The 57671-nt window shown below is 63.7% G+C and carries 48 protein-coding genes (1 of these 48 cut by a window edge); 26 read left to right on the forward strand and 22 right to left on the reverse strand.

Annotation, left to right across the window (positions count from 1 at the left end; genetic code table 11):
• The first annotated feature begins 200 nt into the window (after positions 1-200).
• Positions 201-1517 carry a bifunctional folylpolyglutamate synthase/dihydrofolate synthase gene (locus tag AC0CMF_RS15525; RefSeq protein WP_374629658.1) on the forward strand — a complete coding sequence of 439 codons (1317 nt, stop codon included), beginning with the start codon at positions 201-203 and terminating at the stop codon, positions 1515-1517.
• A gap of 283 nt (positions 1518-1800) precedes the next feature.
• Positions 1801-3678, forward strand: coding sequence for a hypothetical protein (locus AC0CMF_RS15530; protein ID WP_374629659.1), 1878 nt, complete (start codon positions 1801-1803; stop codon positions 3676-3678).
• Positions 3679-3754: 76 nt separating this feature from the next.
• On the opposite strand, the gene AC0CMF_RS15535 is transcribed toward AC0CMF_RS15530, so the two are convergent.
• The gene (locus AC0CMF_RS15535; RefSeq protein ID WP_058898400.1) at positions 3755-5281 is read right to left on the reverse strand and encodes a YifB family Mg chelatase-like AAA ATPase; all 1527 of its coding nucleotides are present in this window, start codon (positions 5279-5281) and stop codon (positions 3755-3757) included.
• 174 nt (positions 5282-5455) lie between these two features.
• Between AC0CMF_RS15535 and AC0CMF_RS15540 the strand changes: the two genes are divergently transcribed.
• Positions 5456-6277: a cyclase family protein gene (locus AC0CMF_RS15540; RefSeq protein ID WP_374629660.1), complete on the forward strand. Its 822-nt coding sequence runs from the start codon at positions 5456-5458 to the stop codon at positions 6275-6277.
• Between the two features lie 220 nt (positions 6278-6497).
• On the opposite strand, the gene gshB is transcribed toward AC0CMF_RS15540, so the two are convergent.
• The 8 genes from gshB to AC0CMF_RS15580 all read right to left on the reverse strand — a co-directional run bounded on the left by gshB (position 6498) and on the right by AC0CMF_RS15580 (position 13871).
• On the reverse strand, positions 6498-7442 hold the full coding sequence (gene gshB / locus AC0CMF_RS15545) for a glutathione synthase (RefSeq protein ID WP_374629661.1): 945 nt from the start codon (positions 7440-7442) through the stop codon (positions 6498-6500).
• A 204-nt stretch (positions 7443-7646) separates the two neighbouring features.
• A complete protein-coding gene (locus tag AC0CMF_RS15550) occupies positions 7647-8429 on the reverse strand; it encodes a succinate dehydrogenase iron-sulfur subunit (RefSeq protein ID WP_019964270.1) in 783 nt (260 codons plus the stop codon).
• 55 nt (positions 8430-8484) lie between these two features.
• Positions 8485-9327, reverse strand: coding sequence for an FkbM family methyltransferase (locus AC0CMF_RS15555; protein WP_186415193.1), 843 nt, complete (start codon positions 9325-9327; stop codon positions 8485-8487).
• Between the two features lie 12 nt (positions 9328-9339).
• On the reverse strand, positions 9340-11166 hold the full coding sequence (sdhA, locus tag AC0CMF_RS15560) for a succinate dehydrogenase flavoprotein subunit (protein WP_374629662.1): 1827 nt from the start codon (positions 11164-11166) through the stop codon (positions 9340-9342).
• Positions 11167-11171: 5 nt separating this feature from the next.
• Positions 11172-11555 (reverse strand): succinate dehydrogenase, hydrophobic membrane anchor protein, encoded by a 384-nt coding sequence (sdhD, locus tag AC0CMF_RS15565; RefSeq protein ID WP_026355658.1) that lies wholly within the window; start codon positions 11553-11555, stop codon positions 11172-11174.
• Positions 11556-11566: 11 nt separating this feature from the next.
• Positions 11567-11971: a succinate dehydrogenase, cytochrome b556 subunit gene (gene sdhC, locus AC0CMF_RS15570; RefSeq protein WP_371328544.1), complete on the reverse strand. Its 405-nt coding sequence runs from the start codon at positions 11969-11971 to the stop codon at positions 11567-11569.
• A 253-nt stretch (positions 11972-12224) separates the two neighbouring features.
• Positions 12225-13160, reverse strand: coding sequence for a glutaminase (locus AC0CMF_RS15575; protein ID WP_374629663.1), 936 nt, complete (start codon positions 13158-13160; stop codon positions 12225-12227).
• Between the two features lie 42 nt (positions 13161-13202).
• Positions 13203-13871, reverse strand: coding sequence for a sulfate transporter family protein (locus AC0CMF_RS15580; protein WP_374629690.1), 669 nt, complete (start codon positions 13869-13871; stop codon positions 13203-13205).
• A gap of 187 nt (positions 13872-14058) precedes the next feature.
• Between AC0CMF_RS15580 and AC0CMF_RS15585 the strand changes: the two genes are divergently transcribed.
• Positions 14059-14787, forward strand: a complete 729-nt coding sequence (locus AC0CMF_RS15585) for a methyltransferase domain-containing protein (protein ID WP_374629664.1) — start codon at positions 14059-14061, stop codon at positions 14785-14787.
• A gap of 12 nt (positions 14788-14799) precedes the next feature.
• On the opposite strand, the gene recR is transcribed toward AC0CMF_RS15585, so the two are convergent.
• The 9 genes from recR to AC0CMF_RS15630 all read right to left on the reverse strand — a co-directional run bounded on the left by recR (position 14800) and on the right by AC0CMF_RS15630 (position 24891).
• Complete coding sequence (gene recR, locus AC0CMF_RS15590; RefSeq protein ID WP_058898393.1) at positions 14800-15408, reverse strand: recombination mediator RecR; 609 nt, start codon at positions 15406-15408, stop codon at positions 14800-14802.
• Between the two features lie 399 nt (positions 15409-15807).
• Entirely contained in the window at positions 15808-16128 is a 321-nt protein-coding gene (locus AC0CMF_RS15595) for a YbaB/EbfC family nucleoid-associated protein (protein ID WP_050473639.1), read from the reverse strand.
• Positions 16129-16145: 17 nt separating this feature from the next.
• Positions 16146-17225, reverse strand: coding sequence for a tryptophan--tRNA ligase (trpS, locus tag AC0CMF_RS15600; protein WP_122522476.1), 1080 nt, complete (start codon positions 17223-17225; stop codon positions 16146-16148).
• Between the two features lie 111 nt (positions 17226-17336).
• Positions 17337-18947 (reverse strand): murein biosynthesis integral membrane protein MurJ, encoded by a 1611-nt coding sequence (gene murJ / locus AC0CMF_RS15605; protein WP_374629665.1) that lies wholly within the window; start codon positions 18945-18947, stop codon positions 17337-17339.
• A gap of 22 nt (positions 18948-18969) precedes the next feature.
• Entirely contained in the window at positions 18970-21789 is a 2820-nt protein-coding gene (locus AC0CMF_RS15610) for a [protein-PII] uridylyltransferase (RefSeq protein ID WP_374629666.1), read from the reverse strand.
• A gap of 127 nt (positions 21790-21916) precedes the next feature.
• Complete coding sequence (locus tag AC0CMF_RS15615) at positions 21917-22288, reverse strand: helix-turn-helix domain-containing protein (protein ID WP_050473635.1); 372 nt, start codon at positions 22286-22288, stop codon at positions 21917-21919.
• Positions 22289-22325: 37 nt separating this feature from the next.
• Positions 22326-22940 (reverse strand): Smr/MutS family protein, encoded by a 615-nt coding sequence (locus AC0CMF_RS15620; protein ID WP_374629667.1) that lies wholly within the window; start codon positions 22938-22940, stop codon positions 22326-22328.
• Positions 22937-24037, reverse strand: coding sequence for a murein transglycosylase A (mltA, locus tag AC0CMF_RS15625; protein ID WP_374629668.1), 1101 nt, complete (start codon positions 24035-24037; stop codon positions 22937-22939). The genes AC0CMF_RS15620 and mltA overlap by 4 nt, the downstream gene beginning before the upstream one ends.
• 128 nt (positions 24038-24165) lie before the next feature.
• Positions 24166-24891, reverse strand: coding sequence for a Tim44/TimA family putative adaptor protein (locus tag AC0CMF_RS15630; RefSeq protein WP_050473632.1), 726 nt, complete (start codon positions 24889-24891; stop codon positions 24166-24168).
• Positions 24892-25167: 276 nt separating this feature from the next.
• Here AC0CMF_RS15630 and AC0CMF_RS15635 point away from each other — a divergent pair, with 276 nt between their 5' ends.
• From AC0CMF_RS15635 to polA, 3 genes are all read left to right on the forward strand, one after another.
• Positions 25168-25653, forward strand: coding sequence for an FxsA family protein (locus AC0CMF_RS15635; RefSeq protein WP_374629669.1), 486 nt, complete (start codon positions 25168-25170; stop codon positions 25651-25653).
• A gap of 157 nt (positions 25654-25810) precedes the next feature.
• Positions 25811-26806, forward strand: a complete 996-nt coding sequence (locus tag AC0CMF_RS15640) for an acyltransferase family protein (protein WP_374629670.1) — start codon at positions 25811-25813, stop codon at positions 26804-26806.
• A gap of 75 nt (positions 26807-26881) precedes the next feature.
• Complete coding sequence (polA, locus tag AC0CMF_RS15645) at positions 26882-29890, forward strand: DNA polymerase I (RefSeq protein ID WP_374629671.1); 3009 nt, start codon at positions 26882-26884, stop codon at positions 29888-29890.
• Positions 29891-29915: 25 nt separating this feature from the next.
• On the opposite strand, the gene ubiB is transcribed toward polA, so the two are convergent.
• Both ubiB and ubiE read right to left on the reverse strand, forming a co-directional pair.
• Positions 29916-31499, reverse strand: coding sequence for a 2-polyprenylphenol 6-hydroxylase (gene ubiB / locus AC0CMF_RS15650; RefSeq protein WP_186391430.1), 1584 nt, complete (start codon positions 31497-31499; stop codon positions 29916-29918).
• Between the two features lie 3 nt (positions 31500-31502).
• A complete protein-coding gene (gene ubiE / locus AC0CMF_RS15655) occupies positions 31503-32252 on the reverse strand; it encodes a bifunctional demethylmenaquinone methyltransferase/2-methoxy-6-polyprenyl-1,4-benzoquinol methylase UbiE (protein ID WP_186391620.1) in 750 nt (249 codons plus the stop codon).
• 268 nt (positions 32253-32520) lie between these two features.
• On the opposite strand from ubiE, the gene mutM reads away from it, so the two are divergent.
• The 8 genes from mutM (at position 32521) to gyrB (ending at position 42999) form a co-directional block, all read left to right on the forward strand.
• Positions 32521-33426, forward strand: a complete 906-nt coding sequence (gene mutM, locus AC0CMF_RS15660; RefSeq protein WP_374629672.1) for a bifunctional DNA-formamidopyrimidine glycosylase/DNA-(apurinic or apyrimidinic site) lyase — start codon at positions 32521-32523, stop codon at positions 33424-33426.
• Between the two features lie 148 nt (positions 33427-33574).
• On the forward strand, positions 33575-34348 hold the full coding sequence (locus tag AC0CMF_RS15665) for an enoyl-CoA hydratase (protein ID WP_050473626.1): 774 nt from the start codon (positions 33575-33577) through the stop codon (positions 34346-34348).
• 177 nt (positions 34349-34525) lie between these two features.
• Positions 34526-34792, forward strand: a complete 267-nt coding sequence (gene rpsT, locus AC0CMF_RS15670; protein ID WP_019964246.1) for a 30S ribosomal protein S20 — start codon at positions 34526-34528, stop codon at positions 34790-34792.
• A 650-nt stretch (positions 34793-35442) separates the two neighbouring features.
• Positions 35443-35871, forward strand: coding sequence for a rhodanese-like domain-containing protein (locus AC0CMF_RS15675; protein ID WP_050473625.1), 429 nt, complete (start codon positions 35443-35445; stop codon positions 35869-35871).
• Positions 35872-36038: 167 nt separating this feature from the next.
• Positions 36039-37526, forward strand: a complete 1488-nt coding sequence (dnaA, locus tag AC0CMF_RS15680; RefSeq protein WP_050473624.1) for a chromosomal replication initiator protein DnaA — start codon at positions 36039-36041, stop codon at positions 37524-37526.
• Positions 37527-37737: 211 nt separating this feature from the next.
• Entirely contained in the window at positions 37738-38856 is a 1119-nt protein-coding gene (gene dnaN / locus AC0CMF_RS15685; protein ID WP_050473623.1) for a DNA polymerase III subunit beta, read from the forward strand.
• A 401-nt stretch (positions 38857-39257) separates the two neighbouring features.
• Complete coding sequence (recF, locus tag AC0CMF_RS15690; RefSeq protein ID WP_374629673.1) at positions 39258-40370, forward strand: DNA replication/repair protein RecF; 1113 nt, start codon at positions 39258-39260, stop codon at positions 40368-40370.
• 175 nt (positions 40371-40545) lie between these two features.
• The gene (gene gyrB / locus AC0CMF_RS15695) at positions 40546-42999 is read left to right on the forward strand and encodes a DNA topoisomerase (ATP-hydrolyzing) subunit B (protein ID WP_050473621.1); all 2454 of its coding nucleotides are present in this window, start codon (positions 40546-40548) and stop codon (positions 42997-42999) included.
• A gap of 81 nt (positions 43000-43080) precedes the next feature.
• Here the strand turns inward: gyrB and AC0CMF_RS15700 are convergent, their stop codons facing one another.
• On the reverse strand, positions 43081-44058 hold the full coding sequence (locus AC0CMF_RS15700) for a sugar-binding transcriptional regulator (RefSeq protein WP_123193200.1): 978 nt from the start codon (positions 44056-44058) through the stop codon (positions 43081-43083).
• Positions 44059-44355: 297 nt separating this feature from the next.
• Here AC0CMF_RS15700 and AC0CMF_RS15705 point away from each other — a divergent pair, with 297 nt between their 5' ends.
• The 4 genes from AC0CMF_RS15705 to ptsP are packed head-to-tail and all read left to right on the forward strand — an operon-like array spanning position 44356 to position 48544.
• Positions 44356-45765, forward strand: coding sequence for a PTS galactitol transporter subunit IIC (locus AC0CMF_RS15705; RefSeq protein ID WP_058898378.1), 1410 nt, complete (start codon positions 44356-44358; stop codon positions 45763-45765).
• Entirely contained in the window at positions 45762-46229 is a 468-nt protein-coding gene (locus AC0CMF_RS15710; RefSeq protein ID WP_058898377.1) for a PTS sugar transporter subunit IIA, read from the forward strand. The genes AC0CMF_RS15705 and AC0CMF_RS15710 overlap by 4 nt, the downstream gene beginning before the upstream one ends.
• Before the next feature lie 16 nt (positions 46230-46245).
• On the forward strand, positions 46246-46533 hold the full coding sequence (locus tag AC0CMF_RS15715; protein WP_050473617.1) for a PTS sugar transporter subunit IIB: 288 nt from the start codon (positions 46246-46248) through the stop codon (positions 46531-46533).
• 34 nt (positions 46534-46567) lie between these two features.
• Positions 46568-48544: a phosphoenolpyruvate--protein phosphotransferase gene (gene ptsP, locus AC0CMF_RS15720; protein ID WP_374629674.1), complete on the forward strand. Its 1977-nt coding sequence runs from the start codon at positions 46568-46570 to the stop codon at positions 48542-48544.
• Positions 48545-48667: 123 nt separating this feature from the next.
• Here ptsP and AC0CMF_RS15725 read toward each other — a convergent pair whose 3' ends face one another.
• A complete protein-coding gene (locus tag AC0CMF_RS15725; RefSeq protein ID WP_374629675.1) occupies positions 48668-50353 on the reverse strand; it encodes a tannase/feruloyl esterase family alpha/beta hydrolase in 1686 nt (561 codons plus the stop codon).
• 287 nt (positions 50354-50640) lie between these two features.
• Between AC0CMF_RS15725 and AC0CMF_RS15730 the strand changes: the two genes are divergently transcribed.
• From AC0CMF_RS15730 to AC0CMF_RS15760, 7 genes are all read left to right on the forward strand, one after another.
• The gene (locus AC0CMF_RS15730; RefSeq protein WP_019964234.1) at positions 50641-51114 is read left to right on the forward strand and encodes an arsenate-mycothiol transferase ArsC; all 474 of its coding nucleotides are present in this window, start codon (positions 50641-50643) and stop codon (positions 51112-51114) included.
• 145 nt (positions 51115-51259) lie between these two features.
• Positions 51260-53281: a bifunctional DedA family/phosphatase PAP2 family protein gene (locus AC0CMF_RS15735; protein WP_374629676.1), complete on the forward strand. Its 2022-nt coding sequence runs from the start codon at positions 51260-51262 to the stop codon at positions 53279-53281.
• Between the two features lie 105 nt (positions 53282-53386).
• Positions 53387-53818 carry a YeeE/YedE family protein gene (locus AC0CMF_RS15740; RefSeq protein ID WP_050473613.1) on the forward strand — a complete coding sequence of 144 codons (432 nt, stop codon included), beginning with the start codon at positions 53387-53389 and terminating at the stop codon, positions 53816-53818.
• A 5-nt stretch (positions 53819-53823) separates the two neighbouring features.
• A complete protein-coding gene (locus tag AC0CMF_RS15745; RefSeq protein WP_122522442.1) occupies positions 53824-54282 on the forward strand; it encodes a YeeE/YedE family protein in 459 nt (152 codons plus the stop codon).
• Between the two features lie 23 nt (positions 54283-54305).
• Positions 54306-55199, forward strand: coding sequence for an MBL fold metallo-hydrolase (locus AC0CMF_RS15750; protein ID WP_374629677.1), 894 nt, complete (start codon positions 54306-54308; stop codon positions 55197-55199).
• Between the two features lie 326 nt (positions 55200-55525).
• The gene (locus AC0CMF_RS15755) at positions 55526-57310 is read left to right on the forward strand and encodes a SulP family inorganic anion transporter (RefSeq protein ID WP_374629678.1); all 1785 of its coding nucleotides are present in this window, start codon (positions 55526-55528) and stop codon (positions 57308-57310) included.
• A gap of 316 nt (positions 57311-57626) precedes the next feature.
• Positions 57627-57671, forward strand: the beginning of a protein-coding gene (locus AC0CMF_RS15760; RefSeq protein ID WP_374629679.1) for a hypothetical protein. 1083 nt of this gene lie beyond the right edge of the window; only the first 45 of its 1128 coding nucleotides appear in the window; its start codon is at positions 57627-57629; the stop codon falls past the right edge of the window.

Below are 57671 nucleotides of genomic sequence, written 5' to 3' on the forward strand. Positions count from 1 at the left end.
AATAGCCCGCACGGCGGCCTGCCGATGCTTCATGTCTGTTTGACACAAGCATGAGAGGCTCGCCTTGCGGGATCATCCCTTCCCGCAAGCCAGAGCAGGGCCGTTCAAGCGGCCTGCCTGAAAGCAAAGAGACGGGGCTTGCCCGGCAGACCAGTGCCGCCGGGCGGTTCCAGAATGTTTGTGCCATCCGCAGGGAAATCATGGACCAGATCACTGCCATTCTTGACCGGCTTCTCGCCTTGCACCCGCGCCAGATCGACCTGTCGCTGGACCGCATGCACCGCCTGCTGGCCGCGCTGGGCAACCCGGAGCGGCGCCTGCCACCCGTGATCCATGTGGCGGGCACCAATGGCAAGGGCTCCGTCACGGCCACCATGCGCGCCATTCTGGAGGCCTCCGGCAAGCGGTGCCATGTCTACACCTCACCGCATCTGGTTGCCTTCAACGAGCGCATCCGCCTCGGTGAGCATGGCAAGCTGGTCGATGACCCGCGTCTGATGGCCGCGCTCGACCGCTGCGAGGAGGCGAACGGCGGGAACGAGATTACCTTCTTCGAAATCACCACGGCCGCCGCGCTGCTGCTGTTCTCGGAAGAGCCGGCCGATGTGCTGCTGCTGGAGGTGGGCCTTGGCGGGCGGCTCGACGCCACGAATGTGATTGCGCAGCCGCTGGTATCGGTCATCACCTCCATCTCGCATGATCACGAGAAATTCCTCGGCAACACCTTGAGCGAGATTGCAGGCGAAAAGGCAGGCATCATCAAGCCCGGCTGCCCGGTGGTCTCAGCCCCCCAGGAAGACGAGGTGCAGGCGGTGCTGGACCGGGTTGCCGCCCGCAACCGTGCGCCCATCGCCCGCTTTGGTCAGGAATATACCGCCAGCGAGGATCAGGGGCGGCTCTGCTATCAGGATGACGACGGGCTCTACGACCTGCCGCTGTCGAGCCTGACCGGCGGCCACCAGATCATCAACGCTGGCCTTGCCATTGCCGCGCTGAAGACCGCAGGCCTTCTGCCCGATGAGGCCACCATCGCAAAGGGCCTCAAACATGTGGTCTGGCCGGGGCGTCTGCAGGTGCTGACCCACGGACCCTTTGTCGATCAATGCCCGGAGGGGGCGGAAATCTGGGTTGATGGCGGCCACAATCCGGGCGCTGCCCTGCGCGTTGCCGCCTTCATGGGCGAACAGGAGGAGCGCCACCCGCGCCCGCTCTACATGATCTCGGCCATGCTGACGACCAAGGACCCGATCGGCTTCTACCGCGCCTTCCACGGCCTCGTGCGCCATGTGGCCACCGTGCCGGTGAAATCCACCAATGCGGCGCATGACCCGTTCGAACTGGCCGATTTCGCCCGCACCGCCGGTCTGGAAGCCACGCCATTCGACAGCCTGCAGGCCGCCGTTGCCGACATCCGCCGCTGCGCCGCCCGCGACGGCGAGCCCCCCCGCATCCTCGTCTGCGGCTCGCTCTACCTCGCCGGCGATGTTCTGGCCGCCAACGGGATGGCGCCGAAGTAAGGGTGGCTGGTTGGCGGCAAGCTGATTGCCGGGCAGATGCGCCGCAGCTCACCCGTCCCGGATCTCCGCTTCGCTTCGTCCGGGAAGACGATGCCGGGGGCAGGCACCTCCTCCACGGTTGTCATCCCGGTTTGCCGCAAAGCGGCAAGACCGGGATCAAGAACTGGTCATGGCTTTGTTTCTAAACTTCAACGACGGCAGTTGCCATGACATGCTAAGCGATTAGATTATCGCATTTAATTGGCGCCTTGATTAGGGGCGCATTGATTGGGCGGGGGATACAATGTTTGAATTTTTTAGAAGAAAGGGGAAGTCTCTTCAAAGCACATTGGCATGCGATGTTGAATCTCATCTCGAGATTTACCTTGATTATTATATTAAGCGCAAAGAGCCTGGGTATGCAGTTCTTGTCACCGGCGAATGGGGCGCAGGCAAGACGTATCAAGTTCGACGAGCGTTACCTGATGATCGTGCCCACTACGTTAGTCTATTTGGATTAACCAAAATCGAGGACATCGAGGCGGAGATATTCGCCAAAATGTTCCCGTCCAAAGCATCGCTTAAAAAGTTTGCTAAGCGCGTCGACTCGGTGAACATCGAGATTCCTGTGCTTGGATCACTAGGATCTGGTGGGCTGGCGTCGATCTTGGCAACTTCATTTATCAAGAACCAAATCGATAACACACGGCCTTTGATATTTGATGACCTCGAGCGCTGTTCAGTTGAACATCGCGCTGTCCTCGGGCTAATTAACCGGTATGTCGAGCATTATAAATGTCGAGTTATCGTCATCGCCCACGACGATAAGATCGTTCAAGAAATTAAAGAATCTAAGGAAAAGGTATTTGGCCAATCAATATTAGTAGAGCCAAGTATCGATTCTGCGTTTAAAGAATTTGTGTCGTATTTTTCGGATAATGAAAATAAGAGAAAGATTTCGGAATTTACGAAAGAAATCCTCTCGACTTTCAGGGAGTCAAAAGCAGCTTCCTTGCGTGTGTTGCGCCATGTCGTCGAAGACGTCATGCGTCTAGCGGACGCACTTGAAGATCGGCACCTTGAAGATCGTGCGGCGATGGTGGAATTGGTAAGACTGTTTTCCGCACTCGCAATTGAAACTCGCTGCAATCACCTAAATCGCGACGATTTAAAAGATCGGGAAGGAGCCACTTTCAGATATGAATTAAATACGGCGGGAAAGAATGAGAAGCTTGAAGAACCTCGGTTCGTGGCTGCCGCATATCGATACAAGTTAGTAGATCTCGCGAGTACACTGTTGAACGACACTGTACTGACAGAAATGTTGATTGAAGGACATTTCAACCCCAGCCGCATTAGGGAATCTCTAAATTCAAGTCACTATTTCATCGACAAAGAAGAGGCATCTCCTTGGAGAATAGTTATCAATTTTGACAAGCTGGACGATGCCGAGATCGATGCTGCACTCAAAAAAATGGATAAACAATTTGAAGAAAGGGAAGTCACGGACTCTGGTGAGTTTCTTCATATGGTAGCTCTAAAGATGTTGATGGCGTCAGAATGTCTGATAGAGATGAGCGTGCGAGAAGTAGTCGATGCTGCGAAAATTTACCTAGACGAATTGCTCGAAGACGATCGCTTACCACCAAGGACAGTCGGCTGGAACTGGTCTGATTCATTCAAGGGGGCATATGCCGGCGTTGGATACTGGGTCGCCGAAGATTACAGAAAAGACTTCGAGGAAGTATTCAATTATCTTACTAAATTACGAAGCTCTGCTCTGAATAATAAAATTCCCGAGCTCATACCAACTCTCCTTGAGGTAATCAGGGGTGATGGAAAGAAATTTTATGAAAAATTGTGCGGCACTCGGGATGGTCGAAGCGAGTATGAAGATGTTCCAATCCTCGCGCAAATTCCAACATTTGACTTTGTAGAGGCTTGGCTCAGTTCCCCTAAGGCTGGCTGGTATTGGATTAGCAGTGCTCTTAAGGAGCGAAACAAGGCTACTTCTCTATATGAAAATCTTGCAGTTGAGGCAGATTGGTTTCCGAAACTCGCGGAAGAGATGCTAAAACGGTCAGAAAAAAAGTCCGGACTTGCCCGAATTCGCATTATTCGAGCTGTCGAATTTATGGGATATAACGTAGATAAAATGAATAATAGAATTATTCAGAAATAGACATATATTTGTAATGCGGGATTTATATTTAGAATCAGGATAGTTACTGGATCAGTGATTATCGAGCATTTCTCCCTCACGCCGCCTGCTTGAGAACATCCTGCCCCCTGTAACTGAGGGCCTCGGCGAGGTGAATGCGGGTGACGGTGGGGTCGCCGTCGAGGTCGGCGAGGGTGCGGGCAAGTTTCAGCACGCGGTGATAGCCACGGGCGCTGAGGGAAAGGCTGTTGGCGGCATCGGTGAGGAACTGGCGGCCTGACGGGTCCAGTGCCACCACCTCTTCCACCACGGCAGCGGGCATCTGCGCATTGGTGCGGGCCGAAAGGCCCAGCGCCCGGTAGCGCGCCGCCTGCTGATCGCGTGCCATGGCCACCCTTTCGGCCACCGCGGCAGAGCTTTCCGCACGGCCGGGGGTGAGCAGATCGCTGGCGGTGACGGCGGGTACCTCGATCCTGAGGTCCAACCGGTCGAGGAAAGGGCCGGAAACGCGGGACTGATATTCGCTGGCGCAGCGCGGGCCCCGGCGGCACTGGTGGCCCGGCTCGCCCGCATGGCCGCAGCGGCACGGGTTCATCGCCGCAATCAGCTGGATGCGCGAGGGATAGGTGACCCGGTGATTGGCCCGGGCGATGATGGTTTCGCCTGCCTCCAGCGGCTGACGCAGACTGTCGAGCACCTGTGGCTGGAACTCCGGCAGCTCATCCAGAAAGAGCACGCCATTGTGGGCGAGCGACACTTCCCCCGGCCGCGCCCGCAAACCGCCGCCGACGAGCGCGGCCATCGACGCCGAATGATGCGGTGCGCGGAAGGGGCGCCGGTCGGTCAGCTTGCCATCGGCCAGCTCTCCGGCGAGGGAGGCAATCATGGAAACTTCCAGCAGTTCCCTCGGCGACAGCGGCGGCAGGATGGAGGCAAGACGGCTGGCCAGCATCGACTTGCCCGCGCCCGGCGGGCCGACCATCAGCATGTTGTGGCCACCGGCTGCGGCAATCTCCAGCGCGCGCTTGGCCGTCTCCTGCCCCTTCACATCGGCAAGGTCCGGCAGGTTGGCGGGCAGGCCCCGCAGGCGCGGGGAAGGCCGGGAGAGCACCTGCGTGCCCTTGAAATGGTTCGCCAGCTGGATCAGCGAGCGCGGCGCAAGAATGGACATCTCTCCGTCTGCCCAAGCCGCTTCCGGCCCGCATTCCTCCGGGCAGATCAGCCCCTTGCCGAGCCCGTTGGCGCCCATGGCCGCAGGCAGCACCCCGGCCACCGGCGCCAGCGTGCCATCCAGCCCCAGTTCCCCCAGCACCACGTAGTCGGCCAGCATGTCCGGCGGAATGGCGCCGATGGCGGACATGATGCCCAGCGCAATCGGCAGATCGTAGTGGGAACCTTCCTTCGGCAGGTCGGCAGGGGCGAGATTGACGATCACCCGCTTGGCCGGCAGCGCCAGACCCGAGGCATGCAGGGCGGCACGCACCCGCTCCCGGCTTTCGGCCACCGCCTTGTCCGGCAGACCCACCACGGTGAAGGCCACCATGCCGGGCCCCACCTGCACCTGCACATCAACGGGCACTGCCTCGATGCCCTGAAATGCGACCGTCGTCACCCGGCTTACCATACGCGCCTCCCCTATGGGTCGTATTCGAGATTACGGCAACTTTTCAGGGAGTCAAGAACGTAAACAGAACATTAACGCTGCTTCTTTGGCCTTGCGCTTTTCCGGGACAGATTGCAGCATCTTTTCATCAGCCCATGAAAAGGCGCGAGGCCGGACAGGCAAAGGGGAACAGCCATGTGTGATGTGTGTGTGATGAATGCCGTGAAGGACCGCATGCTGTCGCGGCGCGATCTTTTCCGGGCCGCAGCCGTTGGCGGGGCGGTGGCGGCCGCTGCGGCGGTGAGCGCGCCCTTTTCTGCCATGGCGGCGGTGCCCAGCAAGGTCAGCGACCTGACCCATGAGCTGCACGAGGCCTTCCCGACCTTCTTCGGCCAGCAGCAGTTCTTTGCCGAAAAGCTGTTCGACTACGCCAAGGACAAGTTCAACCTGTTCGAGCTGCGGGTGAACGAGCACACCGGCACCCATGTGGATGCGCCGCTGCATTTTTCGGCTGACGGGCTGTCGGTGGCGGAAATTCCGGTCGCCAATCTCGTCGTGCCGCTCTGCATCATCGATATCCGCGCAAGGGCTGCGGAAAACGCCGATGCGCAGCTGACCCCCGATGACATCAAGGCCTGGACGGCGGCAAACGGTGATCTGCCGGAAGGCGCCTGCGTTGCCATGCTGTCCGGCTGGGACAAGCATGTGAACACGGAGAAATTCCGCAGTGCCGATGCGGATGGCAAGATGCATTTCCCCGGCTTCCATGTGGAAGCGGTTCAGATGCTGATGGAAACGGGCAGTATCTCGGGCATCGCCTCGGACACGCTGTCGCTGGACTACGGCATGTCGCCGGATTTTGCGGTTCACTACGCCTGGCTGCCGTCAAACCGCTGGGGCATCGAGTGCATCGCCAATCTGGACCAGCTGCCGGTCAAGGGTGCAACGCTGGTCGTTGGCGCGCCCAAGCACCGGGGCGGCACCGGCGGCCCGGCCCGTATCTTCGCGCTGGCGTGAAGCCGAAGCAGGAGAGAGTGCCGGGCTTCAGGCCGGGCGGGGCAGTTACCTTTCCGCGTCATTCCGGCCAAGCGCAGCGCGAGCCGGGACCGGTGAGCCGGGGTGCGGGTTGCCTGCGCTCAAGGGCGGTACCGATGGGCCTTGGCTCACCGGTACCGGATCTTCGCTTCGCTCTCGTCCGGTATGACGATCGAGAATTTTGCAGTGTGTATGCCGGGCTTTACGCCCGGCGCTTGGCCTCGATCACGTCCCAGACGCGCACGGCAATATCCGGGCCGCCGAGGCGCTTGACGGCGCGGATGCCGGTGGGGGCGGTGACGTTGATCTCCGTCAGGTTGCCGTCGATCACGTCGATGCCGACGAGGATCAGCCCCTTGGCCCGGAGAGCCGGCCCGAGGCGGGCGCAGATCTCGCGCTCGCGCTCGCTCAGTTCGGATTCCTTCGGCGAGCCGCCGCGCACCATGTTGGAGCGCAGATCGCCCGGCGCGGGCACCCGGTTGACGGCGCCGGCATATTCGCCGTCCACCAGCAGGATGCGCTTGTCGCCATGCTTCACATTCGGCAGGAAGCGCTGGATCACCCAGGGCTCGCGGAAGGTGGCGGCGAAGAAGTCGTAGAGCGAGCCGTAGTTGAGGTCATCATTGGTGATGCGGAACACCGCCGCCCCGCCATGGCCGAACAGCGGCTTCATGACGATATCGCCATGCTCCTCGCGGAAGGCGTCGATCTCTGCCCGGTCGCGGGTGATCAGCGTCGGCGGCATCAGATCGGCAAATTCGGTGACGAACAGCTTTTCGGGCGCGTTGCGCACCTCGGCCGGATTGTTGACCACCAGCACCTGCGGATGGATCTTCTCCAGAAGATGGGTGGCGGCCACATAGGCCATGTCGAAAGGCGGGTCCTGACGCATCAGGATGACGTCGATCTGCGACAGATCCGTGCGCTGCTTTTCGCCCAGCGTGAAGTGGTTGCCCTTCTCGTCGCGCACCGTTACCGGCTCCAGCGCGGCGAAGACCTTGCCGTCCTTCAGCGCCAGCCGGTCCGGCGTGTAGTGGTAAAGCTCGTGCCCGCGCGCCTGCGCCTCCAGCATCAGCGCAAAGGCGCTGTCACCGGCAATGTTGATGGACGAAATATGGTCCATCTGGACCGCGACCTTCAGGGCCATGCCTGTTCTCCGGAAAGCTTCATGTCAGGGGCCGCTTTGCGGCGGGGCACATACATATGTGATTTCTGGACCGGTTTGTCCAGAATAGGCAGCCGGGTCAGAAACCGGCGGCCTGTAACAAAGAAGGCCCGCCCTGCCCCGGTTCCTTGCGGAAGGGGCAGAGCGGGCCCGGATCAGCTGTCAGCTGTGTGGCCTTGAGCCGGGTCAGACGCGGCGGTCCACCAGCATCTTCTTGATCTCCGCGATGGCCTTGGCCGGGTTCAGGCCCTTCGGGCAGGCCTGCGCGCAGTTCATGATGGTGTGGCAGCGGTAGAGGCGGAACGGGTCTTCGAGGTTGTCGAGACGCTCGCCCTTGGCTTCGTCGCGGCTGTCGATGAGCCAGCGGTAGGCCTGCAGCAGCACGGCCGGGCCGAGGTAGCGGTCGCCGTTCCACCAGTAGGACGGGCAGGAGGTGGAGCAGCAGGCGCAGAGAATGCACTCGTAGAGGCCGTCCAGCTTGGCGCGGTCCTCATGGCTCTGGCGCCATTCCTTTTCCGGAGCCGGGGACACCGTCTTCAGCCAGGGCTCGATGGAGCGGTGCTGGGCATAGAAGCGGGTCAGGTCCGGTACCAGATCCTTCACCACCGGCATGTGCGGCAGCGGGTAGATGCTGATGGCGCCCTTGGACACTTCATCCATGCCGCGGGTGCAGGCAAGGGTGTTGGTGCCGTCGATGTTCATCGCGCAGGAGCCGCAGATGCCTTCGCGGCAGGAGCGGCGGAACGTCAGCGTCGGGTCGATCTTGTTCTTGATGTAGATCAGACCGTCCAGAATCATCGGGCCGCAGTCGTCGAGATCGACGAAATAGGTGTCGATGCGCGGGTTGCGCCCGTCATCCGGATTCCAGCGGTAGATCCGGTATTCGCGCAGGTTGGTGGCGCCCGCCGGCTTGTCCCAGACCTTGCCCTCGGTCACCTTCGAGTTCTTGGGAAGCGTCAGCTGAACCATTATCGTCGCTCCGCGTTACGGCGGCGGATGAATGTCCGCGCCAGTCAGTTCCCCGTCAGGCCGCCAGCCGGAACAGGATGTTGTCTCTGGTTTCACCGGCCTTGACGTAACCGAGATCTGCCAGAAGGGTCAGGCAGTCCTCGGCCCAGTGCGGCCGGCAGTTTGTTTCAATCAGGATCGCCCGGGGCCAGAGGTCCCGGTTTGCCGTCCGCAGATAGGGCAGGAGGACACGGTCCTCAAACCCTTCCACGTCCAGCTTCATGACATCCACCCGCTCAAGGCCTGCCTCGCTGATCACATCGAGCAGCGGGCGCACCGGAACGGTGACATTGGACCAGTTCCCGGCCCATTCGCCGGTGGTCAGATCTTCCACCACGGTGGCAAAACCGGCGTTGGAGGGCTCGCGCCAGAGGGAAAGCTCCCCCTCCCGGTCGCCCACTGCCGTGCGCACCAGCGTGATGCTGCCCGCGCCATTGGCCGCGATGTTGAAGGCAAGCTTCTCCGCCGTCTCCTCGCTTGCCTCAACCGCCAGCACACGGGCACCGGCAGCAGCGGCGAACAGGGAATAGGTGCCCACATTGGCGCCCACATCAACGAAGACCGCGCCCCGGTGGATGAGCGGTGCCAGAAGGCCGTGCTCGGCCCGCTCCGGCAGCCGGCCGCGGGCCAGCATCTTGCGGTCGTCGTAGTTGGCGCCGGGGTAGACGCGGAACTTCAGCCCTTCCACCACCGTGTCATAGGGGCCGCCGAAAAGACGGGCCACCAGTGACCTGATCCGCTTGCGCAGAAAGGCAGAAATGTCATGCCGGTCCGCAAGCCCCCAGGCAAGACGCACCAGACCCTCGGCACGGTAGGTGCCGAAGGGGGAACTGGTATCTGGCCGGGCGGTTGCGGACATCGGGTGCCGTCCTTAGTACACGCGTGCCTTGGGGGCGATCTTCTTCGGGTCGATGCCGCCCTGCTCGTAGGGCGTCAGCGGCTCGAGGACGACCGGACGGTAGTCCAGCTTGACGTTACCGGCCTCGTCCACCCAGGACAGGGTGTGCTTGCGCCAGTTGTCGTCATCACGGCCACCCAGCGGACCAGCCTTGTAGTCCTCGCGGGCATGGGCACCACGGCTCTCCTTGCGGGCCTCGGCGCCGTAAACCGTGGTGATGGCGTTGGCCATCAGGTTCTGCAGCTCGAGGGTTTCCACAAGATCCGAGTTCCAGACCATGGACCGGTCGGAGACCTTGATGTCGCTCATTTCGCCCCAGATGGCGGAGAGGCGCTTGCAGCCCTGCTCCAGGCTTTCCTGGGTGCGGAACACAGCCGCGTCTTCCTGCATGGCGCGCTGCATCTTCTCGCGCAGAGCTGCCGTCGGCGTGCTGCCGCTGGCGTGGCGCGTCTTGTCGAAGCGGGCCATGATTTCTTCGCAGGAGCGCTCGTTCGGCGTGGGCACTGCGGACTTCGGATCGACAACCTCGGCTGCGCGGATGGCAGCGGCGCGGCCGAAGACCACAAGGTCGATCAGCGAGTTGGAGCCAAGGCGGTTGGCGCCATGCACCGATGCACAGCCCGCCTCACCCACGGCCATCAGGCCCGGCTGGATGCGGTTCGGGTTGGCGGCATCCGGGTTCAGCACTTCACCCCAGTAGTTGGTGGGAATGCCGCCCATGTTGTAGTGCACGGTCGGCAGAACCGGGATCGGCTCCTTGGTCACGTCCACGCCCGCGAAGATCTTCGCGGATTCGGAAATGCCCGGCAGGCGCTCGGCCAGCATGGCCGGATCCAGGTGGTCGAGGTGCAGGAAGATGTGATCCTTGTTCTTGCCGACGCCGCGGCCTTCACGGATCTCCAGGGTCATGCAGCGCGAAACCACATCGCGGGAGGCAAGGTCCTTGGCGGAGGGGGCATAACGCTCCATGAAGCGCTCGCCTTCCGAGTTGACCAGATAGCCGCCTTCGCCGCGGGCGCCCTCGGTGATGAGGCAGCCCGAGCCGTAGATGCCGGTCGGATGGAACTGCACGAATTCCATGTCCTGCAGCGGCAGGCCCGCACGGGCCACCATGCCGCCGCCGTCGCCGGTGCAGGTGTGGGCAGAGGTGGCGGAGAAATAGGCGCGGCCATAGCCGCCGGTCGCCAGAACCACCATCTTCGCTGAGAAGCGGTGAATGGTGCCGTCATCGAGGTTCCAGGCGATCACGCCCTGGCACACGCCGTCTTCCGACATGATCAGGTCGAGCGCGAAATACTCGATGTAGAATTCGGCATTGTGGCGCAGGGACTGGCCATAGAGCGTGTGCAGGATGGCGTGGCCGGTACGGTCCGCTGCCGCGCAGGTGCGCTGCACCGGGGGGCCTTCGCCGTAGTTCTGCATGTGGCCGCCGAAGGGGCGCTGGTAGATGCGGCCATCCTCGGTGCGCGAGAAGGGCACGCCATAGTGCTCCAGCTCATACACGGCCTTGGGGGCCTCACGGGCGAGATACTCCATGGCGTCGGTGTCGCCGAGCCAGTCGGAGCCCTTCACCGTGTCGTACATGTGCCATTCCCAGCAGTCCGGCGTCATGTTCTTCAGCGAGGCGGCAATGCCGCCCTGTGCTGCCACCGTGTGGGAGCGGGTGGGAAACACCTTGGTGATGCAGGCCGTGCGCAGGCCCTGCTCGGCCATGCCGAGGGTGGCGCGCAGACCGGCACCGCCGGCGCCGACCACCACCACATCGTGGGTGTGTTCGACAAATTCATAGGTCTTGGCCATGTGGATCAGCCTCCAAAGGCAATCTTGATGACCGCGAACACCGATCCGAGGCCGACAGCGGCACAGAAGAAGATGTTGGCCATCAGGGCGAGGAACTTCACGCCGTCACCGTGGACATAGTCCTCGATGATGACCTGCATGCCGAGCTTCATGTGATAGATGCCGGACAGGATGACCAGCAGAAGCAGGATCGACAGCAGCGGGTTCTTCAGGGCTGCAACCAGTTCCGCATGGCTTGAGCCCTGCAGGGAAATGACCAGCACGATGAAGAACGAGATGAGGAAGACGTTGGCAAAGGCCGTGACGCGCTGGCGCCAGAAATGCTCGGTGCCTTCCTTGGCGGAGCCAAGGCCGCGGACCTTGCCGAGGGGAGTGCGCATATCGCTCATGATCTATCTCCTCAGCGGACCATGTAGCCGATGATCCACAGCAGGATCGTCAGCGTCACCGAACCGATGATGGTGGCACGGGCCAGCCATTCGCGCGCTTCACGGCCGAAACCGGCGCCCATGTCCCAGATGAAGTGGCGGATGCCGCCCAGCATGTGGTGAACAAGGGCCCAGGTGAAGCCGAACAGCACCAGGCGGCCAAGGATCGAACCCATCAGGCCATTGACGAAATCATAATAGGCCTCGCCGGAGGCCGCGGCGATGAGCCACCAGGCCAGCAGCAGGGTCCCGAAATAAAGCGCCCCACCGGTCACGCGGTGGAGGATCGACATCACCATCGTCAGGATCGGCTTGTAGATCTGAAGATGGGGCGACAGAGGGCGGCTGCCCTTCACATCGACATCCGGCATGGACATTCTCTCCCGTCCGACGCCATGCTGCCGTTTACGTAAACGTCAGCAATCTGCGGCGTTGTCTAGTGGGGTAATAGCGCCAAGAACACGGCTCGTCAAAGTATCCTGAGGGTGAAAACTGCATTGAGTTTCTTTCCTTCGAATACGAAGCGCGGATTCTCGCGGGTTTGAACGATTGAAAGACCAGAGCGGGTTAATATGGCGTGAAGTTTAGGCAGGTGCTGAAACGGCTTTAACTTGACAGGAATCTTCAGGTTTATCCGAAGACAGACCAGCCCGTCTTGCGCGCAAAGGTCTCCATGGCCTCCGTGCCCAACTTGGAATTGCCATACTGGTTCAAGCCCGGAGACCAGACGGCGATGGAAGCCCGGCCCGGCGCGATGACGAGAATTCCGCCGCCAACGCCGCTCTTTCCCGGCAGGCCGACGCGGAAGGCGAAGTCGCCCGAGCCGTCATAATGGCCGCAGGTCATCATCAGTGCATTGATGCGCCGGCGCCGGTCGCGCGAAATCAGGCGCGGCATGCCCGGCCCTTCCAGCAGCAGCCGCCCGGCCAGCGCAAGCTGGCGGCAGCTCATGTCGATGGCGCATTGGTGACAGTAAGTGCCAAGTACCTTGTCGGTGCTGTTCCGCAAATTGCCAAAGGAAGCAAGGTAATGGGCAAGGGCGAAGTTCCGGTTCGCGGTTGCAATTTCTGACTGCGCAACATTCTGGTTGATGCGAATGTCCTCAAAATCGCAGGCTGCCTGCACAAACCGCACCATCTGGCCCAGCGCTTCGCGGGGCGAGGAGTCCGCCAGGTAGGTGTCCGCGGTCACCAGCGCCCCGGCATTGATAAACGGGTTGCGGGGAATACCGCTCTCGTGCTCAAGTAGCAAAAGACTGTTGAAGGCAAGGCCCGAAGGCTCCCGCCCCACCCGGTGCCACAGCTGGTCACCCACCTTGCCCAGCGCCAGAGCCAGTGCGAACACCTTGGACACGGACTGGATCGAAAAGGGCGTGTCCGCATCCCCGGCGGCATAAACCTCGCCGGATACGGTGGCCACGCAGATGCCGAACTGATTCGGATCCACCCGGGAAAGCTCCGGGATGTAATCCGCCACCTTGCCCCGCTCGTCCGAGGCCATGGCGTCACTGACGATTGCGTCCAGAAGATCCTGCATCTGCTCCCGCCCAAGTTCTGTCACCGGCATGCGGCGGGCTCCTCCTCAGCCGTTACCGGGTGGCGGACACAATCATACCCGGCGGGTCAAGGAAAGCCGTTTGAAAAGATGGACCATGAAAATCGTCGCAAAGACCGGCGTGACAAGGTTCAGCAGCGGCACGGCAAGAACGGCCGCAATCAGCAGGCCTGCCATGAACACCTTGCCGCTGTTCGCCTGCCGCAGCCGCCGGGCTTCCGTTAACGGCATGAAGCGGGACGCGGCGAACTCGAAGAACTCACGGCCCAGCAGATAGGCATTCACCACGAAAAAGGCGATGAGGTTGATGCCCGGCACCAGCAGCAGCACCAGCGCAAAAAGATTGCCCAGAATGACCACGCCCGTGAACCGCAGGGTCGAGAGCAGCGATGTTCCCAGCGGCATGGCCTTGCCGGGCAGATCGGCCGGATAATTCGTCCGCTCGACGATTTCCGCCACATCATCCTGAAAGAATCCGGCGAAAAGCGCCGTCACCGGCGCCACCAGAAAGCCCAGCGCGAAGATGGCGCCGATGCCGGTCAGGATCGTCACCACCGTATCGAGCCATGGATAGAGCAGTTCCACAAACCCGGCGACCAGCGCCTGCAGCCCGATCCATACGGCCATCAGCACGGCCAGCGTGAACGCCAGGGATTTGATCAGGATTGCCCGGAAAGCTGGCTCGAAAACCTGCCCCAGAGAGCGGATTGCATCGGAAATCATCGGCAGCTTCCAGCGTTCGCGTGTCACATGTCTTTCCGGCGAGAGATAAGCGCGGCCTGCACCGGCCACAAGGCAGGGAACCCGAAACCGCTTTTCACAGTTGAGGCTGCAACAGCGTCCATTGGTGACCCGGGTAAATTGGTGTACCATGCGGGACGGTTGCGGCCTATTTCCGTGGGAGGAGAGCATGCCGGCAAGCAGCAAGCAGAATGCGGCGGATCTGTTCCGCTTTGAATGGGGCATTTACCGCAAGCTGACCAGCACCGGGCTATTCGGCCATGTGGAGGTGGCCGAAGTGCTGGAGCGGGAGATTTCCGCCCGGTTTCCGGCGCCCTTTTCCATTCTGGAGCTGGCCTGCGGCGATGCCTCCGTCACCAGCAGCGTGCTGAGCCGCTGTCCGGTTTCCACCTATCGCGGCATCGATCTGTCCGCCATGGCCCTGTCGCTGGCGCGGAGCAACTTCGCTGCCGCACCCTTCCCGGTGACGCTTGAGGAAACCGACATGCTGGCGGCCCTGTCGCCAGAAAGCACCGGACCGGTGGATGTGATCTGGTGCGGCCTGTCGCTGCATCACCTGCCGCAGGACGAAAAGCGCCAGCTCTTTGCCCTTGCCCGCAACGCCTTGCGCAAGGGTGGGATGATGGCGGTCTATGAACCGGTGCTGCCGGACGGGCTGACCCGTGACGCCTTCATGGCGCGGATGGCGGGCGAATTGCGTCAGGCCTGGGCCGTGCTTGCCCCGGACGAGTTCGACCACATGTGGCAGCACATCAACAGCTTCGACTTTCCCGAGACGCTGGACGGCTGGAAGTCCCTCGGCCTTGCCGCAGGCTTTGCGCAGGCGCAGGAGGTGTTCCGTCTGACCGGGCCCATGCCCTGTTCCTTCCTCGTCTACGAGGCAGGTCCGTCTCACTGACACGAAAAAAGGTCAAAGCCGGGTACGGGCTTTCAGGGCCTGGGCCAGCGTGCCTTCATCCAGATAATCGAGTTCCCCACCCACCGGCACGCCGTGGGCGAGGCGCGAGACGGTGACGCCGGAGGCGGCCAGTTCGCCGGTGACGTAATGGGCCGTCGTCTGCCCTTCCACCGTGGCGCTGATCGCCAGGATCACCTCGCGGATGCCGCCCCGGTTCACCCGCTCCACCAGCGAGGCGATGTTGAGATCCTCCGGGCCGACGCCATCCAGCGGCGACAGGGTGCCGCCGAGCACGTGATAGCGGGCGTTGAGCGCTGCCGCCCGCTCCAGCGCCCAGAGATCGGCCACATCCTCAACAACAACCAGCAGCCCCTCGTCGCGGGCCGGATCGCAGCAGATGGCGCAAGGGTCGGACGTGTCGACCGTGCCGCAGACCGAGCACACGCCCACCTTCTCCACCGCCACAGCCATGGCGGAGGCGAGCGGCACGAGCAGCTGCTCCTTTTTCTTGATCAGATGCAGCGCTGCCCGGCGCGCCGAGCGGGGACCAAGGCCCGGCAGCTTCGCAAGAAGCTGAATCAGGCGTTCAATCTCGGGTCCTGCAACCTTCCGGCTGGCCATGATGCCCCCTTGTGATCCGTAGCGGACGCTGGTCAGAAACTTCGGTTCTTCTGTTTGCAGGCAAGTGCCCGCAGATACAAGCCGGTGACCAGGGCACGCCTCTGCCTCTTTGCGCTACCGGGTTCACACATCAGGTTTGGACGTCGCCCGCAATGATGCATCTACTTTCCGGAGGCACACCGCCGCCCCCCTCCCCCTCGTGGGGAGGGGTAAGGGGTGGGGGGCTCTGAGCCTGCAATCATCTAATGAGCAGTTCTTCCTGCAGAGCGCCTTCAAGAGGTGGTGCGGCGTGGCATTCATGAGACTCAGCGGCACGCGAGACGCTGAGCCCCCCACCCCCAGCCCCTCCCCACGAGGGGGAGGGGGGCAGAAAGGCCTCGGCAGAGAACCCCCGTTCCCTCAGAACGGCAGCTTGAAGCCTGCGGGCAGGCCCATGCCGCTCATGAGTTCCTGGGTCTTTTCCGCCATCATCGCCTCGGCCTTGGCCTTGGCATCATTATGGGCGGCGAGGATCAGGTCTTCGAGGATCTCCACCTCGTCTTCCTTGGCCAGCGAAGGATCGATCTTCAGGCCCTTCATGTCGCCCTTGCCCGACAGGGTGACGGTGACAAGACCGGCACCGGCGCTGCCGGTCACTTCAACGGCGGCCAGGCTTTCCTGCAGGGAGCCCATCTTCTCCTGCATCTGCTTGGCCTGCTTCATCATCTTGAGGAAGTCCATGGGTGTCTCCTTGTGGTTCAGCGCACGTCGAGGAAGCCGATGATCTTGCGCATGTCGCGCAGCACCGGTTCGGCAATGGCCGAGGCGCTTTCCGCGCCTGCCTTCAGCACCTTGTCGATTTCGGCCGGGTCGGCCATCAGGCGGCGCATTTCGCCCGAAAGCGGCGCCAGCTTGTCGACGGCAAGATCCGCCAGCGCCGGCTTGAAGACCGAGAAGGGCTGCCCGCCGTAATCGCGGATGACCTCTTCCTTCGTCTTGCCTGCAAGAGCCGCGAAAATGCCGACCAGATTGTCCGCCTCGGGGCGGCCCTTGAGGCCTTCCACTTCGCCCGGCAGCGGCTCGGGATCGGTCTTGGCCTTCTTGACCTTCTTGGAGATGGCATCCGCATCGTCGGCAAGGTTGATGCGCGACAGGTCGGACGGGTCCGACTTCGACATCTTCTTGGTGCCGTCACGCAGGCTCATGATGCGGGTGGCGGGGCCTGCAATCATCGGCTCGGGCAGCGGCAGATAAAGCTCATCCGGTACTTCCGGCGAGGGGGTGGGGTTCGGCACGCCGATGCCCAGCTCCTTGATGCGCTCCGCAAAGTCGTTGTTGAACTTCTGCGCAATGTCGCGGGTCAGCTCCAGATGCTGCTTCTGGTCATCGCCCACCGGCACGTGGGTGGCGCGGTAGGCCAGAATGTCGGCGGCCATCAGGTTCGGATAGGCGAAGAGGCCAACGGAAGCATTCTCGCTGTTCTTGCCGGCCTTGTCCTTGAACTGGGTCATCCGGTTCAGCCAGCCCATGCGGGCAACGCAGTTGAAGATCCACGCCAGTTCCGCGTGTTCCTTCACCTGGCTCTGGTTGAAGATGATGGAGCGCTTCGGGTCGATGCCGGCGGCGATATAGGCGGCGGTCACCTCACGGGTCGCGCTCTTCAGTTCGCCCGCATCCGGAAACCCGGCCGTGATGGCATGCAGATCAACGACGCAGAAGATCGACGGCATCTGGTCCTGCAGCGGCACCCAGCGGGAAACGGCGCCCAGATAATTGCCGAGATGGAGATTGCCGGTTGGCTGGACACCAGAAAAACAGCGGGGCTGGAAAGCCGTCATGATCAAGTCCCTGAGAGTTGGCCGGTTGGAAGGGCCCGTAAATGGGAAGGCAGAATGCCGCTGTTCTTATGGCGAACCGCTGGCGGCAAGGCAAGCCGGGAGCTTTGGGCTTCAATCGGACATGAAGCCGGGCATGGCATCACGTTTGCCGTCTTCGCCTTTCTCCCGGCCCTTGCGCAGGCGGCGGGCGAAGCCGATGAGATCGGCACCGCCGGTGATCTGCGCAAAGACCGCGAAGGTGGCCATGCCGGATCCCGTCAGCAGCAGCAGCCCGGCAAGGCGGATGGAGAGATGGCCACTGGTCAGCAGCGGCGCAAGCGGCCCGGACAGGAGTTCCACCGCCGCGCCCATCAGCAGGCTGGCCACGAACAGCAGCGCCACCTTGCGCAGCACCAGCCTGTCCGGCACGAAATAGCCGCTGCGCCACAGGGCAAGGCCGAGCAGCACGGTGTTGACCCAGCCCGAAATGCTGGTGGCGGCGGCAATGCCTGTGTGCCGGAAGTCTGGGAACAGCAGCAGCGACAGGACAAGGTTGACCACGGCGCTGATGCCTGCACACCACATGGGGGTGCGCATGTCTTCCCGGGCAAAAAAGCCGGGGGCAAACACCTTGTGCAGCACGAAGGCAGGCAGGCCCCAGGCAAAGGCGGCCAGCGCCAGGGCCGTGCCCTCCACCGCCTCCCGGCCGAAGGCGCCGCGCTGGAACAGCACCGAGACGATCTCCTCCGGGATCAGCACCAGCGCCACCGAGGCAGGCAGCGTCAGGGCGAGGGAAAACTCCATCGCCCCGTTCAGCGTCTTGCGGAAGGTGGCTCCCTGACCGGAGCGCAGCTGCCGCGTCAGGCTGGGCAGCAGCACGACGCCCACGGCGATGCCGATGACGCCCAGTGGCAGCTGATAAAGCCGGTCGGCATAATAGAGCAGCGCATTGGCGCTGGCCTCGCCCGAGGCAATCACCTGCCCGACGACGATGTTGATCTGGGTGATGCCGCCCGCAATCACCCCCGGCACGCCGAGAAGCGCAAGCCTGCGCACGGCCGGCGTCAGGCGCGGGCGTAGCACGGGCACGCGGAAGCCGAGGCGTTTCAACCCTGCCAGCACGAAGACAAGCTGCACGATGCCGGCCAGGGCAACGCCGCCGCTCAAGGACAGGGCCAGGGTCCGCTCGCCGGAGACACCGGCAAATGCAAGGGCCGCGAGGACGGCGCACATCACCACATTCAGCATCACCGGGGCAAAAGCCGCCGCGGCGAAGCGGTGGTAGGTGTTGAGAATGCCGGCGGCAAAGGCCAGCATCGACATGAACAGGAGATAGGGGAAGGCAATCCGTGACATCAGCACGGTGAGATCGAACTTCTCCGGCTCCGCCGCAAAGCCCGGCGCCAGCGCCCAGACCACCGCCGGCATGAAAAGCTGCGCCAGTGCCGTCAGCGCCAGAAGCGTCCAGAACAGGGCAGCGGCAATCTCCCCGGCCACCCGGCGGGCCGCTTCCTCGCCGTCTTCCTCCAGTGTCCGGCCGAAAAGCGGCACGAAAGCGGAATTGAAGGCCCCTTCCGCAAACAGGCGGCGGAAGAGATTGGGCAGGCGGAAGGCGACGACAAAGGCATCGGCCACCGGCCCGGTGCCAACGACGGCCGCCAGCATGGCATCGCGCGCGAAGCCGATCAGGCGGCTGGCGAGGGTGGCGCCGCCGACAGTGGCAAAGTTCCGCAGCATGCTCATGGGATCAAGGGTCCGCCGCTGGTCAGGATTGCGTCACCAGTGCCGCCGCCCCGGAATTTGTTTCAAGCTTGCCGTCGACCGCCTGCACCAGCCGCTCGCGGATCACATCCTGCCGGGCGATGTTGGAGATCTTCTGCCCCGTCAGGTCGGTGACATAGAACACGTCCACCACCCGCTCGCCGAAGGTGGAAATATGGGCCGAGCCGATGTTGAGGTTCAGCGTCGCCATGGCGCGGGTGAGGTCATACAGAAGGCCCGGCCGGTCGAGGCCGCTCACCTCGATGATGGTGTAATTGTCCGAGGACGAGTTGTTGACGATCACATCCGCCGTGATGCGGAAGGCCTTCATCCGGCCCTTCACCGCTGTCTTCTTGCTCACATGCTCGGGCAGGGGCGCGTCACCGCGCAGGGTCTTGAGGATGAGATCGGTGATCCGCTCACCCCGGCGCTTTTCATCCGCATCATCGGGCAGCTCGCGGCTGACGAAGATCGTGTCCAGCGCAAAGCCATCCGTGGTCGTGTCGATCTGGGCATCGACGATATTGGCGCCCGTGACGAAACAGGCCCCGGCGATGGAGGACAGAAGGCGCGGATGGTCCGGAGCCAGCAGGGTGATTTCGGTGACGCCCTCGAAGGCGCGGGTGGTGACGGCGGCGGCAAAGCGCTCATGCTTGAGATCGGCGTTGTGGATCAGCTCGGCATGGGCCAGCGTGCGCTCCGGCTCGGTGCGCAGCCAGTAGGCCGGATAATGCCGCGCCACATAGTCCTTGCGTGCCGCCTCCGGCCAGGACGACAGCTTTTCTTCCAGCCGCGCCTTGGCATCGGCCACCCGCTCCTTGCGGCTCAGCTGGCTGTGGCCGCCGGTCAGCAGCGGCTCGCATTCGTAATAGAGCGTGCGCAGCAGCTGGCCTTTCCAGCCGTTGAAAACACCCGGCCCCACCGCGCGGATATCGGCCACGGTCAGGATCAGCAGCAGCTTCAGCCGCTCCATGCTCTGCACGATATGGGCAAAGTCGGTGATGGTCTTGCGGTCGGAGAGATCTCGCGACTGGGCAAAGGTGCTCATGTCGAGGTGATGCTCCACCAGCCAGGCGACCGTATCGGTCTCTGATGCCGTGAGGCCGAAGCGCGGGCAGATCTTGCGGGCTATGCGCGCTCCGGCGATGGAGTGATCCTCCGGCCGGCCCTTGGCGATGTCATGCAGGAACATGGCCACATAGAGAACCTTGCGGTTCTGGATGGTCTTGATCAGCTGGGTGGAGAGCGGATTGCCCTCGCCCGCATCGCCGCGCTCGATTTCCGCCAGCACGCCGATGGAGCGGATCAGATGCTCGTCCACCGTATAGTGGTGGTACATGTTGAACTGCATCATCGCCACCACCTTGCCGAAATCCGGCACGAAGCGGCCCAGCACGCCGGCCTCGTTCATGGCGCGCAGGGTTTCTTCCGGGTGGTTGCGGGAGGTGAGGATGGAGAGGAACAGCCGGTTGGCTTCCGGATTGTCCCGCAAGGCCCCGTTGATCAGCGACAGGGAGCGGTGGATCCGCTTCATCAGCTCCGGATGGAGATGGTGCTCCATTCTGTCCGCCACCTGAAACACACGGATCAGGTTGACCGGATCATCCTTGAACACGGTGTCCGATGCGGCATTGATGCGGCCGTTCTCAACAACGAAACCGGGGGCCTCGCGGATCGGCTGCACGTTGCTGCCGCGCGCGCCGCGCAGGCGCAGCATCAGCCCGCCGATGCCCGAGCCATGCGGCTTTTTCACATGCTGGTCTTCCAGCGCCGAACAGAAGATGCGCGTCAGGTCGCCCACGTCCTTGGCCACAAGGAAGTAGTGCTTCATGAAGCGCTCCACATCCTTCTGGCCGGGATGCTGGGTGTAGCCGAGGCGGATGGCGATTTCCCGCTGAAGATCAAACGACAGGCGCTCTTCCGGGCGGCCGGTGAGGAAATGCACGTGGCAGCGCACCGCCCACAGGAAGTCCTCGCATTTGATGAAGCGGTTGTATTCGGCCCGCGACAGCACACCCTGCGACACGAGATCGGACTGGGTGCGCACGCGGTAGTGATACTTGGCGATCCAGAACAGGGTGTTCAGGTCGCGCAGGCCGCCCTTGCCTTCCTTGATGTTGGGCTCGACCAGATAGCGCGAGGTGCCCTGCCGCTTGTGCCGGTCATCGCGCTCGGCAAGCTTGGCGGCGATGAATTCGGAGCTGGTCCCGGCCACGACTTCCGCATCAAAGCGGGTCTGCAGATCCTCGAACAGCGGCTCCTCGCCCCAGATGAAGCGGGCCTCGAGAATGGCCGTGCGGATGGTCATGTCCTGCCGGGCAAGGCGGATGCATTCGTCGATGTTGCGGGTGGCGTGGCCAACCTTGAAGCCCAGATCCCAGAGCATGTAGAGGATGTATTCCACCACCTGCTCGCCCCAGGGCGTTTGTTTGTAGGGCAGCAGGAACAGCAGATCGATGTCGGAGCCCGGCGCCAGCGTGCCGCGGCCGTAGCCGCCCACCGCCACCACGGCCATGCGTTCGGCAGCCGAGGGGTTCTTGATCTGGTAGACGTGCCAGAGGGCAAAATCATAGATGACGCGGATCAGTTCGTCCTGCAGATGGCTCAGGCGCTGGGCGCAGGCAAGGCCGCTGCCATCGCGCTTCAGGCCTTCCTGCGCCAGATCGCGGCCGGCCTTGTAGGCAGCCTTCAACTCGCCCAGCACGGCAGCGCGCACCTTAAGGTCCGTGCCCTTGCCGTTGTGGGGGGCGGTCAGGGCGGTCAGCCTTTCACGCAGGGCATCTGCGTCGACAAGCTCATTCAGGTCTGCTGCGGGAAGCTTCATATGTGGTCGTCCTGTCCGGGCCCGCCGCTTCAAGGCAGGCCTGTGCCGCGCCGGACCCTATATGCCCGTAACGCGCCCTGAAAGCCTCTAAACTATGCAGGTCCTGACTTGAGGCAGGATCTGCCGGTCAGACACCATCCCTGGCGGCAACGACCCGCAGCTGGTGCAGCAGATGATCGAGGGAATCCGGGGACAGGCCCTCGATCTTGCGCGCCAGCAGATTGGTGAACTCCGTCGCCTTCGGGTCCAGCCCCGAGGTGTCGATGGTCACCTTTGGATCGGAAATCTCCGCCAGACGCTGGATTTCCTCTGCTTCATCCCAGATGACATTGAAAAACGTTATGATTCGCTGAACCAGAAACCAGGTCGGCTTGCCGCGCTTGCCATGTTCCAGCGCCGAGAGATAGGCGCTGGAGACGGCAAGGCCCGCCGCCATCTCCTTGAGCGAGATGCCGCGCTTGGCTCTCAGTTCCCTGATCTTGGCTCCCAGCGGTGTCATGCCGTCTCTTGCCCCTGCCACTGTTCCTGCTTTGCCGTCATGCCTTGCGCTTGCGCAGGCGCACATAAAGCGCGCCGGACCCGCCATGGGTCAGATGTGCTTCCTCGAACCCCAGCACGATATGCCGCAGATCGGCCATGGCAAGCCATTGCGGCACCACCCGGCGCAGAATGCCGCGCTCGTCCATATAGGGCGCGCCATGGCCGGAGCCCGGCCCGTTGCGTCCGCCCTTGCCGGTGATGACGAGCACGATCACATGGCCGCGCTGATAGGCAAGATGCAGGAAACCGCGCAACCGGTCATGTGCTTCGTGCTGGGTCAGGCCATGCAGATCGATCCGCGCATCAAAGCTGCGCATGCCGCGCACGATCTTCTGCCGCACCCGCCGCTCCAGCGGCGCCAGTGGCGGCGGGCCCTTGGGCTGGACGGGGGAGCGGATGGCCGTTTCGGGCGCGCCTGCGTCCTGTCCGGCGCCCGTCATGGCGATACCGGCCCGGGCCATTTCCTCGGCAAGGCTCAGCTCATGCTCCAGATCCGGGTCCGGTTCCAGCGGCCGCGTGGTCTTGAGCGGTGTCAGCGTTGCCGCCACTTTCGACCAGATCTGCCTGTCTTCGGTCGAAAGGCCCTTGTTGCGCCCGCGCCGTCCGCTCATGAGCCCTGCCCCGAGGGTTTCGGTGTGAGGACACGCGGCAGCAAAATGGTGAAGCTGGCCTTGTGGCGCACGGCTCCGGCCGCAGCCCCTGCCGCATCGCCCGAGCCCATGAAGATGTCGCCGCGCGCGGCCCCGCGAATGGCCGAGCCCGTGTCATCGGCAATCAACAGCCGCTGCCACTGCGGCTGCGCCAGACCTGCACCGGACAGATCCGCTCCGACGAAAACCGGCAGACCATAGCTGTGAAAGCGCGGGTCAATGGCAAGGCTTCGGCCCGGCACCAGGGGCAGGCCAGCCGCGCCAATGGGGCCAAGCTCCGGCCCCACCTCGGTCACCTCGCGGAAGAAGATGAAGGAGCGGTTGCGGCGGAAGAGGCCGTCCCTCCGTTCCGGATTGGCCGTCAGCCAGGCGCGCAGGCCCTGCATGGTGAAGTCTTCCGGTGTGCCTTCACCTGCGTCTACCAGCACCTTGCCGATGGCGGTGTAGGGATGGCCGGTCTTGCCGGCATAGCCTGCCCGCATCACCGAGCCGTCTTCCAGACGGATCCGGGTGGAGCCCTGCACATGGACGAAATAGGCATCAATGGGATCGGCCAGCCAGACGAGCTCCAGCCCCCTGCCCTTCAGAGCCCCATCCATGATGGCGCCCCGGTCCGGCATTTCGCGGAAGCCTTTTGAGGTTTTCAGCGCATGGGTGAGCCCGGATAGCGCCTTCGGCGTGCCTTCCGGCTTCAACGTGGTCAATCCCTCCGGCGCCCGATAGAGCGGAGCGGCATAGGCGGGCGATGGCTGGCGCGAACCGCGCACTTCCGGCTCGAAATAGGCGGTGACGAAGCCCTCTGAGGCAACGTGAAAGGGCCGGAACTCCCGCTCGAAGAAAGCACGGGCAGCGGCATCCGTTGCGGGAGCTTCTTCCTGCGCCTTGCGGCAGGCAGCCGTCAGGGCGCGCTGCAGGCTATTGCGTGCCTGAGCGCCTTGCCCATCGCTGGTGCAAAACCGGAGAAAGGACTGGAGGGCGGCCAGATGGCCGTCCTGCGCCCAGCCCCGGAGGCTGGCAAAATCCGCCGGTTTCAGCGGCAGTTCCGTGTCGAATGTCATGGCCCCTGCCCCGCCGGTTCCCCAAAGGCACAGCGCTGCGGCCAGGCCCCGCAACGTCTGCCGCCGGAAACGCAGAAAGGCCGCAGCAGGGGCTGCGGCCCATCGCAATGCCTGTGCTGACTGCACCGTCATCCTGCCGATTCGGTTGCGACCAGCTTCCAGTTCGGATCGCGTGTCGTGGTGTCGCGCGCGAAGGTCCAGATGTCCACCACTTCGCTCACGCGGTTGGGATCGCCATCAATCACATGGCCGTCCTTGTCGCGGGTGGCGGAAATCAGCTCGCTCTGCAGGCGCACGGTCACCTGGGCAATGCTGCCCTTCATGCCTGCTTCAACAATGTCGGCCTTGTCGATGCCGACAAAGGTGGACTCGATGGTCTCCCCGCGCGCTTCGCGCTCGGAGATGGCGCTGTTGAAGCCGTCGAAGACTTCCCGTGACAGGAGCGGCTTGAGCGTCTTGCGGTCGCCTTCGGCAAAGGCGGTGACGATCATCTCGTAAGCCGCCTTGGCGCCTTGCAGGAACTGCTCGGGCTCAAAGCTGCGGTCGGCAGACAGAACCTGGCGCAGGGCCTCGTTCAGCGCGGAACCGGCCGGGGCCACCTTGTCGGCCAGCTGATCCGGGCTTGCCTGCTCTTCCGGTTCCTGGCGCTGCTGCGAACCGGGCAGCGGCACCACGTTGTCGCGCGGGCTTTCGGCGCGGGCCTGGCCGTTCTTGTCCGGTGCGGGCTTGGAATAGGGATCGAACGGCGGGCGCTCGCTGCCGGTCCGGCGGCCCAGCACGGAGCGCAGCTTGAAGAAGATAAAGACCGCAAGCCCCAGAAGAATGATGTTCGTGACGTCAAAGATATCGTTCATTTGGTGCTACCGGGCTCTCTCCGCGATCCGCAGCCTCTCGTGACCGGCCTGACCGGCCGGAAAGGACTGCGGGACAATCATTCAATCCTATATGTAGGTTCTGTTGAACCAGCATCCAGTGCGCGGGGCAAGTGTCTTGTCCATTTGCAAGGCGCAGATTGGGGACATAGCCCCTCCAAGGGGCGAAGAAATTGCAAAAATGCGCCGATGCCTCGCAATTTCTGCCATCTCAGCCTATCTTGTACCCGTTAGTTAACTGTCAACGGGTTCAAATCCTTGCCTCTGCTGATCCTCGGCGGCCTCATCCTGCTGCCGCTTGCCGAAATTGCCGTGTTCATTGTGATCGGAAAGGCCATCGGCGTGCTGCCGACAATCCTGCTGACGGTGTTCACCGCCGTCGCCGGAACGGTGCTGTTGCGCCAGCAGGGGCTTTCCCTTGTCCGCCGCATGCAGTCCGAACTGGATGCCGGGCGCGTGCCGGGCGACGACATGATGCAGGGCGCGATGATCGTTCTGGCAAGCCTGTTCCTGCTTCTGCCGGGCTTTCTGACCGATGCTGTCGGTCTTCTGCTGTTCATTCCGCCGCTGCGCGTGGCGCTGGCGCGGTTTTTCTCCCGCCGTGCCTCTGTCGTGGTCGTCAACCGCCGCCGCAAGCAGGGCGAGCCGGTGGTGGACCTGGACGGCGCCGAATGGACCAGCACCCGCCACAAGCCCGATGATGACAGCACCCCGCGCATCAGCCCCTGGCGCGACGGCAATTGACCTCTGCGGCAGAGTGCCCCTCACACAGAAGTGACTGCTGCCATTCGCCGTTCGGTCCGATAAGTTTCCGCTGGCTCGTGGAATTTTGAACCGCATCACCCTTCTGAAGGAATGCTGTGGTCCGGGATGGACGGCGACGCCGTGGGGGAGACGCGGAATGGGGCAAGTGGGGCGAATCGGCTGGGTGGATCACGCCAAGGGCATCTGCATCATCTTTGTCGTGATGATGCATTCGGTGCTGGGTGTTGAGGAGGCCGCCGGGCAGATGGGCTGGATGCACCCGGTGGTGCAATTTGCCGCACCTTTCCGCATGCCGGATTTCTTCATGATCTCGGGACTTTTCACCGCCCTCGTCCTGTCGCGGCCCTGGCGGCTCTATGCCGACCGCAAGGTGCTGCATTTCGCCTATTTTTACGTTCTGTGGCTGACGATCCAGTTCGCGCTCAAGGCCCCGTCCTTTGCCGCTGAACTCGGCTGGTGGGGCGTCTTGCGGGAATATCTTATTTCCTTCGTCCAGCCCTTCGGCACGCTCTGGTTCATCTATCTGCTGGCCATCTTTTTCGCTGTCACGAAGGTCCTGCATGACCTGAAGGTGCCCTGGCAGCTGACGCTGGCGGTGGCTGCCCTGCTGCAGAGCCTGCCGGTCGAGACAGGTATCTACATCGCCGATTATTTTGCCGAGCGTTTTGTCTATTTCTTCGGCGGCTATGTGTTTGCGAGCCGCCTCTTCGTGCTGGCGGACTGGGGGGCGGCGCATCGCGGCACAGCGCTGGCCGGGCTTGGGCTCTGGGCGCTGGGCAATGGATTTGCCGTCTTTGCGGGCTACAGTGAGTTGCCGGGTGTTTCCCTGGCGCTTGGCTTTGCCGGAGCTGTGGCCATCGTGCTCGTCTCCAGCCTGCTGGCGCAGCTTCCCCTGCTCGATCCGCTGCGCTTCATCGGCCAGAATTCCATCGTCATCTATCTGGCCTTCTTCCTGCCCATGGCGCTGTCCCGCGTGCTGCTGCTGAAAGCCGGTGTGCTGGATATTGGCACGGTTTCCCTGCTGGTGACGCTGGTGGCAAGCCTCGCCCCGCTGCTGCTGCTGTGGTTCATCCGCCGCACCGGCTGGGTCAGCTTCCTCATCGAGCGGCCCGCCTGGGCGCGGATTGCCTGAGACGAAGAAGCCAACGGGCAGAAGCTGATTGGGCAAAGCCGCTATTAGGCCTTTCATCCGCACTCGTTCCCCGGCATGATCCGCGCCATGTCGAACGATGCTTCCCTCCCCGCGCTCACCGCCAATGACCACCTGATCCTGGTCGATGGTTCCACCTTCATTTTCCGCGCCTATCACGCCCTGCCGCCTCTGACGCGCAAGAGCGATGGCCTGCCGGTTGGCGCCGTCTCCGGCTTCTGCAACATGCTGTGGAAGCTGCTGACCGAGGGCCTGACCCCGGAGAAGGGCGATGAGCCGACGCATTTCGCCGTCATCTTCGACCATTCGGCCAAGACCTTCCGCAATGACATCTACCCCGCTTACAAGGCGCAGCGCCCGGAGCCGCCGGAGGATCTGATCCCGCAGTTCGGCCTGATCCGGCAGGCGACCCGTGCCTTCAACGTGCCCTGCATCGAGCAGGAAGGCTTCGAGGCGGACGACCTGATCGCCACCTATGCCACGCAAGCCGCCGCCATGGGCGCCCGCGTCACCATCGTCTCCGGCGACAAGGACCTGATGCAGCTGATCGGCCCGCGCATCGGCATGATCGACACGATGAAGAACAAGATCATCGGCGAGCCGGAGGTGTTCGAGAAATTCGGTGTCGGCCCGGACAAGGTGATCGAGGTGCAGTCGCTGGCCGGCGATGGCGTCGACAACGTGCCCGGCGTACCCGGCATCGGCCTGAAGACGGCCGCCCAGCTGATTCTTGAGTATGGCGACCTTGAGACCCTGCTGGCCAATGCCTCTAGCATCAAACAGCCCAAGCGCCGCGAAAACCTGATCGAATTTGCCGAACAGGCCCGCATTTCGAAGCAGCTGGTGACGCTGAAATGCGACGTGCCGGTGGAAACTCCGGTCACCCATTTTGCTGTGGAAGCTGTCAACGGCCCGCAGGCGGTCGGTTTCCTCAAGGCGATGGAATTCACCACGCTGACCCGCCGTGTGGCCGAGGCAACCGGGGCGGAGACGGCCAATATCGACTCGGCGGAGCTGACCATCCCCGGCTGGCATGCGCCCGACGCCAAGGGCCGCATGATGGAGCGCGGCCCTGCCGCAGCCCCGGGTGCTGCGGCGTCTGCCCCTGCCGGTTCCGCAGATCCGTCTTCCGCGTCCGCGGTTGCCGCGCCGGATGGCATGATGACGCCGCAAAGCCTTGCCGCTGCACGGGCGGAAGAAATCCGCCGCATCCCGGTCGATCATTCCACCTATGAAACGGTAACGGATATCGAGCGCCTCAAGGCCTGGGTGGCCGAGGCGATGGAAACGGGCATCGTCGCCTTCGACACGGAAACCACCTCGCTCGATGCCATGCAGGCCGAGCTTGTCGGCGTGTCGCTCGCCACCCGTCCGGGCCGCGCCTGCTATGTGCCGCTGGGCCATGTGGATGGAGAAGGCGACCTTCTGGGCGGCGGCGGTCTCGTGCCCGGCCAGATCCCGCTGCGGGCGGCGCTGGATGTGCTCAAGCCGATGCTGGAAGACCCCGGCGTGCTCAAGATCGCGCAGAACCTCAAGTATGACTGGCAGGTGATGGCCCGTCACGGCATCGAGGTTGGCCCGCATGACGACACCATGCTGCTGTCCTACACGCTGGACGCAGGCAAGGGCGGCAACGGCATGGACGAGCTCTCCGAACGCTGGCTTGGCCACACGCCCATCCCCTTCAAGGAGGTGGCCGGGTCCGGCAAGTCGATGGTCACCTTCGACAAGGTTGAGATCTCCCGCGCTTCGGCCTATGCCGCCGAGGATGCGGATGTAACCCTGCGCCTGTGGCTGGTGCTCAAGCCCCGCCTAGCGGCGGAAGCCATGGCCACCGTCTATGAAACGCTGGAACGGCCCATGGTGCCGGTTCTGGCGCGGATGGAACGGCGCGGCATTTCCATCGACCGGCAGATGCTCTCGCGCCTGTCCGGCGAATTTGCGCAAGGCATGGCCGCCGTGGAGTCGGAGATCTACGCCCTTGCCGGGGAGACCTTCAACATCGGCTCGCCCAAGCAGCTGGGCGACATCCTGTTCGGCAAGATGGGCCTGCCCGGCGGCAAGAAGACCAAGACCGGCGCCTGGTCCACCTCGGTTTCGGTGCTGGATGATCTGGCTGCTGAAGGCCACGAGCTGCCGGTGAAGATCGTCGAATGGCGCCAGCTCGCCAAGCTGAAGTCCACCTATTCGGACGCCCTGCCCGGCTTCATCAATCCGGAAACGAAGCGGGTCCACACGTCCTACTCGCTGGCCTCGACCACGACCGGTCGCCTGTCCTCGTCCGAGCCGAACTTGCAGAACATTCCGGTGCGCACGGAAGCAGGCCGCAAGATCCGCAAGGCCTTCGTCGCGGAAAAGGGCAACAAGCTGATTTCTGCCGACTACAGCCAGATCGAACTGCGCGTGCTGGCCCATATCGCCGACATTCCGCAGCTGAAGAAGGCCTTTGCCGATGGGCTCGACATTCACGCCATGACGGCGAGCGAGATGTTCGGCGTGCCGGTGAAGGACATGGACCCGATGGTCCGCCGCCGCGCCAAGGCGATCAACTTCGGCATCATCTATGGCATCTCGGCCTTCGGCCTTGCCGCCCAGCTCGGCATTTCCCGCGGGGAGGCAGGCGACTACATCAAGATGTATTTCCAGCGCTTCCCGGGCATCCGCGACTATATGGAAGCGGTGAAGAAGGAAGTTCACGAGAAGGGCTTTGTCACCACCGTCTTCGGCCGCAAAGCGCATTATCCGGATGTGAACACGTCCAACCCATCGATGCGCGCCTTCTTCGAGCGGGCCGCGATCAACGCCCCCATTCAGGGGTCGGCTGCCGACATCATCCGCCGCGCCATGCTGCGGATGGAAGATGCGCTGGTGGATGCAGGCCTCAACATCCGCATGCTGCTGCAGGTGCATGATGAACTGATCTTCGAGGCGGAAGAGGCGGAAGTCGAAGCAGCCATCCCGGTGATCCGCCGGGTGATGGAAGGCGCCTGCGAGCCGCTGTTGCAGCTGTCCGTGCCGCTGCAGGTCGATGCCCGCGCCGCAGACAACTGGGACGAAGCGCACTGACAATGCGCCGCGCCAAGGCCTGGCTTCAGAACCAGGCCTTGGCGGCAATCGCTGCCAGAGACAGGGCGATGATCCAGAGCGCGATCCGGCCCGAGCGGTTGTGGCGGGCTTCGGAGCGGCCGATGGCCTCAGCTGTCGCGGCATCAAAGCGCAGCCCTTCGTGGGCCATCTTTTCCAGCTCCTCCGACATGCGCCCGACTCTGTCTGCAAAGATGGGCAGATCGCTGGCGATGCGGCCAAGCGCATTCACGGCGGCCCCGGCATCGCGCAGCCGGCCGGCCGGCCCCAGATGCTGGGCGATCCAGGCGCCCACAACGGGCTCGGCCGTGCGCCACATGTCGAGGCGCGGGTTCAGGGTCCGGGCAACACCCTCCACCACCACCATCGTCTTCTGCAGCATGATCAGCTGCGGCTGGGTGTGCATCTGGAACAGCTCCGTCACCTCGAACAGCTGGGTGAGAAGCCGTGCCATGGAAATTTCGGACGCATCATGGCCGTGGATCGGCTCGCCGATGGCGCGGATCGCCTGGGCGAACACATCCACATCCTGATCGGCGGGCACGTAACCGGCCTCGAAATGCACCTCCGCCACCCGGCGGTAATCGCGGGTGATGAAGCCGTAGAGAATTTCGGCGAGGAACCGGCGCTCGGCCTTGCCGAGGCGCCCGGTGATGCCGAAATCGACCGCCACCAGCGTGCCATCGGCCTCGACGAAGAGATTGCCCTGATGCATGTCCGCATGGAAGAAGCCGTCGCGCAGGGTGTGGCGCAGGAAGCTCTGGATCACGTTGGCGGCCAGAAGCTCCAGATCAAGGCCCTGAAGGGTCAGCCCCTCCACATCGGACATCTTGGTGCCGTCGATCCATTCCATCGTCAGCACGCCCTTGGCGCTGCGCATCCAGTCCACGGAAGGCACGCGGAAGCCGGGATCCTCAGCAGTGTTCTCGGCCATTTCGGACAGGGCGGCCGCTTCCAGGCGGAAATCCATCTCCAGCGCCACGGAACGGGCCAGCGTATCGACCACGGCCAGCGGCCGCAGGCGGCGGGAGGGCTCGTGGAAGCGCTCGGCGAGGCGCGCGACCAGATAGAAACTCTCCAGATCGCGCTGGAAGCGGCGGGCCACACCCGGCCTCAGCACCTTGACGGCCATCTTGCGCAGGGAGCCGTCGCTCTGGCGCACCATGGCGGGATGAACCTGCGCGATGGAGGCGGCGGCCACCGGCTCGCCGAACTCGACGAAAACCTCGCGCACCGGCCGCATCAGCTGCTCGGCCACCCAGGCCTCGGCCTCGCTCTGGCTGAAGGCGGGCAGCCGGTCCTGCAGATAGGCAAGCTCCGCCGCCGCTTCCTTGCCGACCACATCGGCGCGGGTGGCGAGAAACTGGCCAAGCTTCACATAGGATGGCCCCAGCCGGTTCATGGCATCGGACAGGCGCGAGCGGGCGCTCTTGTCGCGCACGGAGCGGCGTTCGAACAGGCGGGCAAAGCGCAACGCCAGACGCGCCGCGGGCGGCAGATCCGGAATGTTGAACAGGCCGAAGACGCCTTCACGCGCCAGAACGAAACCGGCCTGCGCCAGACGCAGCAAGGGACGGATTGCAAGGGCCATGGATCAGAGTTTCCAGCCCGAGTGCAGGGCGGCGATGCCGCCTGTGTAGTTGCGGTAGGTCACCCGCTCGAAACCGGCGGTGCGGATCATCTGCGCAAAGCGTTCCTGATTGGGGAACTTGCGGATGGATTCCACAAGGTAACGATAGGGTTCGCCATCGCCGGTCACCGCCTGCCCCATCGCCGGAATGGCGTGGAAGGAGAAGGCATCATAGATCTTGTCGAGGCCGGGCATGTCGACTTCGGAAAATTCGAGGCACAGGAAGCGGCCGCCGCGCTTCAGCACGCGGTAGGCTTCCGACAGCGCCTTGCCGATCTCCGGCACGTTGCGGATACCGAAGGCGATCGTATAGGCATCAAAGCTGCGGTCCGGGAAGGGCAGCACTTCCGCATTGCCCTGCGAGAAGCGGATGGAGCCGGAAAGCCCCGCCTTGTCCGCCCGGTCCTGCCCCACGGCCAGCATGGAGCCGTTGATGTCCAGCACCACGGCTTCCACCGCACGGCCCGAGCGCTCGACGATGCGCGTGGCAATGTCACCGGTTCCGCCGGCCACATCCAGCACCTTCCAGCCGCGGCCCGGTGTGTGCGGAGGGGCAAGGGTGGAGACCATCGCGTCCTTCCACACCCGGTGCAGGCCGCCGGACATCAGATCATTCATGATGTCATAGCGGGTGGCGACCTTGTGGAACACGTCGTTGACGAGGCCCTGCTTCTCGCCTTCGCGCACGGTGCGGAAGCCGAAGCTGGTCGGCATGTCCTCGGGCGCGCGGCTGGAGGCATAGGCGCCTGCGGAGGAAAAGCCAGTTTCGTCGGTCATGCGGGTCACTCCCTGAATGACGGTCACGGAAGCAGCACTGCTGCCGCAACGCGCGGCCCGGGGCCGGTGTTCCGGGTACGGGCCACAATTGCGCGGACCTTAGTACAAGCCGCAGGCCAGCGCCATTGTTGCGCCGGGCCCGCGTCTCATATAGGCGGTTTGTGCAGTCCATATAGTCTTTTGCTCAAGATCGGTAGGTCCTCCCATGCCCGAATTGCCCGAGGTCGAGACGGTCAGGCGCGGCCTGCAGCCGGATTTTGAAGGCGCGCGCATCCTGAAACTCGAATGCCGCCGCCCGGATCTGCGCTTTCCCTTCCCCGAGCGCTTCGTGGAGCGGCTGGAGGGGCGGATTGTCACAGCCCTTTCCCGCCGGGCGAAATATCTCCTGGCCGATCTCGACAGCGGCGAGGTGCTGGTCATGCATCTGGGCATGTCCGGCTCCTTTCGGGTGGAACAGCAGGCGGACAGTTTTCTGCCGGGTGATTTCACCCATGCCCGCTCGCGTGATGAAAAGCACGATCATGTGGTGTTTCACCTCTCCGCCCCCGGCAGTCAGGGACCGGAAGCGGCAAGCCGGATTGTCTATAATGACCCGCGCCGCTTCGGCTTCATGCAGCTGGTGGCACGCAGCGGCCTCAGCTCCCATCCGCTCTTCGCCGCCATGGGCATCGAGCCTTTGGGCAATGCGCTCAACGCAGATCTGCTCGACCGGCTGTTTGCAGGCAAGTCCGCGCCATTGAAGGCCGCGCTTCTGGATCAGCGGCTGATTGCCGGGCTTGGCAATATCTATGTCTGCGAGGCGCTGTGGCGCTCCGGCCTCAGTCCGGAGCGGGCGGCGGGTGACATAACGGGGCCGGGCAAGGCGCGGGTGGCCGCGCGCGAGCGGCTGGCAGCTGCAATCCGCAAAGTGCTGGAAGAGGCGATTGCCGCCGGCGGCTCCACCCTGCGCGACCATGCGCAGACCGACGGCACGTTCGGCTACTTTCAGCACAGCTTTGCCGTCTATGGCCGCGAGGGCGAGCCCTGCCGCACGGAAGGCTGCAAGGGCACGGTTCTGCGGCTGGTGCAGTCGGGCCGGTCCACCTTCCACTGCGCGAAGTGCCAGCGCTGAGGCTCCGCCAAAAAGGCGGGAGGGCGGCGCCTTGCACGTGTGCGGCGCGTCAGCTACCCCTTGTTGCCATGGCCCGGCCAGCGGGGCACCACCGGGTGCCGCCGCCGGGCGCTGCCACAGGGGCAAAGCCCGTCAGCGGAGGACTGCAATGGCATATGAGAACATCCTGACCGAAAAGCGCGGCAAGGTGGGCATCATCACGCTCAACCGGCCCAAGGCCCTCAACGCTCTGAACGCGGCCCTGATGGCTGAAGTGGCGGCAGCGCTTGACGCCTACGAGGCGGATGAGCGCGTCGGCTGCGTCATCATCACCGGTTCGCAGAAGGCTTTTGCCGCCGGGGCGGACATCAAGGAGATGCAGCCCTTCGATTTCGCCAAGGCCTACATGACCGATCTCATCACCCCCTGGGACCGGGTGGCGCGCAACCGCAAGCCGGTGATTGCAGCGGTGGCCGGTTATGCGCTGGGCGGTGGCTGCGAGCTTGCCATGATGTGCGATTTCATCCTGGCCGCAGACAATGCCAAATTCGGCCAGCCGGAGATCACGCTTGGCGTTCTGCCGGGGGCCGGCGGCACCCAGCGCCTCACCCGCTTCATCGGCAAGTCCAAGGCCATGGAAATGTGCCTGACCGGCCGTCTGATGGATGCGGTGGAGGCCGAGCGCTGCGGCCTCGTCTCCCGCATCGTGCCGCTGGATGACCTCATGGAGGAGGCCATGAAGGCGGCGGAGAAGATCGCCGACTTCTCGATGCCCGTGGTGATGATGACCAAGGAAAGCGTCAACCGCGCCTACGAGACGACGCTGGGCGAGGGCATCCGCTTCGAGCGCCGCATGTTCCATGCGGCCTTTGCCACGGAAGACCAGAGCGAGGGCATGGCCGCTTTCATCGAAAAGCGCACGCCCCAGTTCCGCAACAAATGACGCTTTGACTCGGGTTTTGGCATTGACGGACCGGTTGGGCGGGACTATAAGCCTCGGCCAACCGGTGGCGATCAAATCGCCGCCGCATTCGTTTGACGCGGGGCAGTTTCAGGCCTATGTCTGCCGCCCTGATGTTCTACGGAATTTTTGTTTCACACTCGGACCAGGATTGAGCCAATGGCCAACACTCCCTCGGCCACCAAGGCGGCCCGCAAGATTGCCCGCCGGACGGCTGTTAACAAGGCACGGCGGAGCCGCGTGCGCACCTATCTGCGCAAGGTCGAGGAAGCCATTGCTTCCGGCGATTACAACGCTGCCACCGAAGCTCTCAAGGCTGCCCAGCCGGAGCTGATGCGCGCCGCTTCCAAGGGCGTCGTTCACGGCAACACCGCCTCGCGCAAGGTGTCCCGTCTGAACGCCCGCGTGAAGGCTCTGCAGGCCTGATAACGCCCGTCATAAAATCTTCAAAACCCGGCCCGAAAGGCCGGGTTTTTTGTTGCCGGAACGGCACATGAAAAAATTCTCACGATAAAACTATCACTGTATACCAGCAAATACTCATGCCGGGCTTTGTCAGTTTTTTCTCATATTTTTCAAATGGTTATGAGCATATCGGCATGGATCCGGCCTCCCCTGCCCGATTCAACCTGAGTCAAGTACGTGGCGAAGTTTTTTTTTGGAGAAGTGCCAGCCTGTTGGCCCCTTCTGAGCACATCAAGAAAAGGCCTTGAGTCAGAACGGATTTGGCCCGAAAGCCGTTCACGAAGGCGTTAATCTGACCGCCCGGAAAAGCCGCCTGCGGCCATTTTGTTAATAGGCAACTGTTGCCGCGTTCCGGCTGCCTGTGTATGTTCAATCCATCGGGGCAAGCTCGAAATTTAAATAAAAAACACAGCAAAACGTGGACCAGAAAAATGGCAAGGCAGGCAAAGAGACATAACTGGCAGAGTTCAGGAACAGTTTCCTTGCGTACCAATGTTATTTTTACGGGTCCAACGAAGTTCGAGCTCTTCTAAGCCCAATTTTCTCCTCAGATTTTGGTATCGATGGTGCGCAATACTCGATATTGCGAAGGGGGTCATTTGTCGAATTCTATGCCTTATGCGGGCGACGTCGACGTTAAGGCGGCTTATGAGGCGCTGACTGCCAGCCCTAATACTGTGCTGGTTGATGTGCGTACCCGGGCCGAATGGAATTTCGTCGGCGTACCTGATCTCCGTGCCCTTGGTAAGGAGGTCGTCTTTACCGAATGGCAGGGTTTTCCGGCCGGTTCACCCGTTCCGGACTTCGTTGCCACACTTTCGGCCGAACTGGAGCGGAAAGGACTGGACAAAACGGTTCAGATCTATTTTCTGTGCCGCTCCGGCGCCCGGAGCCTGAATGCAGCCATTGCGATGACGCAGGCAGGATACGGGTCGTGCTTCAACATTGCCGATGGTTTCGAGGGCCCGCTTGACGGGACCGGTCACCGGGGCAGTGCCGGCGGATGGAAGGCCTGCGGCCTTCCCTGGATCCAGAGCTAGGATCCTTCTTTAGACACTCAGGCAGACCCAACGGGACCACCTCCCCTGGTCCCGGCAGGTTCTGCCGTTCTTGAAACACGGGAGAGCCCTCCGGGCGTCCCGACCGTATGAAACGGGAAAGCGGCTGTGGCGGACTGCTTTCCGGAACGAACGAGAGGCGAGGCGACATGCAAGTTCAGGAAGATATGGGCGCTGAACAATGGAACCGCGTCAAAAAAAGCCTGCGGGCCGAGCTGGGCGATGACGTCTTCTCCAGCTGGTTTGCACGCGTTGACCTGGAAGAAAATGCAGATGGCACCGTGCGTCTGTCCGTACCCACCCGCTTTCTGAAGCAGTGGATCCAGTCTCATTACCGCGACCGGCTGATGGGCCTTTGGAAGCGTGAATGCGAAAACGTGCATCGCATCGAACTGACCGTGCGCGGCGCCATGCGCCCCCGTCAGGTCGAGATGCCGATGGCCAGCAGCAGCAGCCTGTCCGCGCCCGCCCGCCCGGTGGCTCCGGCTGCCGCCGAGGCGCGCCCGATTTCGCTGAGCGAGCCGACCAATGCGGTTGCCGCTGCGCAGGCCGCGACCGCCGCTCTTGCCCGTGCCGAAGCCGACATGGGCAGCCGCGACGTGCTGCAGGGTGCAGCGCTCGATCCGAAATACACGTTCGAGACCTTTGTCGAGGGCGAGTCCAACGGCCTGGCGCTTGCTGCTGCCAAGCAGGTCGCCGGCGGCGGCGCCGTCACCTTCAATCCGCTCTATCTTCACGCCTCGGTCGGCCTCGGCAAGACCCATCTGATGCAGGCCGTTGCCGCCAAGGCGCGTGCTTCCGGCCGCAAGGTGCTCTATCTGACCGCCGAGCATTTCATGTACCGTTTCGTGGCGGCGCTGAAGGCCCAGTCGGCCCTGTCCTTCAAGGAAACCCTGCGCAGCATCGACCTTTTGCTCATCGACGACATGCAGTTCCTGCATGGCAAGCAGGTGCAGCAGGAATTCTGCCACACGCTGAACGCCCTCATCGACGGCGCCCGTCAGGTCATCGTGGCTGCAGACCGCGCCCCGTCCGAACTGGACACGCTGGATGACCGGGTGCGCTCGCGCCTGTCCGGTGGCCTGGTTGTCGGCATCAACGAGCCGGACTTTTCCCTGCGCCGCAACATCCTGTCGGCCCGCGTGGCCAATCTGAAGAAGTCCTACCCGGCTTTCTCCGTTCCCGACACGGTTCTGGACTATGTGGCCCGCCACGTGGTGTCCTCCGGGCGCGACTTGGAAGGCGCGCTGAACCGGCTCGTTGCCCATAACCAGCTCACCAACCAGCCGGTGACGCAGGAAATGGCCGAGATGACCCTGCGGGACCTCATCCGCTCCAGCGAACCGCGCCGGGTGAAGATCGAGGACATCCAGCGGATCGTCTCCAAGCACTATAATGTGACCAAGGCCGACCTGCTGTCGGCCCGCCGCACCCGCACCATCGTGCGTCCGCGCCAGATCGCCATGTATCTGGCCAAGGTGATGACGCCGCGCTCCCTGCCGGAAATCGGCCGCCGCTTCGGCAACCGCGATCACACCACGGTTCTGCATGCCGTGCGCAAGATCGAGGAAATGGCCCGCGCCGATGTGAGCCTGGCGCAGGAGCTGGAGCTGCTGAAGCGCATGCTGGACGCGTGAGCCCAAAGGCTTGCGTGAAGACTTGGGATAGCGGGGGAAACTGCCGCCGTCCTTGCGAAGATTGATGTTTTGAGGGCGTCCAACCGGGCGCCCTCTTGCATTTTGTGGCCATAAAGGGCAGGTTCGATGCCCCGCTCCTGCCCTGCCGGAGCTTACGGTTTCCTGCGTCAGGCCGTCCGGTCTGACCGTCACGAGTACACGGAAGACGCGCATGAAAGCGACCCTCGAACGGACCGACCTGCTCAAGTCCCTGACCCACGTGCACCGGGTTGTCGAGCGCCGCAACACGATCCCGATCCTGTCGAACGTGCTGCTGCGCGCCGATCAGGGCTCGCTCAAGCTCAAGGCGACGGACCTTGACCTTGAGGTCGTGGAGACGGTGCCTGCGATGATCGAGCGGCCCGGCGCGACGACCGTGCCCGCGCACATGATCTATGACATCGTGCGCAAGCTGCCCGAGGGCTCGCAGGTCGTGCTGGAAACCTCCAGCGACAACGCCACGCTGGAACTGAGGGCCGGGCGCTCGCGCTTTGCGCTGCAGATGCTGCCCGAGACGGATTTCCCGGATCTGACGGCCGGCACCTTCACCCACCAGTTCACGCTCGCAGGCGGTGCGATCCGCAAGCTGATCGACACCACCCAGTTCGCCATCTCCACCGAGGAGACGCGCTACTATCTGAACGGCATCTACCTGCACACGGTTGCCGGGGAGCAGGGCCAGATGGTGCGTGCGGTTGCCACCGACGGCCACCGCCTTGCCCAGGCGGAAGTGCCCGCGCCGCAGGGTGCTGCCGGCATGCCGGGTATCATCGTGCCGCGCAAGACGGTGGGTGAAGTCCAGAAGCTGCTGGAAGACCGCGAGGCCGAGGTGACGGTGGAGATCTCGGACACCAAGATCCGCATCACCAACGGGCCGGTGGTTCTGACGTCCAAGCTGATCGACGGAACTTTCCCGGATTACGGCCGCGTCATTCCGCAGCACAATGACAAGGAAATGCGCGTCGACCGGGACGAGTTCAAGGAAGCGGTGGACCGCGTGTCGACCATTTCCTCCGAGCGTGGCCGGGCCGTGAAGCTGTCCATGTCGGAAGGCCGTCTTGTGCTCGCCGTGAACAACCCGGACTCGGGCAGTGCAACGGAAGAACTGGCCGTCGAATATGACGCCGAGCCGATGGAAATCGGCTTCAACTCCCGCTACCTGCTGGACATCGCCGCCCAGCTGACGGGCGACACCGCCCTGTTCCGCCTGGCCGATTCCGGCTCTCCCACCCTCGTTCAGGACAACGCCACCGGCGACAGCCTCTTCGTGCTGATGCCGATGCGGGTGTGACGGGTCCCTTAAGCGGGACAAGAGTTCAAAAGTCAGCTGCGGACATGTGTGCGCAGTGCTGCATCTGGCTTATGGCAGGGTATCTCCGCCCCCCTCCCCCTTGTGGGGAGGGGTAAGGGGTGGGGGGGCTCTGAGCCTGCAACTGCATGAAGGATGGTTCTTCTTCTGAAGAGGCTATCAAGAGGCACGGCCATTCAAAATCAGTCGTTCTCTGCCGGCCGGAGGGGCCCTTCCCCCCACCCCTCACCCCTCCCCACCAGGGGGAGGGGGGCTGAAAGGCTGTACCAAAGAGAGCAAACGGTGCTCCTCTCTCTGGACCCAGGCCCGGTTCAAACTCGCCTTTCGAGCGGTGATAGCCGCGTGGTTGCTTCTGCCACAGCCCCTTGCCATGATGGGGCACCATGACCGGCATCAGCCAGGTGGCGATTGAGCGCCTCACGCTGACGGATTTCCGCAACTATGCGCATTTCGCCCTGTCGCCGGAGCGGAAGCTCGTGGCGCTGGCCGGAAACAACGGCATCGGCAAGACCAACATTCTCGAAGCCATCTCCCTCTTGAGTGCGGGCCGCGGCCTGCGCCGCGCCAGCCTGCCGGATATTGCCCGGCGCGGCGGCGAGGGCGGGTTTGCCGTCAATGCGCTGATCACCGGGCCTCTGGGCGAAACACGGCTCGGCACCGGATATGGGGCGGGTGACAGCGGCCGCCGGGTGCGGATCGATGGCACGGAAGCGCGCTCCTCAGAAGCGCTGCTCGACTATCTGCGCGTCCTCTGGCTGGTTCCGGCCATGGACGGGCTGTTCACGGGCCCTGCCGGCGACCGCCGCCGCTTTCTCGACCGGCTGACGTTGTCGATTGATCCGGCGCATGGCCGCCGGGTGAATGACTTCGACAAGGCCTTGCGCCACCGCAACAAGCTGCTGGAAGACGGCGGCTCACCGGCCTGGCTGGAGGCCATCGAGGCACAGGTGGCCGAGCTTGGTGTGGCGCTGGCGCTCGCCCGGCGCGAGACCGTCAGCCTGCTGCAGGGCCGGATCGAGGCGCTGGACCAGCTCGGCCTGCCCTTCCCCCGTGCCCTGCTGGTGCTGGATGGAGAGTTCGAGAGCGAGGCCACCGGCCTTGCCGCCAGCGATCAGGAAGACCTGCTGCGCCGCCGCTTGCGCGAGGGCCGGGCGCGCGACCGGGCGGCAGGGCGCACCCTCACCGGCCCGCACCGCAGCGATCTTCTCGTCACCCATGCGGCCAAGGTGATGCCGGCAGCACTCGCCTCCACCGGAGAGCAGAAGGCGCTGCTGATCGGGCTGGTGCTCGCCCACGCGGACCTGACGGCGGCTGTCTCGGGCATGACGCCCATCCTGCTGCTGGACGAGGTGGCGGCGCATCTGGATCCGGGCCGGCGGGAAGCGCTCTTCGCCCGTCTGACCGCACTGGAAGCCCAGGTTTTCATGACGGGCACGGACAAGGCCCTGTTCGATGCCCTGCCGGACAGCGGCGAGATCCATCTTCTGGGCAGCTGAGCGGCGGAAGGCTTGCTGCCGCAGCGCAACATCCGCCCTTAAAAGGCCGGTTTCCTATGGTTTTTCCACTGGTGAAACCCCTCATGCCCGGCCATTTGGCCGGGTTGGTTGAACCCTCCGGCCAGTGCCGTATAAGGGTACATTGATCCCCTGGACCGAATGGTGACTGATTCGGATGAGCGATACTTCGATTCCCGAGAACACCCCGTCTGCGGAAAGCTCTGCAGCACAGGAATATGGCGCTGACAGCATCAAGGTGCTGAAGGGCCTCGACGCTGTGCGCAAGCGCCCGGGCATGTACATCGGTGACACCGACGACGGCTCCGGCCTGCACCACATGGTTTATGAGGTTGTCGACAACGCCATCGATGAGGCACTGGCCGGCCATGCCGACCATGTGACCGTGACCCTCAACGCCGATGGTTCCGTCACCGTGACGGACAACGGCCGCGGCATTCCCACCGACCTGCACCCGCAGGAAGGCGTCTCTGCGGCTGAAGTCATCATGACCCAGCTGCACGCGGGCGGAAAGTTCGACCAGAATTCCTACAAGGTTTCCGGCGGCCTGCACGGCGTGGGCGTGTCCGTGGTGAATGCCCTGTCCACCTGGCTGGACCTGCGCATCTGGCGCAGTGGCAACGAGCATTACATGCGCTTCCGCCATGGCGATGCCGAAGCCCCGCTGAAGGTGACGGGACCTGCCAATGGCCGCAAGGGCACGGAAGTCACCTTCCTGCCCTCGACCGAGACTTTCACCAAGACCGAGTTCGATTTCGACACGCTGGAGCACCGCCTGCGCGAGCTGGCGTTCCTGAATTCCGGCGTGCGCATTCTGCTGACCGACAAGCGCGGCGTCGAGCCGCGCGTGGTCGAGCTGTTCTATGAAGGCGGTCTGGAAGCCTTCGTGCGCTATCTCGACCGGGCCAAGCACCCGCTGCTGGACGCGCCGATCTACATGACGGCCGAGCGTGACGGCATCACGGTCGAAGTCGCCATGTGGTGGAACGACAGCTATCACGAGCAGGTGCTGTGCTTCACCAACAACATCCCCCAGCGCGACGGCGGCACCCATCTGGCCGGCTTCCGCGGGGCGCTGACCCGTCAGGTGACCGGTTACGCGGAAAGCTCCGGCCTTCTGAAGAAGGAAAAGGTGTCGCTGACCGGCGATGACTGCCGCGAGGGCCTGACCTGCGTTCTCTCCGTCAAGGTGCCGGACCCGAAGTTCTCGTCCCAGACGAAGGACAAGCTGGTGTCCTCCGAAGTGCGCCCGGTGGTGGAGAACATCATCAACCAGGCGCTGGCCGAATGGCTGGAGGAAAACCCGGCCAAGGCGAAGTCGCTGGTGTCCAAGGTGGTGGAAGCCGCTTCCGCCCGTGAAGCGGCGCGCAAGGCGCGCGAGCTGACCCGGCGCAAGGGCGCGCTCGATATCGCCTCCCTGCCCGGCAAGCTCGCCGACTGTCAGGAGCGCGATGCCTCCAAGGCCGAACTCTTCCTCGTCGAGGGTGACTCGGCAGGCGGCTCGGCCAAGCAGGGCCGCCACCGCGAGAACCAGGCCGTGCTTCCGCTGCGCGGCAAGATCCTCAACGTGGAGCGTGCGCGCTTCGACAAGATGCTCTCTTCCAACGAAATCGGCACGCTGATCACCGCGCTCGGCACCGGCATCGGCAAGGAAGAGTTCAACGTCGAGAAGCTGCGCTACCACAAGATCATCATCATGACGGACGCCGACGTGGACGGTGCCCACATCCGCACCCTGCTGCTGACCTTCTTCTTCCGGCAGATGCCGGAGCTGATCGAGCGCGGCTACATCTATATTGCCCAGCCGCCGCTCTACAAGGTGAAGCGCGGCCAGTCAGAGCAGTATCTCAAGGACCAGACGGCGCTTGAGAACTATCTGATCGGCACCGGCCTTGAAGACACGTCCCTGGCCCTCGCCAATGGCGAAGTGCGCATGGGTGCGGACCTGCGGCAGGTGGTGGAGCAGGCGCGCGCCATCAGCGGCATTCTCGACGGCCTGCACTCGCGCTATGACCGTGCGGTGGTGGAACAGGCGGCGATTGCCGGCGCGCTCAACCCGGACACGCTCAACGACCGGGAAAAGGGCGAGCAGGCGGCTGCCTATATCGCCCGCCGTCTCGACATTCTCGCCGATGAATTCGAGCGGGGCTGGACGGCCGAGGTGCGCGATGACGGCGCGCTCGTCTTCCGCCGCACCGTGCGCGGCGTGGATGAGGTGGCCACCATTGATCCGGCGCTTCTGGCCTCGGCCGATGCCCGCCGCCTTGATGCCCACTCGGCCCATCTCAACGAGATCTACGGCAAGGCCGCCGTTCTGCGCCGCAAGGAAACCGAGACGGCGATCCGCGGGCCGCAGGCGCTGCTGTCCACCATCTTCGCCCTCGGCCGCAAGGGCCTCAGCCTGCAGCGCTACAAGGGCCTTGGCGAGATGAACCCGGAGCAGCTGTGGGAGACGACGCTGGACCCGAACGTCCGCTCGCTGCTGCAGGTGAAGGTCAAGGAAGCCGATGCGGCCGATGACATCTTCACCAAGCTGATGGGCGACGAGGTGGAACCGCGCCGCGAGTTCATCCAGGACAACGCCCTCAGCGTTGCCAATCTGGACGTGTGATGCCGGATCCGGCGGGCTGACCCGCCGGATTCTGTCCCGCAGGAGCGGACTTGGTCCCGGCGCGGGTGCCTCAGACCCTGTTCACGCCCCCTTGCGGGCCAGTGCCTGGGCGATTTCCTGATCAATGATGATGGTGCGGGCAAGACCTGCCTTCATCACCGCCTTCAGGGGCTCGGTCTTGCGGGCGCCGGAAGCGATGATGACATTGGTACCGCGTTTCAGTGCCTCGAAGGAGATGCCGACGCGGCGCTCGTTGAGGGCGCAGTCCACCAGACTGCCATCAGCGGCCAGCAGAAAGCCGCCGATCTCGCTCACTGCCCCGGCCCGGATCGCCTCTTCCACCTCTGAAGCGCCGATGCCCGCCAGCCGGAAGAAGGTGCCGCCCGGCTGCACGCCGCCGCAGCTCAGCAGATTGAGCGCTGCCGTCTCGCCCTTGTCCAGCATCGCCCGCAGCACCGGGTCCTGCTCCAGTGTCTGGCGCGTTTGCGGGCTGCCGACGTGGCTGGGCAGGGGCAGGGTGCGGGCCGGGCAGCCGATGGTGGCGGCCAGCTGAAGAGCCACCGAATAGGAACTCACCCCATCGTCGATGGACGAGGCGCCGATCATCGCCACCACGAGGCAGTCGCTCTTGGAAAGCTGGCGCATGGCATCGGCCATGCGGGCAATGGTCCGGCCGCCGGCAACGCCCAGGATCATGTCCGGCGTGCTCAACAGAATGCGGGACAGGTAATTGCTGGCGGCAATGCCGACCGACTCGCGCCCCAGCCGTTCGGCCAGTTCCGGCTCCGAGGACTGGGCTTCCAGCGGCGGCGTCAGCACGCATTCCTCCACCCCGTAGCGCTGGCTGATCCAGTCGCTGAGCGCCAGTGTTTCCGCCATTTCATGCTCGACGGAGATCTTCACCAGCCCCGTGTCACGGGCCTGTGCCAGCAGCCGGGTGACCTTGGTGCGCGACAGGTTGAGCCGCCGGGCCACCTGTTCCTGCCCCAGTCCATGGACGTAATAGAGCCATGCCGCGAGCACGCCCAGATCGTCATCACCGGACTTGGGTCTTGCCATGTTTCCTCCCTCGAGCCTTCCCGGAACATATCCCGTTTCATCTAGATGATGCAGAGCGCGCGCCACGGCAACCTGAACAAATGTTCAACCGGAGCACACTTGACACATATCCACCTCCGGGTTTAGACAAAAGTGCATAAGATGCACATTTGACCGATCCTTTGCCGGATTGCGATCTGTGCATCAGGCTGGCGGAGAGTGCGGCAGGCGCCCTGGAGGGAGAGCGCAAGCGGCATCGAGACCTCTCCGTCCCGGGCAGGCCCGGACGTCTGGCCAGAACTTCGGGAGGAGGAAATCATGGATAGCCTGTTGTCAGGGTTGAAGACTGTCGTCGACGGATTGGGCGCGACGGTTCTGCTGCCGATCATCATCTTCATCATTGCCGTGGTTCTGGGCGCCCGCCCGGGCAAGGCGTTCCGCGCCGGTGTCACCATCGGCGTCGCCTTCATCGGCATCAATCTCGTCATCGGCCTGATGTGGACCAACCTCAGCGAGGTGGCGCAGGCCATTGCCACGAACACCGGCGTCACCCGCGACATCGTCGATGTGGGCTGGCCGTCTTCGGCCGCCATTGCCTTCGGCTCGCAGGTCGGCCTCTGGATCATCCCCATCGGCATTGCCGTGAACGTCGTGATGCTGCTCGCCGGCCTCACCCGCACGCTGAACGTGGACGTGTGGAATTTCTGGCACTTTGCCTTCGTCGGCTCGCTGGTGGTCGCGGCCACCAATTCGCTCGGCATGGGCCTTGCCGCTGCCGCCATCATTGCCGTGATCTGCCTGATCTTCGCCGACTGGAGCGCCAAGGCCGTGCAGCGCTTCTATGGCCTGCCGGGTGTTTCGGTGCCGCATCTTCTGTCTGTCCAGATCCTGCCCATCGCCGTGGCGGTGAACTGGGTCATCGACCGTATCCCGGGCCTGCGTGACATCGATCTCAGCACTGATCACATCCAGGAGCGCCTTGGCGTGCTGGGTGAGCCGGTGGTTCTGGGTCTCGTCATCGGCGTGGTGCTGGGCACCATCGGTTTCTGGAACCCGGATGATGTTGCCGGCATGATCACCAAGGTGCTGAAGACCGGTATCAACCTTGCCGCCGTGATGCTGCTGCTGCCGCGCATGGTAAAGATCCTGATGGAAGGCCTGATCCCGGTCTCGGAAGCCGCCCGCGACTTCGTTCAGAAGCGCGCCGGCAGCCGCCAGATCAACATCGGCCTCGACTCGGCCATTCTGATCGGCCATCCGGCGGCGATTTCCAGTTCGCTGCTGCTGGTGCCGATTGCCATCTTCCTGTCGGTGGTGCTGCCGGGCAACCGGGTCATCCTCTTCGCCGATCTGGCGGTGATCCCCTTCGTCGTGGCGCTGGCCGCACCCATCGTGCGGGGCAACGTGCTGCGCATGGTGATCATCGGCACGGTTACGCTGGGCCTCGGCTTCTACATGGCTGGCGCACTGGCCCCGCTCTTCACCAAGGCTGCGGTATCCTCCGGCTTTGCCATGCCGGAAGGCGCCTCGCAGATCACGGCCATCGGTGACGGCTTTGTCTGGCTTGTCTGGGCAACGCTGGAACTGGTCCAGGTGTTCGGCATCCTCGGACTGGTGATCCTTGCCATCTGTTCTGCCGCGGCCCTGCTCGCCCTTGTCACCAAGCGCGCCACGCTCGAGAAGCTGGCAGGCGGCGAAGACGATGCTGCCAACGGAGCGAATGCATGACGCAATCCCTTGCAGACTGCGTGGCTGAGGACGGTATCTTCCTCAAGGCGCAGGCACAGGACGCAACCTCGGTGATCGGCCTTCTGGCCGGTCACCTCAGGGCCAAGGGCCTTGTCGCAGACACCTATGTGCAGGCGGTCATCGACCGGGAAAAGGTGATGCCCACCGGCCTGCCGATGGAAGACGGGCTGGCGGTGGCGGTGCCCCACACCGATCCGCAGCATGTCATCCGCTCCGGCATTGCCATCGCCACGCTGGCGGAACCTGTTGCCTTTGCCAGCATGGATGATCCGGACAATCAGCTGGCCGTGCGGGTGGTTTTCGCGCTGGCGCTGAAGAGCAAGGATGAACAGATCGGCATGCTTCAATCCATCGGCAGACTGCTGCAGGATGGGGAGCGCATCCGCAAGCTGATGGACGCATCCGGCCCGCAGGAGGCGATGGCTCTCCTCAGCGCAGAATAACAACAGGAGGAAACTGATGGCGCAGACCAAGACCGTTCTCGTGGCATGCGGCACCGCCGTTGCCACATCCACCGTGGTGGCCAACAGCCTGGAAGAGGCCATGGCCGCCCGCGGCATCCGCATCGAGACCCGCCAGTGCAAGGCAACCGAGGTGCCCAGCCTGATCGATCAGGCCGATCTCGTCGTCTCCACCACGCCGCTGCCGCCCAACCTGCCCAAACCCGCGATCGTCACGCTCGCCTTCCTCACCGGCATTGGCCGGGATGCGGAAATCGAGAAGATCGCCAAGATCCTCGCAGGCTGAGCGGACGCAAAGACCAGAAGACGGAACAGGACCGATGGAGACGATGAAGCGCCTGCGCGTTGGCGTCGAGGGGGGCTTGCATGCCCGCCCGGCTGCCGAACTCGTCCGCCTCGCCAAGGGCTTCGAGGCGGAGATCGTGATCGGCGCCGGGGCGCAGACCGCTCCGGCCCGCTCCTCGCTAAAGCTGTTGCTGCTTGGCGTCAAGGAAGGCGACGAGGTGGAGCTGCGCACCAGCGGCCCGGACGCCGCCGAGGCCCTGTCCGCCGTCTCCGGCTTTCTGTCAGGCGGCATCGCGCATGAACCGGCGGAAGCGCCCGCATCCATAGCCAGCGAAGCAATCCCGGCGCCTGCTGAGGAACACGCTCCTGCCGCTGGCGCCCTCAAAGGCATCGGTACGGGTGGCGGACCTGCCATCGGTCCGGTGTTCCATTTCATCCAGCCCGCGCTGGAGGCCCCGGCCGGCCCCACCCCGCCGGAAGCCCGCAGCGCAGAGCTGGAGAAAGTTGAAGGCGCCCGCGTCCGGCTGCTGCAGCAGATCCATGACGATGCAGCCCGCGCGGCGTCGCCTCAAGCCCGAGACATTCTGACCGCCATTGCCAGTCTTGCCGAAGACGCAGACTGGGCCGCAGCCATTGCCGCCCATGTGGCTGACGGACAACCGGCCATCACCGCCATTCTGACCTCAGGGCGTGAGACGGCAGCGGCGCTTGCTGCCCTGCCGGACCCTTACGCCCGCGCCCGCGCCGAAGACATGGATGCGGTGGCCCGGCTGCTGGCACTTGCCGTCAACGGCCTGAAGCCGGTGTCCCTCGCCGATTGCCCGGAAGGAGCTGTCATCGTGGCTGGGGATCTGACCGCTCTGGAAATCGGCGCGGCGGACCTGCGCCGCACCGGCGGCCTCATCTGCCGCAACGGCTCGGCCACCAGCCATGCCGCCATTCTGGCCAAGGCCTTCGGCATTCCCGCCGTCTTCGGTGTGGCTGACCCGCAAGGCAAGCTTGCCGCAGCGCGGACGGTAGCGCTGGATGGCACATCGGGGCTGGTCTACCCGGACCCGTCATCTGATATCGCGGAGGAGTTCACGGCACGCTGCGCGCAGGCCCGCGCCGAAGCGGAGCGGCTCTCCGCGCTCCGGGATGTGGCGCCGGTCACGCGCGATGGCACACCGGTCATTGTCGCCGCCAACATCGGCTCGGTGAAGGACATTGAGCTGGCAAAGGAGCACGGCGCCATGGGCGTCGGCCTGATGCGCACCGAGTTCCTGTTCCTGGGGCGCACCGCCCTGCCGGATGAGGAAGAACAGTTCACCACCTACCGGACCGTGCTGGAGGCTTTTCCCGGCCATCCGGTGGTGATCCGCACCCTCGACATCGGCGGCGACAAGCCGGTGCGCGGTATTTCGGTGCCGCAGGAGGAAAATCCCTTCCTCGGCCTGCGCGGCATCCGGCTGTGTCTCGCCAATCCGGCCCTGTTCAAGGTGCAGCTGCGGGCGCTCTTGCGCGCGGCCCCTTACGGCGATCTCAAGGTGATGCTGCCCATGGTCAGCGATCCGGCGGAAATCGCCAGCACCCGCGGCCTCATCAACGCGTGCGAAGCCGAGCTGACGGCAGAGGGCAAGGCCTTTGGCCGCTTTGATCTCGGCACCATGGTGGAAACGCCCGCCGCCGCCCTCATTGCCCGTGATCTGGCGGCAGTCACGGCCTTCTTCTCTATCGGCACCAATGACCTCACCCAATATGTCATGGCCGCCGACCGGATGAACCCGTCCGTCGCAAGCCTCTGCCAGACGGACCATCCGGCTGTTCTGCGCGCCATCCGCATGGTGGCGCAAGCGGCGCAGGCCCATGGCATCTGGTGCGGCATCTGCGGCGAGGCTGCGTCCGATGCGGGCCTGCTTCAAACCTTCCTTGATGCGGGCGTGCGCGAGCTCAGCATGGCGCCAGCCTCCATCCCCCGCATCAAACAAGCCATCGGCGCTGCCACCCTCTCCTCCCCGCCTCAGATCCCCTGAGGTCAGACGCCACCTGCCCCGGAAGACCGCTTCCGGGGCATTTTTCTTGGTTAAGCCCGTGCGGCGCTTGAGCATCTTCAAGGCGTGATGCGTCAGCGTCGAAAGCCTTGGTATTACGGGGTTTCACTGGCAGGTGAAGCTCTCCGCCGAAGCCGGATCGCTGCCGGTGTAGCGGGCCACCTGCGGATGCGGGCAGAGCTTGCGCGTCACCTTGCCCAGCGCCCCGATGCCCTCCTTGTTGCCATCCGTCACGGAGGCAACCACCGCACCGGGAGCCTTGTCCTTTTCCACCCAGTCCGTCAGAGAGGCGAAAAAGTCGAAGCCGTCTGCCGTGGGGCCGCTGGCGCCATGAGGCATGCCGGCAATCCGGTAATAGCGGATGAAGCCATCAAGCTCTGCGCCTGTATTGGCCGAAAGCCGTTCGAACCAGGTGTCCGTGTCGCGGATCGAGAACACCGGATCACCCGCCCCATGGAACAGGACAATCTTGCCTCCGGCAGCCCGGAACGCAGTCAGATCCGGATTATCCGCGCCCGGCGGGGTCATGAACTCCATGGGGGATTCGGGAAACTCATCCGTCTTCGCAAAGATCTTCGGCGCGTCCGTGTCGAAGTTGAAGGCGGCAAGATAGGCCATCAAAGCTTCGGGCGATCCTTCGACGCGGGTGGGCGGAGTGGTGAAGATCTGCGCCAGCGAAGGAGCACCCAGCGCCACGATACGCGGCAGATTGGCAAAAGCTTCCGCTTCGCTGTTGACCCGCCACATGCGCCAGTTGGACGAGGCCATGCCGGCATCCCAGACCCAGGGGGCGTAAAGCTGCCCGCCCTTGCTGTTGTGCGGCCCCTTGAGGATCGTCTGCAGCGCATCAATCCTGGGCTGGCTCAGGCAGCCGGTTTCCTGCCCGGCCTTGCAGGCAAGCGCGGAGACATCAAAGGCCTTCTGGCAGCCATCGATATCCTGCGCCAGACCATCCTTCAGTCCGTCCAACCCGTCGCAGGCGTCCAGAATACCCCTGGCGAGAACATCCGTATCGTCCTTTGACAGGGACGTGCGGATATCACCGGAGATGGCGGCCAGTGCCTGCAGGTCGTGGGCGTGCTGCACGGCGGCCTTGGGCAGATTGAAACCGGGATAGGCAATCAGCAGCCCGTCGAAGGCATCGGGCATCCGTTCCGCAGCCACCATGGCATGGCGGCCGCCATTGGAGCTGCCAAGCCCGTAAGACCGCTGCACCGGCTGGCCGTAGAAGGCCTCGATCATCTGCAACGCCACCGGGTTGAGCCGGGCCACGGCACCATAGCCATAGTCCCTGCGTGCCTGAGGGTCGAAGCCGAAGCGCGCGCCGCCCGCAAGGCCTGCATCCTTCACCGCTGCGCCATCATGCCCTGCATCACTGGAGACGACCGCATAACCGCGTCCAAGCGCCGTCTGGCTCCTGTCGCCGCCCAGCACCTGACCAAGGGCGGGCACCACGCGGCCATCATTGCCGCCATTGAACTGATGCACGAAGCCGCCGTTCCAGTTTTCCGGCAGGCGCAGTTCAAAGGAGATGGCGTAGGTCTGGCCATCCACGCCCGTGCGCTGGTCCAGCTTGCCCTGAACCGCACAATGGGAAATGGGCGACATATCGGAGCGGCCAATCGCGGCATCCCTGGCAACCGCTTCGCTGCCGGTGACGTCCAGCCCCTCGATCTGGAACAGGCCCGCAGCGGCGGCGCAATCTGCCGCCGCCTGCACGTTTTCCGTGGCTGCCACAGGCAGCAGGGGCGCCGCCAGCAGGCTGGCAAGCAAGGCTTGTCTGAATTTCATTCCGTCCTCCCGAAACAAAATCCGGTCTGCGTCGTTTCCTGCCTGTGACTCAGCTCCTCCTGTGGTCACAGCCAGCAAGTGCAGTCCGGACGCAATCCGTATTGCAGGTCGTATGCTAACGGGCGTCCTTTTGGCTGGACAAGTCAAAACCGCACTACAGCCATACGCCCGCCACCTTGCCGGCCGTGCCGCGGCGTCCGGGTTTGCACGAACTGCCGCTGTCACACGTCCGTAGTGTCATCTGACTAAACAGGCGCCCAAGGGGCGATGATTCGAAGAGGCCTGGAATGACCCCGTCGACTGTGCTTTTCGTTTGTCCGGACAACGCCCTGCTGGGGCCGCTGGCCGAAGCTTATCTGAACAGCCTTGCGCCGCAGGGGATTCGTGCCTTTTCTGCGGGCCCCAATCCGCGCGGCACACTGCATCCGCTGGTGCGGCGCCTGCTGCAGGACCATGGCCTGGATGCGCAGGGCCTTGAGCCCAAGAGCTGGGACATCTTCATGCTGCCCCATGCGCCGCAGCCCGACCGCGTGGTGGCGCTGACGGACAGTGTGGCCGGCGGCCATCAGCCGGACTGGCCGGGCAACCCGCGCCGCACCCTGTGGCAGGTGGCGGCCTGCGAGGCTGACAGCCGTCCGGAAAGCCTTGCGGCCTGCAGCGAGTACTTCCGGCGCATTCGCAGGTGCATTGATCAGACGCTTGCGCAGCAGACACCGCCCGTGCACCGGCAGGCGCAGGAGCTGCTTCTTGCCTCTTGCTGAGACCGCGTGCACCTTGCCGAAACTTTCTGGTGCTAGATACCTGTTGAGCACATAGGCCGATACTTATATGCAGGCGGCCTTGGCCCGAGAACCCTGCAGCCATGCGTGTGAGGCCTAAAGTGTTGCGATCAGGTGGAAGCCGTTCTTGACCGAGTATCTCAATCAGATCGTCACGTTCCTCGGAGATAATCCGGAACTGGCCGGGCTCATCTGCTTCCTCATCGCCATGGGCGAGGCCCTTTTCATTGTCGGCCTCTTCGTGCCCAGCACCGTGGTTCTGGTTGGTGCGGGCGCGCTTGCCGGGCTCGGCAAGCTCGATCCGGTGTCGATCTTTCTATGGACGACCTGTGGTGCCATTGTCGGCGACGCGATTTCCTATTGGGTCGGCTATTTCTACAAGGACCGGCTGCGCAATGTCTGGCCCCTGTCCCGCTACACCAGCATCATGGAGCGGGGCGAAGCCTTCTTCCGCCTGCATGGCGGCAAGAGCGTCTTCATCGGACGCTTCGTGCCGGGGGTGAAATCCGTCGTGCCGGGCATCGCCGGCATGGTGGGCATGGATGCCTGGTACTTCACGTTCGTCAACGTCACCTCGGCCATTGCCTGGGCCGTCTCGCACCTCGGACCCGGCTTCATTGCCGGCACGGCGCTGAGTGCCATCGGCGAGGTCAGCGGCCGTCTGGCGGTGATGCTGGGCGTGCTCTGCGTCATCCTCTTTGTCGTGATCATGCTGGGCCGCTGGCTCATCCAGATCATCATTCCGCTGTTCGCAGGCACCCATGGCGCCATCATCGGCTGGTTTGCCCGCCGTCCCGGCCCGGTCTCGCAGTGGGTGGCCCGCTCTTTCGATCCGCAGCATCCCCGCTCCACCGGCATGCTGGCATCCGCGCTCCTGCTGATCATCACCATGCCCGCCTTCTTCTGGCTGGTGACGCAGCTGACGCCGGGCGACAGCCTGACCCAGGCGGATCTGGCGATCCGCAACCTGTTCGAGAGCCTGCGCTCGCCGCTGGGTGACCGCATCCTCGTGCCCATCACCATGCTGGGCGATGGTTTTCTGCTGACCATCTTTGCGCTGCTGGTCGCGGCCTATCTGTTTGGCCGCAAGGCCTGGCGCCGGGGCACCGGTTTCCTCATCGCCGTCAGCACGACGGCGCTGTTCGTGCCGCTGATGAAGGCTCTCGTCGTGCGTGACCGGCCCAATGTCTTTGGCGACGGTGTACATGGTTTCAGCTTTCCCTCCGGCCACACGACGGTCACCACCGTCATTTTCGGCATTATTGCCGTGCTGATCGCCCATGAGCGCTCGGCCTGGTCCAAGGCCGGCATCTTCACCATCACCGCCATCTATGTGCTGACCATGGCTTTCTCCCGGGTCTATCTCGGGGTGCACTGGACCAGCGATGTGCTGGCGGGCCTGCTGTTCGGCACCGCCATGGTCGCCGCCTTTGCCTTCGTCTTTGGCCATGTCCACAACGAAAAGGTGGGCCGGGGCGTGCTGGTGGCGATTGTCGCCAGTGCCTTCGTGGTGTTCGGCGGCTGGCACATCACACGCAACCTGCCTGCAGCGCTTGCCACCTACAGCCCCGTGCCGAACGAGCAGGTGCTTGACGAGGCGGATTGGCTGGACAGCGGTTGGACCCGCGTTGCCCCGCGCCGCGTCGGCCTCAGCGGCGATGATGAAGAGCCGTTGATCGTGCAATATGCCGGAGATCTCGGCACCCTTGCCCGCCGGCTGGAACAGGAGGGCTGGCAAAAGGCTCCGGCCTGGACCGTAAGATCTGCGGCCGGGTTCATTGAAGGCCAGACCAGCGCGGAGGTTCTGCCCGCCCTGCCGCGGACCCATTATGGACGCTATGCCGCCCTGGTGATGATCCGCAACAGCCATGCGCCGGACAAGAAGGACGATATCCGTCAGGTGCTGCGCCTGTGGCCCACAAGCTTCGTCATCGGGAGCGGAGAGGACGTCAGCCCCCTCTATGCGGGCGGTATCATTTCGGAAGAGATCCTGCATCCTCTGGGAGAATTCTCCGCCCCCAAGACGGAACAGGCCGCCCCGCCGGCGGACCGCAATCCCTTCCTGCAGCTGCCGGGTGCGACGGAGCGCCAGCGCCCGGATGGATCGGCGGTGACCCTCGTCCCTGCCCCGCCACCGGCGGCTCAATAGTTTCACTTAATTGAAAATACGTCTTGGCATGGCCCGCTTAGTTTCTTATGTATGAAACAAGTGGCCGTTTTCGGCCGCCTTCAGGCATATGAAGAGAGGGTCAGAATGCCAACCGAATTCACGCCGCTCCTGTCGCTGGCAGGGGGCGCACTCATCGGCCTTGCCGCCGTTGCCCTGATGGCCGTTCATGGCCGCATTGCCGGGATCACCGGCATTCTGGGCGGGTTTCTGCCGGGTTCGGGCGAAAGTGACCGCGGCTGGCGCATGGCCTTCATCGCCGGCATGATCGCCGCTCCCCTCACCGTCATGGCCGCGACCGGCAGCATGCCGCAGATCGCTGTGCCGGTTTCCACACTTGCGCTGGTGGCCGGCGGATTTCTGGTTGGCATCGGCGCCACCTTCGGCTCCGGCTGCACCAGCGGCCACGGGGTCTGCGGCCTGTCGCGCCTCTCCGCCCGCTCCATCGCCGCCACGCTCACCTTCATGGCCACCGGCGCGGTGACCGTCTTCCTTGTCCGTCACGTTTTCGGAGGCTGAGACCCATGCGTATTCTCTCTGCCTTTGCGATCGGCGTTGTCTTTGGCCTCGGCATCCTGCTGTCGGGCATGGCCAATCCGGCCAAGGTTTTGAATTTCTTCGATATTGCCGGAACCTGGGACCCCAGCCTCGCCTTTGTCATGGGCGGCGCCCTCGCCGTGACAGCCGCCGGCTACCAGATCCTCTTCCGCAAGGGCGGCGCGCCGCTGCTCGCCCCGCGCTATCTCGTGCCCACCCGCAAAGATATCGATCCGAAGCTCATCGGCGGCGCGGCCGTCTTTGGCATCGGCTGGGGCCTGTCCGGTTTCTGCCCCGGCGGGCTTGTGCCCGCGCTCGGGCTTGGCCAGAGTGAACCGTGGATCGCCTTTGCGGCCGTCGTCGCGGGCATGCTGGCTGCCCGGGCTATCGGCATGCTGCAGGCGCAGCAGAAACCGGCGCGTCCGAAGCTCGCATCCGGCGAATGACCTGACCCCTCAGGAGAAACACCATGAGCACGCAGTCCTATCCGGTTGACATGACGGTGAACCCCGAGGTCACCGCCTTCTTTGATCCGCTGACCAACACCATCAGCTATGTGGTGAAGGATCCGGCCTCGGAGGCCTGCGCCATCATCGACAGCGTCATGGACATCGACTATGCCGCCGGGCGGATCAGCTATGTCTCGGCGGACCAGATCATCCACTTCGTCGAGGAGAACGGCCTCAGGGTGGAATGGCTGATCGAGACCCATGTGCACGCCGATCACCTGTCTGCCGCGCCCTATATCCAGGGCAAGCTGGGCGGCAATCTGGGCATCGGCAGCCAGATCTCCGTGGTGCAGGAAACCTTCGGCAAGATCTTCAACGAGGGCACGGAGTTCCAGCGCGACGGCAGCCAGTTTGACCGGCTGTTCGAGGATGGGGACACCTATCAGGTGGGCAGCATGACCTGCTTTGCCATCTACACCCCCGGCCACACGCCGGCCTGCATTACCCATGTGATGGGTAATGCCGCCTTTGTGGGGGACACCCTGTTCATGCCCGATGGCGGCTCCGCCCGCGCCGATTTTCCCGGCGGGGATGCCGGCACGCTTTACGATTCCATCCAGAAGGTGCTCGCCCTGCCGGACGAGATGCGCCTCTTCATGTGCCACGACTACGGCCCCAATGGCCGCGACATCCAGTGGGAGACCACGGTGGGCGAGGAAAAGGCGCATAACATCCACGTGGGCGGCGGCAAGACCCGCGAGGAGTTCATCGCCTTCCGCACGGCGCGCGATGCCGAACTCGACATGCCGAAGCTGATCATCCCCTCGCTGCAGGTCAACATGCGCGCCGGTCAGCTTCCCCCCGCCGATGACAGCGGCAAGACCTTCCTCAAGGTTCCGGTCAACGGGCTTTAAGGAGCGTTTGCGGTCAAAGCGTCAGGAATGAATGCAAGTCTTGATCACAGTGCGGAACGATCCTGAAGGCGTGTTTCATGGCAGGGCTTCACCGCCCCCCGCCCCCTGGTGGGGCGGGGTGAGGGGCGGGGGGCGCAGACACTCAGCCCGGCACGAGTTCAGTGGGTCACCCTACGGCAGCTCTTTTGCAACTAGATCAGACGTGGCCCTAAATTGCTGTCTCACAGCCCCCCACCCCTCACCCCTCCCCACCTTGGGGGAGGGGGGCGGAGACTCTGTGCCAGCAAAAGACATGTTCTTCGTTTTCTCCCTCCAGCGAGCCCCCAATGAACCGGCTTCAGCGCTATCTTCCGATCCTCGACTGGGGCCGTACCTATGACCGGGCGGCCGCCACCAATGATCTCATCGCCGCCGTGATCGTGACGATCATGCTGATCCCGCAGTCGCTGGCCTATGCGCTGCTGGCGGGGCTGCCGGCGGAGGTCGGGCTCTATGCCTCCATCCTGCCGCTGGTGGCCTATGCCATCTTCGGCACCAGCCGGGCACTGGCGGTGGGACCGGTAGCGGTGGTGTCGCTGATGACGGCTTCTGCGGTGGGCGAACTGACGGCGCAGGGCACGGCGGAATATCTGGGCGCGGCCATTGCGCTTGCCTTCCTCTCCGGGCTCATTCTCATCGTCATGGGCCTGTTCCGCCTCGGTTTTCTCGCCAATCTCCTGTCCCATCCGGTGATCTCCGGCTTCATCACCGCCTCGGGCCTGCTGATTGCTGCCAGCCAGCTGAAACACATTCTCGGCGTGCCGGGCGGCGGCACCACGCTGGTGGAAATCACCTCGTCTCTGGCCGCCAATCTGGGCCAGATCAATCTCATCACGCTTGCCATCGGCATTCCCGCCATCGGCTTCCTGTTCTGGGTGCGCAAGGGGCTGAAGCCGCTTCTGATCCGTGCCGGACTGAAGCCAAGGCTCGCCGATAGCATCGCCAAGGCCGGTCCTGTCGCGGCCGTCGCCGTGACAACCCTACTGGCTGCGGCCTTCGACCTCGGCAATGAGGGGGTGAAGCTTGTCGGCCATATTCCCGGCGGGTTGCCAACGCCCGTGCTGCCGCCCTTTGACGCAAAGCTGTGGCTGGACCTTCTGGTTCCTGCCCTGCTCATCTCCGTCATCGGCTTTGTCGAATCGGTGTCCGTGGCGCAGACGCTGGCAGCCAAGAAGCGCCAGCGCATCCTGCCGGATCAGGAACTGATCGGCCTTGGCGCCTCAAATGTGGCCTCGGCCATTTCGGGCGGCTATCCGGTGACCGGTGGCTTTGCCCGCTCGGTCGTCAATTTCGATGCAGGCGCCGAAACCCCGGCAGCAGGCGCCTATACCGCCGTGGGCATTGCGCTGGCCACCCTGTTCCTGACGCCGCTTCTCGCCAATTTGCCCCAGGCAACCCTTGCCGCCACCATCATCGTCGCCGTGCTGTCGCTGGTGGATTTTCCGGCCCTGCGCCGCACCTTCATCTATTCGCGCAGCGACTTTGCCGCCATGGCCGCCACCATTCTCGTCACCCTGCTGGTGGGTGTGGAAGCGGGCGTCACCACGGGCGTCATCCTGTCGGTGCTGCTCTATCTGTTCCGCACCAGCCGCCCGCATATGGCTGTCGTCGGCATCGTGCCGGGCACCGAGCACTTCCGCAATGTGCGCCGCCACAAGGTGGTGACCGGCAGCACGGTGCTGACCGTCCGCGTCGATGAAAGCCTCTACTTTGCCAACAGCCGCTATCTGGAAGACCGCATTCTCGAACTGGTGGCCGAGCGCCCGGCGATCCGCCACGTGGTCCTGATGTGCACCGCCGTCAACGTGATCGACGCCAGCGCCTTTGAAAGCCTTGAGGAACTGAACCGGCGGCTAAAGGATTCCGGCGTCACCTTCCACCTCTCGGAGGTGAAGGGCCCGGTGATGGACCGGCTGAACCGCACCGATTTCACCCGGCATCTCACGGGTCAGGTGTTCCTCACCCAATATGACGCCCTGTGCAGCCTTGATCCCGAAACCGCCCACGTTTCCGAATCCCGCCACCCCAAACGCCGCGCCATGAGCACGTTGTGGGAGGGGCCGGAGATTTGAGGGAGGGGGTTTGACAGGGGCCAGCGGGCAGGCGCCCTCCTGCCCACCGCGCCGTCCCGGCCTTGTGCCGGGACCTGTCAGGGGCGCAGAGCGATTGTTTGCGGCGGGAATTGCCGGCTGAAAGGCCTGGCCCGATGCCGGAGATGCGGCGGCAGCCTTACAGGCCCCGGCTCGGGGGCCGGGGCGGCGCGGAGAGCGTTTGGAGACCGGCAGCATAATCATAGGGTCCTGTGCATCTCCGTCCCGTCAGGAACCGTTCTTACACGCCTCACCTTTCACTTGCCTTCCGCACTTCACCCGGGCAAGGGTCGCGGCCATGGAACAGATGCCTCCACATACTCCCGTACAAGACCCGCCCGAA

This window comes from Pannonibacter sp. CBAS1226 (assembly GCF_055685825.1).

What these genes read in the sequence shown, in the direction of transcription:
- AC0CMF_RS15630 (WP_050473632.1), bottom strand. Translation starts at nt 24,891, where the DNA reads ATGAACGATATCTTTGACGTCACGAACATCATTCTTCTGGGGCTTGCG.
- AC0CMF_RS15585 (WP_374629664.1), top strand. Translation starts at nt 14,059, where the DNA reads ATGCCGGCAAGCAGCAAGCAGAATGCGGCGGATCTGTTCCGCTTTGAA.
- AC0CMF_RS15575 (WP_374629663.1), bottom strand. Translation starts at nt 13,160, where the DNA reads ATGCCGGTGACAGAACTTGGGCGGGAGCAGATGCAGGATCTTCTGGAC.
- sdhA (WP_374629662.1), bottom strand. Translation starts at nt 11,166, where the DNA reads ATGGCCAAGACCTATGAATTTGTCGAACACACCCACGATGTGGTGGTG.
- AC0CMF_RS15725 (WP_374629675.1), bottom strand. Translation starts at nt 50,353, where the DNA reads ATGAAATTCAGACAAGCCTTGCTTGCCAGCCTGCTGGCGGCGCCCCTG.
- AC0CMF_RS15525 (WP_374629658.1), top strand. Translation starts at nt 201, where the DNA reads ATGGACCAGATCACTGCCATTCTTGACCGGCTTCTCGCCTTGCACCCG.
- gyrB (WP_050473621.1), top strand. Translation starts at nt 40,546, where the DNA reads ATGAGCGATACTTCGATTCCCGAGAACACCCCGTCTGCGGAAAGCTCT.
- ubiE (WP_186391620.1), bottom strand. Translation starts at nt 32,252, where the DNA reads ATGCCGACCAGCTTCGGCTTCCGCACCGTGCGCGAAGGCGAGAAGCAG.
- recR (WP_058898393.1), bottom strand. Translation starts at nt 15,408, where the DNA reads ATGGCCAGCCGGAAGGTTGCAGGACCCGAGATTGAACGCCTGATTCAG.
- AC0CMF_RS15665 (WP_050473626.1), top strand. Translation starts at nt 33,575, where the DNA reads ATGGCATATGAGAACATCCTGACCGAAAAGCGCGGCAAGGTGGGCATC.
- AC0CMF_RS15740 (WP_050473613.1), top strand. Translation starts at nt 53,387, where the DNA reads ATGCCAACCGAATTCACGCCGCTCCTGTCGCTGGCAGGGGGCGCACTC.
- AC0CMF_RS15640 (WP_374629670.1), top strand. Translation starts at nt 25,811, where the DNA reads ATGGGGCAAGTGGGGCGAATCGGCTGGGTGGATCACGCCAAGGGCATC.
- murJ (WP_374629665.1), bottom strand. Translation starts at nt 18,947, where the DNA reads ATGAGCATGCTGCGGAACTTTGCCACTGTCGGCGGCGCCACCCTCGCC.
- AC0CMF_RS15530 (WP_374629659.1), top strand. Translation starts at nt 1,801, where the DNA reads ATGTTTGAATTTTTTAGAAGAAAGGGGAAGTCTCTTCAAAGCACATTG.
- AC0CMF_RS15535 (WP_058898400.1), bottom strand. Translation starts at nt 5,281, where the DNA reads ATGGTAAGCCGGGTGACGACGGTCGCATTTCAGGGCATCGAGGCAGTG.
- mltA (WP_374629668.1), bottom strand. Translation starts at nt 24,037, where the DNA reads ATGACATTCGACACGGAACTGCCGCTGAAACCGGCGGATTTTGCCAGC.
- rpsT (WP_019964246.1), top strand. Translation starts at nt 34,526, where the DNA reads ATGGCCAACACTCCCTCGGCCACCAAGGCGGCCCGCAAGATTGCCCGC.
- AC0CMF_RS15730 (WP_019964234.1), top strand. Translation starts at nt 50,641, where the DNA reads ATGACCCCGTCGACTGTGCTTTTCGTTTGTCCGGACAACGCCCTGCTG.
- AC0CMF_RS15675 (WP_050473625.1), top strand. Translation starts at nt 35,443, where the DNA reads ATGCCTTATGCGGGCGACGTCGACGTTAAGGCGGCTTATGAGGCGCTG.
- mutM (WP_374629672.1), top strand. Translation starts at nt 32,521, where the DNA reads ATGCCCGAATTGCCCGAGGTCGAGACGGTCAGGCGCGGCCTGCAGCCG.
- AC0CMF_RS15745 (WP_122522442.1), top strand. Translation starts at nt 53,824, where the DNA reads ATGCGTATTCTCTCTGCCTTTGCGATCGGCGTTGTCTTTGGCCTCGGC.
- polA (WP_374629671.1), top strand. Translation starts at nt 26,882, where the DNA reads ATGATCCGCGCCATGTCGAACGATGCTTCCCTCCCCGCGCTCACCGCC.
- AC0CMF_RS15550 (WP_019964270.1), bottom strand. Translation starts at nt 8,429, where the DNA reads ATGGTTCAGCTGACGCTTCCCAAGAACTCGAAGGTGACCGAGGGCAAG.
- AC0CMF_RS15595 (WP_050473639.1), bottom strand. Translation starts at nt 16,128, where the DNA reads ATGGACTTCCTCAAGATGATGAAGCAGGCCAAGCAGATGCAGGAGAAG.
- AC0CMF_RS15615 (WP_050473635.1), bottom strand. Translation starts at nt 22,288, where the DNA reads ATGACACCGCTGGGAGCCAAGATCAGGGAACTGAGAGCCAAGCGCGGC.
- AC0CMF_RS15705 (WP_058898378.1), top strand. Translation starts at nt 44,356, where the DNA reads ATGGATAGCCTGTTGTCAGGGTTGAAGACTGTCGTCGACGGATTGGGC.
- gshB (WP_374629661.1), bottom strand. Translation starts at nt 7,442, where the DNA reads ATGGCCCTGAAGGTCGCGGTCCAGATGGACCATATTTCGTCCATCAAC.
- AC0CMF_RS15715 (WP_050473617.1), top strand. Translation starts at nt 46,246, where the DNA reads ATGGCGCAGACCAAGACCGTTCTCGTGGCATGCGGCACCGCCGTTGCC.
- AC0CMF_RS15710 (WP_058898377.1), top strand. Translation starts at nt 45,762, where the DNA reads ATGACGCAATCCCTTGCAGACTGCGTGGCTGAGGACGGTATCTTCCTC.
- AC0CMF_RS15620 (WP_374629667.1), bottom strand. Translation starts at nt 22,940, where the DNA reads ATGAGCGGACGGCGCGGGCGCAACAAGGGCCTTTCGACCGAAGACAGG.
- AC0CMF_RS15755 (WP_374629678.1), top strand. Translation starts at nt 55,526, where the DNA reads ATGAACCGGCTTCAGCGCTATCTTCCGATCCTCGACTGGGGCCGTACC.
- AC0CMF_RS15610 (WP_374629666.1), bottom strand. Translation starts at nt 21,789, where the DNA reads ATGAAGCTTCCCGCAGCAGACCTGAATGAGCTTGTCGACGCAGATGCC.
- recF (WP_374629673.1), top strand. Translation starts at nt 39,258, where the DNA reads ATGACCGGCATCAGCCAGGTGGCGATTGAGCGCCTCACGCTGACGGAT.
- dnaN (WP_050473623.1), top strand. Translation starts at nt 37,738, where the DNA reads ATGAAAGCGACCCTCGAACGGACCGACCTGCTCAAGTCCCTGACCCAC.
- AC0CMF_RS15750 (WP_374629677.1), top strand. Translation starts at nt 54,306, where the DNA reads ATGAGCACGCAGTCCTATCCGGTTGACATGACGGTGAACCCCGAGGTC.
- trpS (WP_122522476.1), bottom strand. Translation starts at nt 17,225, where the DNA reads ATGACGGCTTTCCAGCCCCGCTGTTTTTCTGGTGTCCAGCCAACCGGC.
- AC0CMF_RS15580 (WP_374629690.1), bottom strand. Translation starts at nt 13,871, where the DNA reads ATGATTTCCGATGCAATCCGCTCTCTGGGGCAGGTTTTCGAGCCAGCT.
- sdhC (WP_371328544.1), bottom strand. Translation starts at nt 11,971, where the DNA reads ATGTCCATGCCGGATGTCGATGTGAAGGGCAGCCGCCCTCTGTCGCCC.
- dnaA (WP_050473624.1), top strand. Translation starts at nt 36,039, where the DNA reads ATGCAAGTTCAGGAAGATATGGGCGCTGAACAATGGAACCGCGTCAAA.
- ptsP (WP_374629674.1), top strand. Translation starts at nt 46,568, where the DNA reads ATGGAGACGATGAAGCGCCTGCGCGTTGGCGTCGAGGGGGGCTTGCAT.
- AC0CMF_RS15540 (WP_374629660.1), top strand. Translation starts at nt 5,456, where the DNA reads ATGTGTGATGTGTGTGTGATGAATGCCGTGAAGGACCGCATGCTGTCG.
- sdhD (WP_026355658.1), bottom strand. Translation starts at nt 11,555, where the DNA reads ATGAGCGATATGCGCACTCCCCTCGGCAAGGTCCGCGGCCTTGGCTCC.
- AC0CMF_RS15700 (WP_123193200.1), bottom strand. Translation starts at nt 44,058, where the DNA reads ATGGCAAGACCCAAGTCCGGTGATGACGATCTGGGCGTGCTCGCGGCA.
- AC0CMF_RS15555 (WP_186415193.1), bottom strand. Translation starts at nt 9,327, where the DNA reads ATGTCCGCAACCGCCCGGCCAGATACCAGTTCCCCCTTCGGCACCTAC.
- ubiB (WP_186391430.1), bottom strand. Translation starts at nt 31,499, where the DNA reads ATGGCCCTTGCAATCCGTCCCTTGCTGCGTCTGGCGCAGGCCGGTTTC.